The sequence below is a fragment of the Vibrio sp. Vb0304 genome (assembly GCF_033338995.1).
Lineage (GTDB): Bacteria > Pseudomonadota > Gammaproteobacteria > Enterobacterales > Vibrionaceae > Vibrio > Vibrio alginolyticus.
The window spans coordinates 1-48,900 of sequence record NZ_JAWOTT010000029.1 but is presented as its reverse complement, the minus strand read 5'-3'; the positions used below and the strand labels follow the sequence as shown (position 1 = coordinate 48,900).

Annotated in this window: 46 protein-coding genes; 12 read left to right on the top strand and 34 right to left on the bottom strand. The window is 45.9% G+C overall.

The window, feature by feature from the left end:
* Positions 1–231: 231 nt before the first annotated feature.
* The 8 genes from fusA to fkpA all read right to left on the bottom strand — a co-directional run bounded on the left by fusA (position 232) and on the right by fkpA (position 6,207).
* Positions 232–2,331, bottom strand: coding sequence for an elongation factor G (gene fusA / locus R7P35_RS21495; protein ID WP_005382794.1), 2,100 nt, complete (start codon positions 2,329–2,331; stop codon positions 232–234).
* A gap of 75 nt (positions 2,332–2,406) precedes the next feature.
* Positions 2,407–2,877, bottom strand: a complete 471-nt coding sequence (gene rpsG, locus R7P35_RS21490) for a 30S ribosomal protein S7 (protein ID WP_005382796.1) — start codon at positions 2,875–2,877, stop codon at positions 2,407–2,409.
* Between the two features lie 101 nt (positions 2,878–2,978).
* Positions 2,979–3,353, bottom strand: coding sequence for a 30S ribosomal protein S12 (rpsL, locus tag R7P35_RS21485; protein WP_004399892.1), 375 nt, complete (start codon positions 3,351–3,353; stop codon positions 2,979–2,981).
* 177 nt (positions 3,354–3,530) lie between these two features.
* The gene (gene tusB / locus R7P35_RS21480; RefSeq protein ID WP_042523643.1) at positions 3,531–3,806 is read right to left on the bottom strand and encodes a sulfurtransferase complex subunit TusB; all 276 of its coding nucleotides are present in this window, start codon (positions 3,804–3,806) and stop codon (positions 3,531–3,533) included.
* A 7-nt stretch (positions 3,807–3,813) separates the two neighbouring features.
* Positions 3,814–4,170, bottom strand: coding sequence for a sulfurtransferase complex subunit TusC (tusC, locus tag R7P35_RS21475; RefSeq protein WP_005382801.1), 357 nt, complete (start codon positions 4,168–4,170; stop codon positions 3,814–3,816).
* Entirely contained in the window at positions 4,167–4,562 is a 396-nt protein-coding gene (gene tusD, locus R7P35_RS21470) for a sulfurtransferase complex subunit TusD (RefSeq protein ID WP_017633744.1), read from the bottom strand. The genes tusC and tusD overlap by 4 nt, the downstream gene beginning before the upstream one ends.
* The gene (locus R7P35_RS21465) at positions 4,559–5,281 is read right to left on the bottom strand and encodes a transcriptional regulator (RefSeq protein WP_005382804.1); all 723 of its coding nucleotides are present in this window, start codon (positions 5,279–5,281) and stop codon (positions 4,559–4,561) included. The genes tusD and R7P35_RS21465 overlap by 4 nt, the downstream gene beginning before the upstream one ends.
* 143 nt (positions 5,282–5,424) lie before the next feature.
* On the bottom strand, positions 5,425–6,207 hold the full coding sequence (gene fkpA / locus R7P35_RS21460; RefSeq protein ID WP_017821751.1) for an FKBP-type peptidyl-prolyl cis-trans isomerase: 783 nt from the start codon (positions 6,205–6,207) through the stop codon (positions 5,425–5,427).
* 128 nt (positions 6,208–6,335) lie between these two features.
* On the opposite strand from fkpA, the gene R7P35_RS21455 reads away from it, so the two are divergent.
* Both R7P35_RS21455 and R7P35_RS21450 read left to right on the top strand, forming a co-directional pair.
* Positions 6,336–7,322 (top strand): WD40 repeat domain-containing protein, encoded by a 987-nt coding sequence (locus tag R7P35_RS21455; protein ID WP_017633742.1) that lies wholly within the window; start codon positions 6,336–6,338, stop codon positions 7,320–7,322.
* Entirely contained in the window at positions 7,319–7,546 is a 228-nt protein-coding gene (locus R7P35_RS21450; protein ID WP_005381455.1) for a SlyX family protein, read from the top strand. The genes R7P35_RS21455 and R7P35_RS21450 overlap by 4 nt, the downstream gene beginning before the upstream one ends.
* An 83-nt stretch (positions 7,547–7,629) precedes the next feature.
* Here R7P35_RS21450 and R7P35_RS21445 read toward each other — a convergent pair whose 3' ends face one another.
* The 5 genes from R7P35_RS21445 to kefG all read right to left on the bottom strand — a co-directional run bounded on the left by R7P35_RS21445 (position 7,630) and on the right by kefG (position 11,954).
* On the bottom strand, positions 7,630–8,571 hold the full coding sequence (locus R7P35_RS21445) for an isoaspartyl peptidase/L-asparaginase family protein (protein ID WP_031812779.1): 942 nt from the start codon (positions 8,569–8,571) through the stop codon (positions 7,630–7,632).
* 131 nt (positions 8,572–8,702) lie between these two features.
* On the bottom strand, positions 8,703–9,254 hold the full coding sequence (gene slyD / locus R7P35_RS21440; RefSeq protein WP_005381451.1) for a peptidylprolyl isomerase: 552 nt from the start codon (positions 9,252–9,254) through the stop codon (positions 8,703–8,705).
* A gap of 92 nt (positions 9,255–9,346) precedes the next feature.
* Positions 9,347–9,547: a YheV family putative zinc ribbon protein gene (locus tag R7P35_RS21435; RefSeq protein ID WP_005381449.1), complete on the bottom strand. Its 201-nt coding sequence runs from the start codon at positions 9,545–9,547 to the stop codon at positions 9,347–9,349.
* 33 nt (positions 9,548–9,580) lie between these two features.
* Positions 9,581–11,377, bottom strand: coding sequence for a glutathione-regulated potassium-efflux system protein KefB (gene kefB / locus R7P35_RS21430; RefSeq protein WP_017633740.1), 1,797 nt, complete (start codon positions 11,375–11,377; stop codon positions 9,581–9,583).
* Positions 11,361–11,954 carry a glutathione-regulated potassium-efflux system ancillary protein KefG gene (kefG, locus tag R7P35_RS21425; RefSeq protein ID WP_053307380.1) on the bottom strand — a complete coding sequence of 198 codons (594 nt, stop codon included), beginning with the start codon at positions 11,952–11,954 and terminating at the stop codon, positions 11,361–11,363. The genes kefB and kefG overlap by 17 nt, the downstream gene beginning before the upstream one ends.
* Before the next feature lie 209 nt (positions 11,955–12,163).
* Here kefG and R7P35_RS21420 point away from each other — a divergent pair, with 209 nt between their 5' ends.
* The 6 genes from R7P35_RS21420 (at position 12,164) to crp (ending at position 17,777) form a co-directional block, all read left to right on the top strand.
* Positions 12,164–14,083, top strand: coding sequence for an ABC transporter ATP-binding protein (locus tag R7P35_RS21420; protein WP_042523641.1), 1,920 nt, complete (start codon positions 12,164–12,166; stop codon positions 14,081–14,083).
* Complete coding sequence (locus tag R7P35_RS21415; protein ID WP_033907158.1) at positions 14,080–14,568, top strand: TIGR02444 family protein; 489 nt, start codon at positions 14,080–14,082, stop codon at positions 14,566–14,568. The genes R7P35_RS21420 and R7P35_RS21415 overlap by 4 nt, the downstream gene beginning before the upstream one ends.
* A gap of 87 nt (positions 14,569–14,655) precedes the next feature.
* The gene (locus tag R7P35_RS21410) at positions 14,656–15,663 is read left to right on the top strand and encodes a hydrolase (protein WP_033907159.1); all 1,008 of its coding nucleotides are present in this window, start codon (positions 14,656–14,658) and stop codon (positions 15,661–15,663) included.
* 33 nt (positions 15,664–15,696) lie between these two features.
* Positions 15,697–15,909: a YheU family protein gene (locus R7P35_RS21405; protein ID WP_005382815.1), complete on the top strand. Its 213-nt coding sequence runs from the start codon at positions 15,697–15,699 to the stop codon at positions 15,907–15,909.
* A 125-nt stretch (positions 15,910–16,034) separates the two neighbouring features.
* Positions 16,035–16,904: a phosphoribulokinase gene (locus R7P35_RS21400; RefSeq protein ID WP_005381434.1), complete on the top strand. Its 870-nt coding sequence runs from the start codon at positions 16,035–16,037 to the stop codon at positions 16,902–16,904.
* Positions 16,905–17,144: 240 nt separating this feature from the next.
* Positions 17,145–17,777 carry a cAMP-activated global transcriptional regulator CRP gene (crp, locus tag R7P35_RS21395; RefSeq protein ID WP_005381432.1) on the top strand — a complete coding sequence of 211 codons (633 nt, stop codon included), beginning with the start codon at positions 17,145–17,147 and terminating at the stop codon, positions 17,775–17,777.
* A 136-nt stretch (positions 17,778–17,913) separates the two neighbouring features.
* Here the strand turns inward: crp and R7P35_RS21390 are convergent, their stop codons facing one another.
* The 6 genes from R7P35_RS21390 to R7P35_RS21365 all read right to left on the bottom strand — a co-directional run bounded on the left by R7P35_RS21390 (position 17,914) and on the right by R7P35_RS21365 (position 26,873).
* The gene (locus R7P35_RS21390; protein WP_042523639.1) at positions 17,914–18,705 is read right to left on the bottom strand and encodes a DUF1338 domain-containing protein; all 792 of its coding nucleotides are present in this window, start codon (positions 18,703–18,705) and stop codon (positions 17,914–17,916) included.
* Between the two features lie 248 nt (positions 18,706–18,953).
* On the bottom strand, positions 18,954–20,411 hold the full coding sequence (gene astD / locus R7P35_RS21385; protein ID WP_025768787.1) for a succinylglutamate-semialdehyde dehydrogenase: 1,458 nt from the start codon (positions 20,409–20,411) through the stop codon (positions 18,954–18,956).
* 28 nt (positions 20,412–20,439) lie between these two features.
* A complete protein-coding gene (gene astA, locus R7P35_RS21380; RefSeq protein ID WP_042523637.1) occupies positions 20,440–21,459 on the bottom strand; it encodes an arginine N-succinyltransferase in 1,020 nt (339 codons plus the stop codon).
* Between the two features lie 109 nt (positions 21,460–21,568).
* A complete protein-coding gene (locus R7P35_RS21375) occupies positions 21,569–22,780 on the bottom strand; it encodes an aspartate aminotransferase family protein (RefSeq protein ID WP_042523636.1) in 1,212 nt (403 codons plus the stop codon).
* 361 nt (positions 22,781–23,141) lie between these two features.
* Positions 23,142–23,729 carry an aminodeoxychorismate/anthranilate synthase component II gene (locus R7P35_RS21370; RefSeq protein WP_031780782.1) on the bottom strand — a complete coding sequence of 196 codons (588 nt, stop codon included), beginning with the start codon at positions 23,727–23,729 and terminating at the stop codon, positions 23,142–23,144.
* 189 nt (positions 23,730–23,918) lie between these two features.
* Positions 23,919–26,873 (bottom strand): ExeM/NucH family extracellular endonuclease, encoded by a 2,955-nt coding sequence (locus R7P35_RS21365; protein WP_258458255.1) that lies wholly within the window; start codon positions 26,871–26,873, stop codon positions 23,919–23,921.
* Between the two features lie 544 nt (positions 26,874–27,417).
* Between R7P35_RS21365 and R7P35_RS21360 the strand changes: the two genes are divergently transcribed.
* On the top strand, positions 27,418–27,792 hold the full coding sequence (locus R7P35_RS21360) for a hypothetical protein (protein ID WP_053303037.1): 375 nt from the start codon (positions 27,418–27,420) through the stop codon (positions 27,790–27,792).
* A gap of 57 nt (positions 27,793–27,849) precedes the next feature.
* On the opposite strand, the gene trpS is transcribed toward R7P35_RS21360, so the two are convergent.
* From trpS to nsrR, 5 genes are all read right to left on the bottom strand, one after another.
* On the bottom strand, positions 27,850–28,866 hold the full coding sequence (gene trpS / locus R7P35_RS21355; protein WP_213905009.1) for a tryptophan--tRNA ligase: 1,017 nt from the start codon (positions 28,864–28,866) through the stop codon (positions 27,850–27,852).
* A 116-nt stretch (positions 28,867–28,982) separates the two neighbouring features.
* On the bottom strand, positions 28,983–29,669 hold the full coding sequence (locus tag R7P35_RS21350; protein WP_005382834.1) for a phosphoglycolate phosphatase: 687 nt from the start codon (positions 29,667–29,669) through the stop codon (positions 28,983–28,985).
* A 110-nt stretch (positions 29,670–29,779) separates the two neighbouring features.
* Complete coding sequence (gene rlmB, locus R7P35_RS21345) at positions 29,780–30,523, bottom strand: 23S rRNA (guanosine(2251)-2'-O)-methyltransferase RlmB (RefSeq protein ID WP_047103967.1); 744 nt, start codon at positions 30,521–30,523, stop codon at positions 29,780–29,782.
* Between the two features lie 67 nt (positions 30,524–30,590).
* Complete coding sequence (gene rnr, locus R7P35_RS21340) at positions 30,591–33,098, bottom strand: ribonuclease R (protein ID WP_064368822.1); 2,508 nt, start codon at positions 33,096–33,098, stop codon at positions 30,591–30,593.
* Between the two features lie 115 nt (positions 33,099–33,213).
* Entirely contained in the window at positions 33,214–33,639 is a 426-nt protein-coding gene (nsrR, locus tag R7P35_RS21335; protein WP_005381392.1) for a nitric oxide-sensing transcriptional repressor NsrR, read from the bottom strand.
* Positions 33,640–33,796: 157 nt separating this feature from the next.
* Between nsrR and hmpA the strand changes: the two genes are divergently transcribed.
* Positions 33,797–34,981 (top strand): NO-inducible flavohemoprotein, encoded by a 1,185-nt coding sequence (gene hmpA / locus R7P35_RS21330; RefSeq protein WP_213905010.1) that lies wholly within the window; start codon positions 33,797–33,799, stop codon positions 34,979–34,981.
* An 80-nt stretch (positions 34,982–35,061) separates the two neighbouring features.
* Here the strand turns inward: hmpA and motX are convergent, their stop codons facing one another.
* Positions 35,062–35,697 (bottom strand): flagellar protein MotX, encoded by a 636-nt coding sequence (gene motX / locus R7P35_RS21325; protein WP_005381388.1) that lies wholly within the window; start codon positions 35,695–35,697, stop codon positions 35,062–35,064.
* A gap of 216 nt (positions 35,698–35,913) precedes the next feature.
* Entirely contained in the window at positions 35,914–37,230 is a 1,317-nt protein-coding gene (locus R7P35_RS21320; protein WP_005381385.1) for an adenylosuccinate synthase, read from the bottom strand.
* Between the two features lie 172 nt (positions 37,231–37,402).
* Between R7P35_RS21320 and R7P35_RS21315 the strand changes: the two genes are divergently transcribed.
* Entirely contained in the window at positions 37,403–37,588 is a 186-nt protein-coding gene (locus R7P35_RS21315) for a DUF2065 domain-containing protein (RefSeq protein ID WP_213905011.1), read from the top strand.
* A 64-nt stretch (positions 37,589–37,652) separates the two neighbouring features.
* Here the strand turns inward: R7P35_RS21315 and hflC are convergent, their stop codons facing one another.
* From hflC to tsaE, 8 genes are all read right to left on the bottom strand, one after another.
* Entirely contained in the window at positions 37,653–38,633 is a 981-nt protein-coding gene (gene hflC, locus R7P35_RS21310) for a protease modulator HflC (RefSeq protein WP_005381382.1), read from the bottom strand.
* Positions 38,634–38,635: 2 nt separating this feature from the next.
* The gene (hflK, locus tag R7P35_RS21305; protein ID WP_017633728.1) at positions 38,636–39,841 is read right to left on the bottom strand and encodes an FtsH protease activity modulator HflK; all 1,206 of its coding nucleotides are present in this window, start codon (positions 39,839–39,841) and stop codon (positions 38,636–38,638) included.
* Positions 39,842–39,886: 45 nt separating this feature from the next.
* A complete protein-coding gene (gene hflX, locus R7P35_RS21300) occupies positions 39,887–41,176 on the bottom strand; it encodes a ribosome rescue GTPase HflX (protein ID WP_005381380.1) in 1,290 nt (429 codons plus the stop codon).
* 38 nt (positions 41,177–41,214) lie between these two features.
* On the bottom strand, positions 41,215–41,478 hold the full coding sequence (hfq, locus tag R7P35_RS21295; RefSeq protein ID WP_005381379.1) for an RNA chaperone Hfq: 264 nt from the start codon (positions 41,476–41,478) through the stop codon (positions 41,215–41,217).
* 194 nt (positions 41,479–41,672) lie between these two features.
* The gene (gene miaA / locus R7P35_RS21290; protein ID WP_053303035.1) at positions 41,673–42,605 is read right to left on the bottom strand and encodes a tRNA (adenosine(37)-N6)-dimethylallyltransferase MiaA; all 933 of its coding nucleotides are present in this window, start codon (positions 42,603–42,605) and stop codon (positions 41,673–41,675) included.
* Positions 42,602–44,614, bottom strand: coding sequence for a DNA mismatch repair endonuclease MutL (gene mutL / locus R7P35_RS21285; protein WP_053303034.1), 2,013 nt, complete (start codon positions 44,612–44,614; stop codon positions 42,602–42,604). The genes miaA and mutL overlap by 4 nt, the downstream gene beginning before the upstream one ends.
* A gap of 18 nt (positions 44,615–44,632) precedes the next feature.
* A complete protein-coding gene (locus R7P35_RS21280) occupies positions 44,633–46,342 on the bottom strand; it encodes an N-acetylmuramoyl-L-alanine amidase (RefSeq protein ID WP_005381374.1) in 1,710 nt (569 codons plus the stop codon).
* Entirely contained in the window at positions 46,336–46,800 is a 465-nt protein-coding gene (tsaE, locus tag R7P35_RS21275; RefSeq protein WP_005381372.1) for a tRNA (adenosine(37)-N6)-threonylcarbamoyltransferase complex ATPase subunit type 1 TsaE, read from the bottom strand. The genes R7P35_RS21280 and tsaE overlap by 7 nt, the downstream gene beginning before the upstream one ends.
* Positions 46,801–47,076: 276 nt before the next feature.
* Here tsaE and queG point away from each other — a divergent pair, with 276 nt between their 5' ends.
* Positions 47,077–48,204 carry a tRNA epoxyqueuosine(34) reductase QueG gene (gene queG / locus R7P35_RS21270; protein ID WP_170897537.1) on the top strand — a complete coding sequence of 376 codons (1,128 nt, stop codon included), beginning with the start codon at positions 47,077–47,079 and terminating at the stop codon, positions 48,202–48,204.
* Positions 48,205–48,900: the final 696 nt, after the last annotated feature.

Below are 48,900 nucleotides of genomic sequence, written 5' to 3'. Positions count from 1 at the left end.
TGTTTTACCGTGGTCAACGTGGCCGATAGTACCAACGTTAACGTGCGGTTTCGTACGTTCAAATTTTTCTTTAGACACGATCGTGTTCCTTCCTAGTTATGATTCGTCGTGATCATTATTGATCGACGACGCGCCAGAAATTGTTATTTTATGCGCCAACGCCCGTTAGCGCAATATTTGGACGCCCTGATCTCGCAAAAAGTCGTAAACTTTTTGCAGTTCAATCGTCAATTAGTAACCACGCTCTGCAATAATTTTATCTGCGAAGTTTTTCGGCACTTCAGCGTACTCGTGAAACTCCATAGAGTAAGACGCACGGCCTTGAGTTGCAGAACGTAGATCAGTTGCGTAACCGAACATTTCGGATAGTGGTACTTGAGCACGGATGATCTTAAGACCAGCCACACCTTCGTCCATGCCTTCAATGATACCGCGACGACGGTTTAGGTCACCAACAACGTCACCCATCCAGTCTTCCGGAGTGGTTACTTCGACATTCATCATAGGTTCTAGAATCACAGGTTGTGCTTCTAGTGCACCTTTCTTGAATGCCATCGAGCCAGCGATCTTAAACGCCATCTCGCTTGAGTCTACATCGTGGTAAGAACCATCAAATAGTGTAGCTTTAATATCTAGTACAGGGTAACCCGCTAGAACACCACTATTCATTTGCTCTTCGATACCTTTCGATACCGAACTGATGTATTCCTTAGGAATCACACCGCCCACGATTTCGTCTACGAATACGAAACCTTCACCAGGCTCAGAAGGCTCAAGTTTGACCCAAACATGACCGTATTGACCACGACCACCTGATTGACGAACAAACTTGCCTTCAACTTCCGCTTTACCACGAATGGTTTCACGGTAAGCAACCTGAGGTTTACCAACGTTACAATCAACGCTGAATTCACGCTTCATACGATCAACGATAATGTCTAGGTGAAGTTCACCCATACCTGAGATCAGAGTCTGACCTGATTCGTCGTCCGTTTCCACGCGGAATGATGGATCTTCCGCTGCTAGTTTACCTAGCGCGATAGCCATTTTCTCTTGGTCTGCCTTAGAACGAGGCTCTACAGCAATCTGAATAACTGGTTCAGGGAACTCCATGCGCTCTAGAATCACTTTGTGGTTCTGATCACACAGTGTGTCACCTGTTGTTACGTCTTTCAGACCGATAGCAGCTGCAATATCACCAGCGCGAACTTCTTTCACTTCTTCACGCTTATTCGCATGCATCTGAACGATACGACCGAAACGCTCTTTCTTCTCTTTTACTGAGTTGTAAACAGCGTCACCCGAGTTTACAACACCGGAGTAAACACGCATGAAAGTTAGCGTGCCCACGAATGGGTCAGTCGCAATCTTAAACGCTAGCGCTGAGAAAGGTTCGTTGTCGTCAGCATGACGCTCAACTTCATTTTCTCTTTCGTCGACACCTTTAATTGCAGGTACGTCAACAGGCGATGGCAAGAACTCAACTACTGCATCCAGTACCGCTTGAACACCTTTGTTCTTAAACGCACTACCACAAGTAGCCAGTACGATTTCGTTATTTAGTGTGCGAGTACGTAGAGCTTGTTTGAGCTCAGCTTCAGTCAATTCACCTTCTTCAAGGTACTTGTCCATCAGCTCTTCGCTAGCTTCAGCAGCGGATTCAACCATGTGGTTGCGCCACTCTTCAGCAAGTTCAATCATGTCAGCTGGGATGTCTTCGTAAGTAAACGAAGTGCCTTGATCGGCATCATTCCAGTTGATCATTTTCATCTTGATAAGGTCGATGACACCTCTGAACTCATCTTCCGCACCAACGTTCAGCTGGATTGGAACAGGAGTCGCACCAAGACGATTCTTAATTTGGTTCACAACGCGTAGGAAGTCTGCGCCCGCACGGTCCATCTTGTTTACAAATACCAAACGTGGAACGTGGTATTTGTCTGCTTGACGCCATACAGTTTCAGACTGAGGTTCAACACCAGATGAGCCACAGAACACAACCACAGCACCATCAAGTACACGAAGAGAACGCTCTACTTCGATAGTAAAGTCAACGTGTCCAGGGGTATCAATGATGTTTACGCGATGCTCAGGGAACTGTGCTTCCATACCACGCCAGAATGTAGTAGTAGCAGCGGATGTGATAGTGATACCACGCTCCTGCTCCTGCTCCATCCAGTCCATGGTTGCTGCACCATCGTGAACTTCGCCGATTTTGTGAGAAAGGCCAGTGTAGAACAGAATACGCTCAGTTGTGGTTGTTTTTCCTGCATCTACGTGAGCACAGATACCGATATTACGGTATAGCTCAATAGGAGTTTTACGAGCCACGATTGTATCCTCTTACTAAGGTGTACCTTAGAGTATAGAAAAGTGCTGCGAGAGAACCTCGCAGCACAGAAGGTATTACCAACGGTAATGAGCGAACGCTTTGTTTGCGTCAGCCATGCGGTGAACGTCTTCACGTTTCTTAACCGCAGTACCTTTGTTCTCAGACGCGTCTAGCATTTCAGCAGCTAGGCGTTGAGCCATAGATTTTTCACCACGCTTGCGCGCAGCTTCAACCAACCAACGCATAGCAAGTGCGTTACGGCGAACCGGACGTACTTCTACAGGTACTTGGTAAGTTGAACCACCAACACGGCGAGATTTAACCTCTACCGCTGGGCGAACGTTTTCAAGAGCTTCTTCAAAAATAGCTAAGTGGTCTTTACCAGACTTTTCAGCCATAGCATCTAGTGCAGTGTAAACGATTTTCTCTGCAGTAGATTTTTTACCGTCAACCATTAGGATGTTAACGAATTTTGCCAGCAATTCAGATTTGAATTTTGGATCTGGAAGGATCTTACGCTGACCAATGACGCGACGACGTGGCATGGATTTATCTCCGTTGTCTTCTTCAGGTTTTATCCAAAACTTTTCAGTTTTTTCAAAAAATTAAAAATAATTTAGTGTTTGGCCTTACTTAACGGAATCCATTAAGACTTAGGACGCTTCACACCGTACTTAGAACGACCTTGTTTACGGTCATTTACGCCAGCACAGTCTAGTGCGCCGCGAACAGTGTGGTAACGCACACCTGGAAGGTCTTTAACACGACCACCACGGATTAGAACAACTGAGTGCTCTTGAAGGTTGTGACCTTCACCGCCGATGTACGATGTAACTTCGAAGCCGTTTGTCAGACGTACACGACAAACTTTACGAAGTGCTGAGTTAGGTTTTTTAGGTGTAGTAGTGTAAACACGAGTACATACACCACGTTTTTGTGGGCACGCTTCTAGTGCAGGCACGTTGCTTTTAACAACTTGCTTTGCACGTGGCTTACGTACCAACTGGTTAATAGTTGCCATTAACTAGCTCCTGATTTACTTGAAAGTAAGCTTTGTGAAAAATCTATCCCCAACTGCCAATGCAGTTAGGGACGCAAAATTCTATGCAGCAGTGAGAGGTGTGTCAAGAAATATACGGATCTTTTTTGTTCAATTAGAACAATTCATCCGTAAAGCTTTGTCGACAGCAAATCTTGTTCAATCCCAAGTTAGGGATTTATCCTGTTTTGCTGTTAGTTCAACGAAGCCTGAATAATTCACAATCGTCAGCGATGGACTGATACGATTTGCAATACCGCGAGCTTGTGCATCGCTCTCTAACACAAATACGCTGCGGTTTTTTAGGTGGGAAAATGCGTTATGTTGCGAGTTAGCAGCGTACACTGCATCTTCTATAAGTAAGATGTCATCCTGTTCACTGCATAAAGGCATAGCGTCTTCTAGAGCAGAGACTGTTTTTATGATGTGTAACATAACTTCCTCAAAAAGACAGTAGCTTGCCAGCGTGTTGTAACTTATCTTTGAGCTGTTCTGAGCTTAACGCTTGGGCTTCAATGACTAAATCCGCTTGCGCCAAACCTCGCTGGGTTAACGACTCTGAACACACAAAGACTTGTTCGATGTCGTATAAATCGAAAAGCTTTAACATCGGCGCGTAATCTTTACTCAAAATATTGTTGGGGTCTTGTCCGAGTAGAAGCTGGTATACCCCGTCACCCATGAAAATGACGCTGATATCTTCACAGTAAGCCGACGCGGCTAACAGTGCATCCACACCTTCACGACCAGCTGCACTGCCATGTGGCGCACTACGAAATAGATAAGTTAACTGACTCAAAACTGTACCACTCTGTCTTGGGTTAACATCGCTTCAGCTAGGCTACCTAAGCCTGCTTGTTCAAAACCATCGGCTAGATTGTTCTGAACCAAACCATGTTGATTCGCTTCTTCTTCACTTACAATCCCGCGACGCAAAGCGGCCGCGACACAAGTTTCTAGGCGAACACCATGCTCTTTAGCCAAAGACTGCCACGCCTTATTGAGATCAAATTCATCGTTGGCTGGCACACTCAAAGCAGTACCATTAGTCACACCATCTTGATAAAAGAAGACGCTCACTAGCTGATGGCCTTGCTCTATCAACGCTTTGGCGAACTGATAAGCACTGCGCGCTGACTGGCTGCCATAAACGGGACCATTCACCACTAACGTGTAAGTCAGTTTACTCACCTTTCATCATCCTCGGTTTTACGTTGACGAATGTACAAGTAAACGGTGTGTTTTGAAATATTAAGGCGATCCGCAACACGGTTGATGGCATCTTTAATATCGAAGATACCTTTGTCGTACAACTCCATCACGATCTGGCGATTTTTGGTGTTGTTAGACACGGATTTATCCGCATTGATCTCTTCGATGGTGCGTTCAACAGTTTGGTCCACCAGCTCTTCTACGTCACTAGCAAAGTTGACCGAGGAAGCCGCTTCTTTCGCTTCTTGCGTCGGCATGAAAGACTGAAGAACTTGCGAGAAAGGCGCATCCAAGTTGACGTTGATACACAACAAACCAATCACGCGATTTTCGCCATTACGAATGGCGACAGTAATCGACTTCATCAACACGCCACCTTTTGCACGGGTAAAGTACGAACGTGAGAAGTTGCGCTCCGAGCCTTCGATGTCTTTTAGCATCTTAAGCGCTAAATCAGTGATTGGTGAGCCGACTTGGCGCCCCGTATTTTCACCGTTAGCGATTTTAATTGCAGAGGTATTTAAGTCTTCTAGAGAGTGAAGAACGATTTCACAAAATGGACCTATCAGGCTGGCGATACCATCCACGACCGCCTCATAAGATCTTAAAATGATTTTGTCGTGCTCGGTAAACGGCATCACGTTAACGGATTCCATTTCGAGCAACATCTCCGCGTTTATTGTTTCTGTAGTTGTCATAAGCCTTCGAGCGAAAAATCAACAAATTGGTGTAAGTTTATCAGAAAATTTGAAAAGCAACCTAGCAAACTCACCAACTAGTGACCTAGAACAAAAAAGGCCCGTTAAACGGACCTTTTTCAATAACTTATCGCAGCTTATTGTTATTGCTCTGCGTTGTCGTTCTCAACTTTTAGCAGCTCAACTTCAAATACTAGCGTTGAGTTAGCAGGAATGCTTGGTGTGTCTTGGTCACCGTATGCTAGCTCTGGCGGGATAACGAATTTGAATTTAGAACCCACAGGCATTAGCTGAACACCCTCTGTCCAACCTGGGATTACACGGTTAAGTGGGAACGTTGCAGGTTCACCACGATCGTATGAGCTGTCGAACTGAGTACCGTCGATCAGAGTACCTTTGTAGTGTACTTGAACCGTATCAGTGTCTTTTGGCTTCTCACCTTCAGCTGGTGTCATTACTTGGTATAGAAGACCTGTATCTGTCTTCACTACGCCTTCTTGCTTCTCAAACTCAGCACGGAAATCATCGCCAGCTTTTTTCGCTTCAGCTGCTTTCTCAGCCGCTTGTGCTTGCATCTTTTCTGCAACACGCTTGTCTAGAGATTCTAGTGCTGCACGTGTTTCTTCTTCATTCAATTCAGCATTGCCTTTGAAGACGTCTTCGATACCTTTTAGTACCAAATCTTTGTTAAGATTAATGCCGATTTCGCTTGGCTTGTCGATGCTTGTGCTTAGGTAGTTAGCAAATGAAACACCGATTGCGTATGCCGCTTTGTCGTCGTCGGTTTTAAAGTGAACCGCTTTACCGGTTTCTGCTTGAACTTGTTCTGCTTGAGGTGCGGTTTCTGTTTTAGTTTCTTCTTTCTGACAACCTACCGCTAGCATAACTGTTGCAGCAAGTAGCGACACTTTTAAAACTGATTTCATTAAATTCTCCCAATAATGGCTCTGCCATTGGTTGTTGTGCACAAATCTTCTATGAGACGAGTGAAGACAATCGTTATACCAATATACTAGCTATATGTCTTAAGACACAAACCGGATTATTAGATGTGATGCAAAGAATTTTTCATTTATTCCTATATTTAATTGTCATCACCACGTTAAATGGTTGCTTTTTCGCCGAGCGTGAAGTGCAGCGTTGGCCGATAGAACCTCAAGGTGCGACGAGCTTCGCACTTAGCAGAGATGGACGGTTTGCTCTGCTCTATTCTCAACAACGTCATTTGATGTTGTGGGACCTAGAGCAAAATGAACAACTAGCCAACCTGGGTGAACTCGATGCCGATGCCAATGTGGTTTCCCATATCCGCATATCTGACAATGGTCGCTACGCAATTACAGCAAGCCAAATGAACTTCGCAGTTTGGGACCTAGGCTGGACGCAATCCGAAGGCCTTTGGTCTATTTCTGATGCGCTCATTCGCGACGTTGATATCACCAGTAATGGTGAACAAGTTCTGCTTGGGTTATCCAACGGTAAAGCAATTTATGTCAACTTAGTCACCGGGCGTCGCATGGAGTTCCTTGCGCATCGTGAAAAAGTCAATTCCGTGGCCATTTCTCCTAATGGGCGCTTCGCCCTAACCGGAGGTAATGACTATAAAGCGTATCTGTGGGATACCGAAACCGGACAAGTACTACGAACCTTCGAACATGAACAACGAATTGTTCGCGTGGCCCTGCAAAGAGATGGAAAATTAGCAATGACATCTGATGGCGGAAACCAAGCGATTGTTTGGAATTTAAAAACTGGACAAGAAGTCACACAGTTGAGCAGTTGGTCACGCCAATTAATTTTCTCTACCGCACGATTTTCTGACGACGGGACTCAACTAGTCACAGGAAGCCCTTCTGGCCGTGTGTCGATATGGGATACTCAAACCGGAAAACGAATGAGTGGATTTGAAGTGGAGCCCAAAAAAGACACTCGCCCTCCCCGTGCGGTCGTGTATGATGCAGCCTTTGATTCAAAACAACGCGTAATTACTGCTACTTCAGCAGGTATTGCCCAAGCTTGGCAGTTAGAGAACGGATCATGACAGAAAAAATCATTCAGCAATTGGAAGCACGCATTAATGACTTAGAATGTCAGCTTGCGTTCCAAGAACAGACTATTGAAGATCTGAACGGAGCTTTATCGCAGCAACAACTGCAAATTACCAAGATGCTCGATCAAATGAAATATGTGGTAGGTAAAGTAAAAAATATGGACTCGTCGAATTTAGCCGATCCGTCAGAAGAAACCCCACCACCGCATTATTAAAATGCAGGCTCAAATAGCATAAAGCCCAGAACATGTTCTGGGCTTTGTTGTATTAATTACTTAAGAAGGTACTCAAGAGGAAGCTATTCGTCGGCGTAGATTTTAACGCTCAGCTCGCCTTGCGTATTAATGCCTGCTCGGTACATGCCAGAACTGTTCATCGCAAAGTGCATCTCACCTTTAGCATCAATGGCAATCAAACCGCCCTCTCCGCCCATCTGTTTGAGATCACCTTGGATAATGTGTTCACAAGCCGTATGAATATCTTCTTGTAAGTAACGCATACGTGCTGCAACGTCTTCCGCAACACGTTTACGAATAAAGAACTCGCCGACACCCGTAGTGGAAACTGCCACGACGCCATTTTCGGCCACCGTACCACAACCAATAAGAGCCGAATCTCCGACTCGGTTGTATTTCTTATTCGTCACGCCACCCGTACTGGTGGCAGCGGCTAAGTTGCCTTGTTGATCTAACGCTACCGCACCAACCGTACCGTGCTTACGGTCATCTGGGTAACGAGATTCCGACAAAGCAAACAGTCCTTTCTCACGCATAGACAGCAACTGCTCATAACGGCGATCAGTAAAGAAGTAATCTTGCTCGGTATACTCATGGCCTTGCTCAAAAGCAAACTTCTCTGCGCCCTCACCCACCAACAGCACATGATTGCTGTTTCGCATCACGTCACGAGCGAGCTCAATTGGGTTTCTGATATGACGAACCCCAGCGACCGCGCCTGCTGCAAGGTTTCGCCCATCCATCACAGAAGCGTCCATTTCAACCATTTCGTTGTTGGTCAGCACTGAGCCTTTACCCGCATTAAAGTTAGGAGAGTCTTCCAATACTTTCACTGCCGCTACGACGGCATCTAAGGCTTCACCGCCCGTGTCTAGAATTTGATGTCCCGCTTTTACCGCAGCTTCTAAATCCGCCAAGATGGATTGTTGCAGCTCATCGCTCATCTGTTCACGCAAGATGGTGCCCGCACCACCATGAATGGCAATCGAGAAAGGTTTCGTCATCACTTTGTCCAACTGTTATTCCTTGTATGGTTGGCACTACACCTTAGATAAACAAAAAGCGCAAGTTGAAAACTCAACTTGCGCTTTTCAAAGCTTTGCTAGATAAGATTATCTAGTGAAGGAGCTTATGATTAGTGAGAACCACAGCTACCGCCGCCACAGCAGCCGCCTTCTTCTTCGTGATCGTGGTCATGATCGTGACCACCACAACAGCCACCACCTTGGTGGATGTGACCGTGTTCGATCTCTTCTGCTGTTGCTTCACGTGTAGACATAACTTCTACTTCGAAAGTTAGTGTTTGACCAGCTAACATATGGTTACCGTCAACAACCACTTCGTTGCCGTCAACTTCTGTTACTTCAACAGGGATTGGACCTTGGTCAGTGTCAGCTAGGAAGCGCATGCCAACTTCGATTTGCTCAACGCCTTGGAATACGTCCGCAGGAACGCGCTGTACTAGCGCATCGTTGTGCTCACCGTAAGCTTCTTCAGGAGCTACCGTTACTGAGAACTTGTCGCCAGCCACTTTACCTTCAAGTTCTTTTTCAAGACCTGTGATTAGGTTGTTGTGACCGTGAAGGTAATCTAGAGGTGCTTCTGCTGTTGATTGATCAACAACGACACCGTCTTCCATCATTACTTTGTATGCAAGGCTTGCAACAACGTTCTTTTCAATTTTCATACTAACTCCAGGGAGATTAATTGACTTAACCTGAATGGGGTTAAGTACTGAGATATCTGGGTGTATTATGGGGATCAATTATCGAAGTTCAATTACTCCGGCTTAAAAATTCCGATCATTTCCTGATCTGAGTGTTTATTTTTCTCTACAGATTGTGGTTTGCGCTGCTCTGTAAACTCACACTCGACACACTCAACTAACTCGATGTTATTTTCAATCCACCAGCGCAGGGTATCTTGCTGGCTGCAATTTGGGCAGCTAGCGCCGGCAATAAAACGTTTCTTGATTTTCACGCTATTTCCTTAGCTTGAGTCTTGGCTCAAGTACTACTTCCAATGATTAGGTGACTGATGGTCGCTCTCCATTTCACGACCAAATATTTCTTCTAGCTCTTTGCGTGCCTCTTTCGCCCTTTGAGCTAATTTCTTATCTTCATTGTGTTGAGGCAATAAGTCCTTAAGCATAGCATTATCCAACTTGCGAAAATGTGCTTCTGCCCGCTTTGCTTGATAAGGATGCATACCCAGTTCTACGAGCGCTTGGCGACCGAGATCTAGCGCCCCTAAAAATGTTTCACGAGAGTAATTCTCTACACCATGACTCATTAACTGGTAAGCCTCGACACGGCTTCTTGCTCGGGCTAACAACTTAAGTTTCGGGAAGTGCACGCGACAAATGTCCACGATAGCCATCACCTCATCAGGTGAATCAGTACAAATAATCAATGCTTCCGCTTTATCAGCGCCAGCAGCCCTCAATAGGTCAATTTGTGTAGCATCGCCATAAAACACTTTGTAACCATACTTACGTAATAGGTGGATTTGGCTGGCATCACTTTCTAATACTGTCACTTTGATTTTATTGGCATACATTAAACGTCCGACGATCTGACCGAAACGTCCAAAGCCTGCAATGATAACGCGTGGTCGGCGATCCACGACTTTCGTGGTCATGCCCTCTTCTTCTTGATTCAGGGTATGAGCAAACCACTTCTTTTGTCCCATCAGCAAAAGAGGAGTCGTCACCATGGATAGACTGACCACCACCAACAGAAACGCCACTTGCTCTTTGGACAAAATGCCCTCTTGGCTCGCCGCGGTAAATATGACAAAGGCAAACTCACCGCCTTGGCTCAAAATTGCAGCCATACGGCTTCTCGCTTTGGCTCCGACACGGGCAGCTCTCGCCAATGCATACAAAACCAAACCCTTAACCACGACCAAAGCCACCACCGCACCGAGAATCTCTAAAGGATGTAATGCCAATAACCCCAAGTTTACCGCCATGCCCACCGCAATAAAGAATAACCCCAACAACAGACCTTTAAATGGCTCGATAGCGATTTCCAACTCATGGCGATACTCACTCTCTGCCAGCAAAACGCCTGCTAAAAAAGTCCCCAATGCCATCGAAAGGCCGAGCTTTTGCATCACGACCGAAATGCCAAGCACGACTAAAAGTGCAGCAACGGTAAAGAGCTCACGAACACCGCTCATCACGACAAAACGAAATAGCGGACGTAGTAAAAAGTGACCTCCAATCAACAGTGCTACCACACTGCCTAAAATAGTGAAGACATCCAACCAACTTCCACCACTATGCCCGCCTGCTAGCAAGGGCAACATCGCCAGCATCGGGATCACTGCAATATCTTGAAAGAGCAGCACCGCAAAACCAGATTGCCCCGTTTCGGTACCATTAAGCCCTTGCTCTTCAATGACTTTAAGCGCAATCGCCGTCGAGGACAGCGCTAACCCCATCCCGATAACTAAACTCACTTGCATGCTTACGCCAAACATACTGACGACACTACCAATCACGGCGGTCGTGACCACAACCTGCGCACCGCCTAAACCTAAAATAGGCCCTCGCATCTGCCACAATTTTTTAGGGTTTAATTCCAGCCCTATCAAAAACAGTAACAACACAACCCCAAGCTCGGCAAAATGCAAAATGGCATCAACGTCGCTAATTAAGCCAAGCCCCCATGGGCCAATCAACACACCAGCGAGTAAATAACCTAAAACCGAGCCAAGCCCAAGGCGCTGAGCAATCGGCACCGCAATAACCGCAGCCGAAAGAAAGACCACACTGCTTTGAAGAAACTCACTGGTGATCGCCATACTGACCTCCTCGATCTGCCGCTTGCCAGTTTTCAAGTGGGTTACTCAGCCATCCACGGTATAACTCGGCATGTTCGTAGCGTTCAATATCTAAAACATTTCTTGACCAATACAACACCAGTGGTTCAATCCAGTGCATCTGGCATAGGGCTGCCGTCAGTTCAAACGGTTGCAAGATTTGCTCAAGTGGGTATTTGTTGTACCCCTTCGCGCTGAAGGCTTCTTCTTTACCACCTGTTGTAATGACACTGCGCCAGTATTTTCCTTCTAGCGCCGCACCTCCGCCAAACGCAAAGCCTTTACCTAACACTCGGTCTAGCCACTCTTTTAATAGGGCTGGACATGAATACATATAAAGTGGGTGGTGAAATACAATCACATCGTGAGCGAGCAACAACTCATGTTCGTAATTCACATCAATAAAGAAATCAGGGTAAACACCGTAAAGATCGTGCACAGTGACGTGATCAAGCGACTGAGCTTTTTTTATCATCACTTGATTGGCAATCGAGTTATGTGGCTCTGGATGAGCATAAATGACCAGAACTTTTGGGAGAATAGACGGTGCAACAGCCAAATGGTCGTCCTTGTGGTTATTTTTATCCGTTATCAAATTGTTATACTTTTTTGTACAGCATAATGCAATTAAAGCGAATCAATCGACTTTTCCGGTCAATACCCCTACTATTCACCGCTAGATATATACCCAAGTGGCTTTAAAAACGATTGAAACCACTTCGCTATGTAACCAAGCAACGCGCACTGCGCAAAGTGAATGAAAACTTTATGATTACCTTCTCTGATATTCAGTTACTGCGTGGCGGTAAACCTCTTTTAGACCAAGCTTCTGCGACTATTCACCCTGGCGATAAAGTCGGTCTTGTGGGCAAAAACGGCTGCGGTAAATCAACGCTGTTTGCCCTACTGAAAGATGAACTGTCAATTGATGCTGGCTCATTTAGCCAACCTCAACACTGGGAGTTGGCCTGGGTCGCACAGGAAACGCCTGCGCTAGAGCGCACTGCACTGGAATACGTCATTGATGGTGATCGCGAGTACCGAGCACTCGAAAAGCAGTTGGCTGAAGCAGAAACACAAGACAACGGAACCCTAGTTGCCGAGATACACGGTAAAATTGAAACCATTGGTGGTTACAGCATTCGCGCTCGCGCGGCAGAACTGCTCGATGGTTTAGGGTTCAGCCAAGAGCAAATGAGTTGGAGTTTGACCCAATTCTCGGGTGGTTGGCGTATGCGTCTTAACTTGGCTCAAGCGCTATTGTGTCGTTCTGATCTACTGCTACTCGACGAACCAACCAACCACTTAGATTTGGATGCGGTAATGTGGTTAGAGCGTTGGCTACAAAACTACCCTGGCACGCTGATTCTGATCTCGCACGACCGAGACTTCCTTGATCCAATTGTTGGTCGCATCATTCACATCGAGAATCAGCAGCTGAACGAATACACGGGTAACTACTCGTCATTCGAAAACCAACGTGCGCAAAAAATGGTGTTACAACAAGCGATGTTTGAAAAGCAACAGAAGCAGATGTCGCACATGCAAAGCTACATCGACCGCTTCCGTTACAAAGCATCAAAAGCACGCCAAGCCCAAAGCCGTATCAAAGCTTTGGAGCGCATGGAAAAAGTACTGCCAGCTCAATTCGATAACCCATTTAGCTTTCAATTCCGTGAGCCAGCTGCGCTGCCAAACCCAATCATGATGATGGATGAAGTATCTGCAGGTTACGGTGACAACCTCATCTTAGAGAAGATCCGCTTGAACTTGGTTCCTGGCAGTCGTATTGGTCTACTCGGCCGTAATGGTGCGGGTAAATCGACCTTAATCAAGTTGCTCTCTGGTGAACTTAACGCGCAAGGTGGTGACCTAACTTACTCACAAGGCGTGAAAATTGGTTACTTCGCTCAGCACCAGTTAGAAACGCTTCATCCTGAAGAAACGCCGCTGCAACACATGATGCAAATCGCACCCGATCAAACCGAACAGCAGCTACGTGATTACCTAGGTAGCTTTGGCTTCCAAGGTGACAAAGCACTAGAAAAAGTTGCGCCGTTTTCTGGTGGCGAAAAAGCCCGTTTGGTATTGGCTTTAATTGTGTGGCAAAAGCCAAACCTGTTGCTACTTGATGAACCGACCAACCACTTAGACTTGGACATGCGCCAAGCACTTACGATGGCACTGCAAACATTCGAAGGTGCGATGGTGATTGTTTCGCACGACCGCTATTTACTGCGCGCTACGACCGATGACTTGTATTTAGTGCATGATCGACAAGTTGCTCCGTTCGACGGTGATTTAAATGACTATTATAAATGGTTAACCGAACAACAAAGAGCGGAACGCAAAGAAGCGCAGGCTGCGCAGCCAAGCAAAGATACGGCCAACAGCGCAGCTGCGAAGAAAGAGCAAAAACGTCGCGATGCAGAGTTTCGAAAACAGACAGCGCCAATTCGCAAAACGCTGACACAACTAGAAAATAAAATGGATAAGTTAGGTGCTGCACTGGCCGAAGCTGAAGAACAATTGGCGGACAACTCACTGTATGCGGCCGAAAATAAAGCTAAACTTAACCAAGTGCTGGCACTTCAAGCTTCCAGTAAAGCTGAGCTCGAAGAAATTGAAATGGAATGGATGTCTGCTCAAGAAACGTTGGAGCAGATGGAGCTAGAGTTTAATCAATGAGTAATCAACACGCTGAATACACACTCACCCTAGAACACCTTTGGCAGTTTAGTCTGCAATTTTATGGTGTGCGAGAAGTGAAAGAGGCGTGTTTATCATTACAGAACAACTACCACGGTAACGTGAACCTACTCCTGCTGCTCAGATGGCTCGATGAGCAGCAACTCATTTTCCAAGAAAAAGACTGGCCCTTGGTACAAGACTGTCTAGGTAGGAGCGAAACTTTACTTCACTCCTTTCGCGACCTTCGTCGCCACCTTAAGTCTCAAGTCAATGACGCTTTGTATCGTGAGACCTTGCAGTTTGAGCTGCAACTAGAAAAGCAGCAACAAGCGGATTTGGTGGACTGCATTAACTCACTTGCACTACTCAAAAATGATGGTGACCCACTGACGTTGAGATACTGTCGTCAACTCGGTGGGGAACATTTGCAGCAAGCCTTTGCTATTCCGGTGCCAAACATTCAACCACCAAAACGCCCATAAATCTGTAGAATACCTATAATCTTTATAAAGGATTATATTAATAAGTTCTTCAACGGACACCGAAGGACCGCATAAGAGCAGTTAGGTATGACACAATTTTTCGCAGCCGCCGGGATCAAAAACCCGCATCTCCAAACGCTTTTGCCGCGTTTTATTCGCAAAAAAGCGTTGTTTACGCCGATTTGGCAAACCCTCGATACATCCGATGGCGACTTTCTCGATCTCGCGTGGAGCGAGGACCCAACCCAAGAGCCTGCACAAAAAAAGCCGATTTTTGTTTTATTTCATGGGTTAGAGGGGTGCTTCTATAGCCCTTATGCCAATGGGCTGATGAATGCATTTGCTCAATCTGGATGGCTGTCGGTGATGATGCATTTTCGTGGCTGCAGCGGTAAACCAAACAAAAAAGCACGAGCTTATCACTCGGGAGAAGTGACGGATGCTCGTTACTTCCTAGAGCACCTTGAACAACGTTTTCCTGATAATCCCAAAGTTGCAGTTGGTATTTCTCTTGGCGGTAACATGTTGGCGAATTATTTAGCCCAATATAAAGACCACCCTATTTTGAATGCAGCGACTATTATCTCAGCGCCTTTAGACCTAGCGGCGTGTGCAAACCGTATTGAACAAGGCTTTTCGAAAGTGTATCGCCGTTACCTGCTTTCTTCACTGAAACGTAACGCGTTACAAAAGCATCATCTACTGCACGGCGAGCTTGCGCTGTCCTACAACTCAATAAAACGTGTCACACGGCTGTATGAATTCGATGATTTGATCACCGCACCATTGCATGGCTTTAAAGACGCACAAGATTATTACGATCAATGTTCAGGCTTAAGTAAATTACAACAGATCACGCTACCGACACTGATCATTCACGCCAAAGACGATCCATTCATGACCGACGATGTGATCCCGAAATTTGTTCTGCCAGATAACATTGATTACCGTCTCTTTGAACACGGTGGCCATGTTGGCTTCCTGACAGGAACGGCGTTAAAACCTAAGTTTTGGTTGGAGGAAGCGCTGCCCGCGTATTACGAAAGTATCGCCGCAGATTACCTTTCTGCTGTATCCAAGCAACGAACGCAGTAAACTAGCCGCTCATCATAAAAGTTAGAGGTATTTATGATCATTCCATGGCAAGACATTGCGCCGGAAACATTGGAAAACTTAATTCGTGAATTCGTCTTACGCGAAGGAACGGATTACGGAACCGTCGAGGTTTCTTTGCAAGACAAAATTGATCAAGTCAAAGCTCAATTGGAAAAAGGTGAAGCGGTTATCGTGTTCTCTGAGCTACACGAAACCGTCGATATTCAACATAAAACAAAATTTTAGACCCTTCACATTTTACCGTATCCCACTCGATGACAAGGTATTGTTACGTGCTATAGTGGGATATCGACCGTGCAGTAGTAACTCTACTGCACATTACAGGTAAGTAATTTTCGACAAGGTTTGTCATGTCAGCTAAACACCCAATTATTGCGGTTACTGGTTCGTCCGGTGCCGGCACGACCACTACATCTGAAGCCTTCCGTAAAATGTTCAATATGATGAACGTTAAACCCGCATGGGTTGAAGGCGATAGCTTCCATCGCTTTACTCGCCCAGAAATGGACATCGAAATTCGCAAAGCCCGCGAGCAAGGTCGACACATTAGCTACTTTGGCCCACAAGCTAATGACTTCCCGGGATTAGAAGAGTTTTTCCGTAAGTTCGGGCATGACGGCACTGGCAGCGTGCGCCGTTATCTGCACACGTTTGACGAAGCGGTTCCCTACAATCAAATGCCAGGCACGTTTACACCGTGGCAAGACTTACCCGAAAACAGCGACGTGCTGTTTTATGAAGGGTTACATGGTGGCGTGGTCGATGGCGATGTTAATGTTGCTCAACATGTGGATTTCTTAATTGGCATGGTGCCGATTGTGAACTTAGAGTGGATCCAAAAATTCGTACGTGACACTCGCGATCGCGGCCATTCGCGTGAAGCGGTAATGGACTCAATCGTGCGATCCATGGACGATTACCTCAACTATATCACTCCGCAGTTTTCTCGTACTCACATCAACTTCCAGCGCGTACCGACCGTTGATACTTCCAACCCACTTAATGCAAAAGGCATCCCTAGTTTGGATGAGAGTTTTGTGGTGATTCGCCTACGCGGTATCAAGAATGTCGACTTCCCATATCTGCTGGCCATGATTGATGGCTCATTCATGTCACGCCACAACACGATTGTCGTACCCGGCGGTAAGATGAGCTTTGCAATGGAGCTCATAGTTCGGCCTATCCTACAACAGCTCATCGAAACAGGGAAAATTGGCTAAAAACCTGCCTGCGAAGATGTTTACTTTTCATACCGTGATAATGTGCACAGTTTTGCTTACAAAATCTCAATCATGGCACGATTAAAATCAAGAAATCGTTTTCGAAAAAGGATACTATTTCTTACCGAAACACAAGAGAGCTTGCAGCATATAAAAAGTGCTCTTATTCTAGTAGGCCTAATTCAGGCTTAGCTAAAATATGGATAGCGCAAGCGTACCCTGCAGAGGAAGTGAGATATTATGGTTCTAGGTAAACCTCAAACCGACCCAACATTAGAGTGGTTTCTTTCACACTGTCATATTCATAAGTACCCTTCAAAGAGCACGCTAATTCACGCGGGCGAAAAGGCAGAAACTTTGTACTACATCGTTAAAGGTTCTGTTGCGGTTCTTATCAAAGACGAAGAAGGTAAGGAGATGATCCTTTCTTACCTAAACCAAGGAGACTTTATTGGTGAACTTGGTCTATTCGAGGAAGACCAAGAGCGCACAGCTTGGGTTCGTGCTAAATCTCCTTGTGAAGTTGCTGAAATTTCTTTCAAGAAGTTCCGTCAGCTTATCCAAGTAAACCCAGACATCCTAATGCGTCTTTCTGCGCAGATGGCTCGTCGTCTTCAAGTAACTAGCCAAAAAGTGGGTGACCTGGCGTTCCTAGACGTAACTGGTCGTATCGCTCAGACGCTTCTGAACCTTGCAAAACAACCAGACGCAATGACTCACCCAGACGGCATGCAAATCAAGATCACTCGTCAAGAAATCGGTCAAATTGTTGGCTGTTCTCGTGAGACAGTAGGTCGTATTTTGAAGATGCTAGAAGAGCAGAACCTAATCTCTGCTCACGGTAAAACCATCGTGGTTTACGGTACTCGTTAATCTCAAACTAGAGTGACACGAACAAAATTATAAAAGCCACCAATGGCAACATTGGTGGCTTTTTATTTACTCATGACCAAATAAGATAGGGTGCAGCGAACACTAATGAGTAAGCTTAACAGGTTAACCCTAAAACTTAGCCATTCGTACTTTCAAAGATTTTGTCAGCTGAAGCGGCCACGAAACCTGGGTACAAATCACCATTTTCCATCGGATAGCGCTTAGCAAATTCATAAAACCCGCCAGGGATAATTTCAGTGCCTTCGCTAAAACGAACCGCTACTTTATCTGCCATGGTCGATGACTGCTCTAGCAACACCTCAGGAGTGCCCTTCACTTCACCACCATTTTCATTAATGGTAAACCCAGCGGTACGCAGATGATCGTTTACCTGCTTCACTTCTTCATATTCATTGAGTTGGTTAACGCTCACCGTGAAGTGGTTTGCTCCGTAACCATGCGCCGCAAGCCAAGATGCGTACTCACTTTCTTTAGCCAACGTTTGGTAATCAGCAAAGCTTAAATCCCACAAGCGTCCACCATGTAAGAATGCGCTATCGTTCAGCTTGTCAGCATCGACTTGTGCCACCAAATTTTTCACAATCTCTTGTAGCTCAGGCGAGCACTCTTCAACTTTTAGCTCACTAATAAATACTTTAGGTTGCTTCGGATCTGGGTGCTCATAGTGCTTAGCAACCAGCTTTTTGCTTTCGAAAACGTAATCACCACACGCCTTGTAACCAATAGCTACAAATGGCTTAGCTAGAGTTTCAATACCAAGAGGCGCGATATTGAAGGTACGTAAAGCTATATGATCATTAATCAGAGGCTCATCTTCTTGAAGCAGCTGATGCACTTTAGCCGCCGAAGGGCAAAGACGTTGAATGTAATCTTGCCATAGCGATTCAAATAACACATCGGGCGTCATAACGACTCCTTGTTACGAGATGTAGAGTTTAAAGGTAAGCGGAAGTTGGCTGCTCGTTCACAACAAAAGTTGTCCAGAATAATGAACGAGCAACCATCAACCTGTGACGGTAAATGCCAGTCAGTCAACACGCTTTTCCGAGTCTTTGCTCACTTTTCGTGTTCTGCCAACGATCACTACAACCCATACCTAAATGATGCGCCGGCAAGGTGAGCCGCAATGCATAGTTGCGACTCTATTATTAAAACTTATAGCACTACACCTGGACTCAATGTTGCAGGCAAGACAGTTTCTTGACCTTCCATTGATGCCATTGGGTACGCACAGTAATCTGCTGCGTAGTAAGCGCTTGGGCGCAAGTTACCCGACGCCCCCGGACCACCAAATGGCGCATCACCGCTTGCACCAGTAAGCTGGCGGTTACGGTTCACGATTCCTGCACGAATGTGGTCAACGAAGTATTCCCATTCTTGGTCGTCGGTTGAAACCAAACCAGCAGATAAGCCAAAGCGCGTATCGTTTGCTAGCGCCACGGCTTTGTCTAATCCTTCGTAGCGCACCACTTGCAGAAGTGGGCCGAAGTATTCTTCATCTGGTAACTCAGCAATGTTCGTTACATCAATGATACCAGGAGAAACAAACGCCGCCTCTCCTGCTTTCGCTTCAATCAAGCTTTCACCGCCAAGAGACTGTAGATTAGCTTGTGCATCAAGAATAAACTTGGCTGCCGCGACCGAAATTTGCGGTCCCATAAATGGCGCAGGTTCTGCAAATGGTTGGTCTACGCGAATATTGCGTGTCGCTTCAACGAGTTTGGTGATAAGCGCATCGCCTTTTTCACCCAATGGCACATACAAACGACGAGCACACGTACAACGCTGCCCAGCACTGATAAACGCTGACTGGATGATGGTGTAAACCGTGGCATCCAAATCACCATATTTATCAGAGATCACCATCGGGTTATTACCACCCATTTCTAGTGCGAGCATCTTGCCTGGTTGACCCGCAAATTGACGGTGTAATACATGCCCCGTATTCGCGCTACCCGTAAACAGTACGCCATCAATGCCTTTTGCGTCAGCTAGGGCGATACCAGTTTCTTTCGCGCCTTGAACAAGGTTAATCACGCCTTTCGGCAGACCGGCTTCTTCCCATAGCTTCATCGCCAATTCACCCGTCCATGGCGTTTGCTCAGACGGTTTGAAGACTACCGTGTTACCAGCCAGTAGCGCAGGCACAATGTGACCATTTGGTAGGTGGCCTGGGAAGTTGTAAGGACCAAACACCGCCATCACGCCCAATGGGCGGTGGCGCAATACGATTTGGTTGCCTGCTGCTTCACGGCTCGCCTCACCAGTGCGGTCATGATAAGCGCGAATCGAAATGGCAATTTTACCTGCCATGGCTGCTGCTTCAGTGCGCGTTTCCCAAATCGGCTTACCGGTTTCTTTGGCAATCACTTCGGCGATTTTTTCGCTGTTCTCTTTTACTTTCTCCGCAAAAGCCAACACGATTGCCTCACGCTCTGAAAATGGACGCTTTTTCCAGTCAATAAACGCTTCACGCGCTGCAGATACCGCCTGGTTCACCTGCTCTGCCGTTGCACCTTTGCCTTGCCAGATCACTTCTTGGTTGTACGGCGACAGAGACGTAAATGCTTCACCCTGACCTTGTACCCATTCACCTGCAATCCAATGTGTCATTGTTTCTATCCTTAAATTCTGTCGTCTGTTACTGCGGAAGAAGGCGAACGAAATCCCCTTCTTCAACCGAAAGTGCATCCGCAACGTCTGGTGCGATCATTACGCTTTGTGTTTCTGCGTCATACGCCGCTTTAGTGACTGTCGCACGGAAGTTCTCGAAAGATGAATTACACATCAAGAAGTCTTGTGTGCTGGAATGTCCAGAGATTTTGACTTGCGCGCGGAATGAATGACGTACCGACTCAATATTACGCAGATCACACTCAACCGTTGGGCCACCATCGAAGATGTCGACGTAGCCTCGGTTGGTAAAACCTTCACGCTCAAGCAGCTTCAGCGCTGGACGCGTGTTGTCATGTACTTGACCAATCACGGCTTGCGCTTCTGGGCTGAGCAGGTTGATGTAAATAGGCAGTTTCGGCATCAAGTCGGCGATAAAGCCTTTCTTGCCGATGCCTGTCAGGTAATCTGCAAGCGTGAAATCGATAGAGAAGAAATGCTCTTGAAGCCATTGCCAGAATGGTGAATTACCCTCGTCGTCTGAAACGCCACGCATCTCCGCAAAGATCGTTTCAGAGAAGCGCTCTGGGTGCTCTGCCATCATTAGGAAACGACACTTCGACATTAGACGACCATTCAGACCTTGGCGGAATTTCTCACGCAAGAACAAGGTACAAATTTCGCTGTTACCCGTGTAGTTATTACCAAAAGTAAGCAGTTTAACGACGTTGTTAACGCCAAGCTTTGGCGACGAGTGCACGACTTTACTAATGTGATATGAGTAAAATGGGACATCCCAGCCGATAGATGCTTCGATTCCGGTGGTACCCGCAACCTCACCCGTTTCAGAGTCAAAGCCAACCATCAGGTAGCCTTCATCGCCTGGTTCTGCCACATCTGGCTTACCAAAGCTGTACTCTGAATGTTTGATTCGATTGGTTAACAGTTCTTCGTTAACCGGTAGAGATGTAAATCCGTGACCAGACTCCACCGCACAAGTGTGCAGTGCGTCGTAATCCGACATCGCGATAGGGCGAACTACTAGCATCAATACTCCCTCCAGATGCAAGAAGATCCTAACTATATTGTAGGAACAATTCCCCCATCAGAGATCCTTGACGGGGGTGTCTGCGTTGACGTTTAAACTGATATCGCGCTTAAACTAAAGTCGCGATCGCTTTATCCAGTTTCGCCAAGCCTTCTTCAATTTCTTGTTGTGTGATAACGAGTGATGGTGTGAAACGTACGACATTGGCACCCGCAACCAATACCATGAGACCTTGTTTACCTGCAGCAACCAGCACGTCACGCGCACGGCCTTGCCATTCTTCATTTAGTGCAGCGCCAAGTAATAGGCCTTGACCGCGCACTTCTGAGAAGATGTTGTACTTCGCGTTGATCTTCTCTAGACCTTCACGGAACAATGCTTCGCGTTCTAGCACACCAGCCAACACCTCTGGCTTAGTAACTTCATTTACAACCGCTTCTGCAACCGCACACGCTAGTGGGTTACCGCCATATGTAGAACCGTGAGTGCCCACTTTCATGTGCTCTGCCAATTTTGCTGTCGTTAGCATTGCACCGATTGGGAAACCGCCACCAAGTGATTTCGCAGTACTTAGAATATCTGGCGTGATACCTAAACCTTGGTAAGCGTAGAAGTTACCTGTACGGCCATTACCAGTTTGCACTTCATCGAAGATCAGTAAGGCGTTGTGTTTGTCACACAGCTCGCGAACCGCTTGAGCGAACTCAGGCGTTGGTGGCACGATGCCGCCTTCACCTTGTAGTGGCTCCATCATGACCGCACAAGTACGATCAGACATGTGCGCTTGTAAAGCTTCGATATCGTTGTAAGGAAGGTGTGTCACGTCGCCTGGCTTAGGACCGAAACCGTCAGAGTATGCAGCTTGGCCACCAACCGTTACGGTAAAGAATGTACGACCGTGGAAACCTTGTTTGAATGCAATGATTTCAGACTTCTCAGTGCCATGAACGTCTGCTGCATAACGACGTGCCAGCTTCAAAGCGGCTTCGTTTGCTTCTGCGCCAGAGTTAGCAAAGAACACTCGCTCAGCAAAACTCACTTCTGTTAGCTTTTTCGCCAGACGAAGGGCTGGTTCGTTCGTCATAACGTTACTTAAGTGCCAAAGCTTGTTAGCTTGCTCTGTTAGTGCGTCTACCATTACTGGATGACAATGGCCAAGACAGCTCACTGCAATACCACCAGCAAAGTCGATGTATTCATTACCTTCCTGATCCCAAACACGTGAACCTTCACCTTTAACAGGGATCATTTCCATCGGGTTATAGCAAGGTACCATTACCTCATCGAATAAACCGCGCTCTACTTTAATTTCCGTTGTCATTGCACATTCCTTCTTGATACCGCATGCGTAGCAGATAAGCGAATTTAACCGGCTCTCTTTGCCAGCAAATAATGTTTTGCATTTAAGCTATTGCGGCATTGTATTTACATTTAATTAACCATTTCAATAGTGATTTATTCTTTTCGTTCTCGAAAGCAACTTCCATTAATCACTGCTTATGACTATTTATGCATCAAGAAAGTAAAATAGAGAAGTGATTTTTTATAAATGTTATGTAATACAGGGGATAGAAGGTTTAAAAAGACATGAATAGACAAAGAGACTCGAGAGAATCGCATAGTTTTGCAATCCGCTCACCTCAGCAAAAAGATGAATGATTTGTTAAGAAAAGTGATCGCGATCAGATCGCTTTGCGTGCTAAAAAGTTCGCAAGCAACTCGTGACCTTGCTCAGTTTTGATTGATTCTGGGTGGAACTGCACCGCATCAATTGGCAAGGCTTTATGTTGGTAACCCATTATTTCATCCATGCTTCCGTCCGGCAGTTCTGTCCATGCAGTCAGTTCAAACACGTCGGGTAAAGTACCGTTTTTCACCACAAGAGAGTGATAACGGGTTACCGTGAGTGGGTTATTCAGATTTTTAAACACACTGCGACCGTTGTGACGAATTGGTGAGGTCTTGCCGTGCATCACTTGTCGAGCACGTACCACTTCCCCTCCAAACACTTGTGCAATCGCCTGATGACCAAGACAAACTCCTAGGATCGGCAACTTACCAGCGAAGTGTTCTATCGCTTTCAGTGAAATACCTGCTTCGTTCGGCGTACATGGCCCTGGCGAGATCACCAAATGAGTTGGGTTGAGCGCCTCAATGCCTTGGATATCGATTTCATCGTTACGCACCACCTTTACGTCTGCACCAAGCTCGCAGAAGTATTGGTAAAGGTTGTAGGTAAAAGAGTCGTAGTTATCGATGATCAACAACATAAAGGGTCGGTTGCTCCAATCCGTTTTGGCAATGCTTACGTAGTGAATCGCCACGTTCGTGACAATCAAGGGCGGTATTTTGCTATACCAAGCAAGAAAGGCAAGTTTTTGCTGAATAAAAAGGCCAGCATAGGCTGGCCTTTGGTCGTTACAGTTATTTAGGAACTGTTTGTCAGGAAGTAAATTCGCTTAGCGGCGACGGCGGAATAAGCCGAGACCTAGCAGCGCAAATAGCGCGCCAAAACCAAACGAACCACCATCTGAATCCTTCGACCCTTCTGTTCCAGTTTCAGTTTGCGTCATTGAAACATCACGAGCAGAGCTAAACTTCACAATATTACCTGTCGAGTCAGTCACTTTCTCTTCTAACTGATAATTACCTTGCTCTGGCGTTTGTTCAAACTCAATATTCACGCTACGCGCATCAATATCAGCTTGAACTAAAGTTTGGCTAGCCGAGTAAGCTTTCGTATCGCTGCTTGCCGCAGCCGCTTGTGTGGATGGCGTTAAGTTCACCGTAACAATATCGCCCACAACCGCCGTTGGTGGTAAACGGACATCGACGGCTAAGTTGTCACCTGCTTTCGGTAAATCGATGTCATCATCTGGTAAATCAATCGCGATGATCACTGGATCGTGATCAGAGGCAGAGAACGCATCTTTGTACTTCGGCATATCACCTGTGTACTTGCTGCTGTATTCGAACAAGTTACTCTCTAGTGAGTTGATGTGCCAATCTTCAATTGCTACCACTTTTTGCGCTAGGCTACTGCTTGCCAATGCGTGGTCCAAATTACCCAGCTCGCCCGAATAGGTGTAAGAAAACGTATCAGTGCCGTGCAGCAACGTGTTTAAGTTGTGCAGACCGTAACCTTTTTCAATTTTGGTCTTCTCTACTTGAAGTTCACCATCACCAATGGTTGTGTAAGCAGCAGTATAAATGTCACGGCCGTATTTCTCTTTCGAGTAATCAGTCAGTGTCAGAAGTGGGTCTTCCATGCCATAAGCATTGAGGTCGCCCATGAGCAATACATCGCCTTTCACCTCTTTCAACGCTTCACCCACTGCGTGCGCAGCAGAAACGCGGAAGTTGTTACAGTTGCCTTGCAGATCCGCTGGCTCAGAATCTTCTACACCGGCAATCCACTCTTCAATACACTCAGAGCCTTTCGACTTAAAGTGGTTTACGACAATAGACAAATCTTCACCCGTCTCTTTCACCGTAAAGGTCTGAAGTAGACTGTGGCGTTGGTACTTATCGTAAGCAGGGTTACTTTCTGTGCCCTCTTTACGAGTAATTGTGTTTTCTGCAATGTGCTGCTCTGGCGTGATGATCACTTTTGCAGCGTCTTTTGGCGTTACTGCGTTAGCACGATATAAAATCGCCACCATGATCGCATCACTGCCAAAGTATTCGTCTTGGTATTTGTCTTGCTCTTCGATTTCGACATACGTGTAATGATCTTCAGCGTCATCAATCTCAGCATTTAGGGCATCAACTAAGTTTTGGATAGCACTGCCATCACCAAAGCCGTTGTTTTCCACTTCCATCAAACCAATGATGTCAGCGTCCATCTTGTTCATCGCCGCAACGATTTTCGCTTGTTGGGTCAGGAACTCGTCTAGGTTAGTCGCACCACGGTTTTGTCCGGTTGGGTTTTCATGACCACTGTCAGCCACGGAGTTGAAGTAGTTCAGTACGTTGAAGCTTGCAATACGCAAATCTGAGTCCGCAATCGCTGGGGCATCTTTACGAGCCACGTCGAAGCCTTCACCTGAAGTTACGAAGTTGGTGTTATTGACTTCATTTGTCGCAATCAGGCGGTATTCGTTGTAGCTGTAAGCCACGACACCCTGTAGACCTTCTACTCGAGAACCAAGGCGAATGTGCTGCTCTGAAGAGCCATCTTGATCTGCATCTTTAGCAAAATCTGGGTAGTATGGGATTTGGCCGTTTGGTGCTTTGCCATCTGATTCTAGGTATACGCGGTTCGCTGCGTTGTCTTTTGCTAGCTCAACGGCTGCATCGCTCTCTGCCGCGTGTAATTGAGTCGGCTTTAACAATGGCGCTTCATGAGAGAGCATCATATTGTTACGACGTGAATCGTAGTCGTAAGAGAAGTTTCGAGTTACAAACAAGTCACTTGCCGAGGTTAACTCAACTTGCATCCCTTCATGACGCTCAAGCGCATCACGTAGTGTCTCACCTTCTTTGATAACAAGATCGGTAACTCGAGGGGTTTCAGAGGTGCCTGTTTTCACATAGCTGTTAGCATCAGAAGCTAGCTGAGTATTGCTGTAGTACTCTTGAACTTTACCTTTCACACAAACAACGTCACCAGCTTTTAGCTCCGTGTCTGCCGCATCGGTATGAATGAACAAACCTTCTGAGGTCTTGTCGTTGTTATCACTTTCTAGTGCTTGTAGGTAGAAACCTTTGGTTAGGCCAGTGGTAACAGCAGTCACGACACCAGTTACGAAATGATCTTCGTCAGTAATGTATGGGTAACCATCAATGAATGGAGACGTATCGCCTTCACCTTGAATATCTTGGATGGTAGTGAAGTTAGGTTGCTGACCGTCTACTTCACAAGCGAATGGTGCTGGTGGCTCAGTCGCATTTAGCTCACCAAGGCCGTCAATGTTGTCTTTCTCAAATGCCGTCCACTGAGATGCATCATAAGTAGCAGAAGGGGTTAGTGCATCACTGTTACGAACTAATGTGGTGTCTTTACCAAAATCTACGTCACCCATCACACCGATGATGTCATGTACTTCACCATCTTTAAGCAGTGCGATCGGGTCATCACCGTTAAAGTTCGCGACGCTTTTATCTGTGATATCCGCGATAGCTTTGATGGTATCGCTCGCGTCACCATGCGCCAGTACATACACTTGGTTAGCTTGTAGCGTCACTTGGCTAAGGTCGAATGTGCTACCCCAAGTACCACCACCGTTTGATGATTTCGCCAACTCGTAGCCAGTGAGTGTCACCGCAGTATCACCCGTATTAGCTATCTCTACCGCTTTATTATAAGCGCCGCCTTCTACGTATTGGGAAATAATAATCTCTGCGTTCGCGTTTGCACTAAGTGCACTGGCGATGGTTAATGCGAGTATTGAGGGTTTGATTAACGTGTCCATTGTCGTACCTGATATTTATGTAAATGCAAATTTAGCTCTGGTTAGAGCCTGCCATTTGCGTCTACTATCAGGTTTATTTATGAAATAAATAAGAATGAGCAATTAAAGCCGTGAAATGAATCACATGTGAATATAAGAAAATATGCCAGAGCATCCCATTCAAACATTTTTTGTAATAAATACAGAGCGCTATTGATAAACAAATCAGAATTTAGATTGATTACTCAGTTTACTTTTTCACTTCATGTTAAGGAGTAGAAAATACATCACTTGTTGAGTTGCTTATTAACCCAACCGTTCCTGTTACAAATAAAAAATATAATTAGTCACTAATTTAGAATGCTTTAATTTTCACTTGTATCACTGTTCAAGCCCAAGAATCTATTACTCGCTTCGTTCTCTCTTATACAGGCCCCTCATACTTCAAAGTTTTCATGATTTATTCAATAACTTTTCATTACTCACTAGCCAAAAACATACACAAAAGATATAACACCTGCGCGAGACAATAAGATCTCATTAGCTGTAAACCCAGGAACGACAAATGAAAACAATTCAACGCAGTGTGCTAGCTATCTCCCTACTTGGCTTGATAGCGGGGTGTCAGTTGACCGCCAGTGAGCCACTTCAACCTACGGCGAATCAAGACATCATCGAATCAGCCAAAAATGAACTGGATGGTATTGAAGAGCTAGAAGTCAGTGACGAGGGTGTTATTACCTTTACTCAGCGTCTAAGAACGCCAGGAACCTACTGGATTCCAGCGAGAATTAAAGAACTCAGCTACGATATATCATGCGTACAGCTTAGTTACTTCATTGATAGAGGCATGGTTGTGAAGTCTGCCTTTCTAGGGGCTCGAGGACGTGTTGAATATTACGACATGGAACGCTGTATGAAAGACACACCATTTCAGTAATACAGGCATAAAAAAAGCTCCCCCAAAGTGGAGCTTTTTCGTATTCGTTCTTAGCAACTATGGGCGAGCTACAAAACCTACTGCTTCGTATGCTTTCTTAAGCGTTTCAGCCGCTCGTGCCGAGGCTTTCTCAGCGCCTTGCTGCATTACCTCGTCCATGTAAGCACGATCAGCGCGAATACGGCGATATTCTGCTTGAATTGGCTCAAGCATTGCTACAACTGCCTCACCAACATCTTTCTTAAATGGGCCATACATTTCTACGCCTTGGTACTTCGCTTCAATCTCTTCGAAGCTCATGCCTGTCGCCGCAGAGTACAGACCCATTAGGTTAGCAATGCCCGCCTTGTTCTCGATATCATGACGGATACTTGGTGGCGTTTCGGTATCGGTTTGCGCTTTGTTGATCTTCTTAAGGATCGACTTAGGCTCTTCCAGCAGCGTGATAACGTTCTTACGGTTGTCATCAGATTTAGACATCTTCTTCGTTGCGTCTTGAAGGCTCATTACACGCGCATTTACTGTCGGAATGTAAGGCTCTGGAACTTGGAAGATTGGCTGCTCTGGCGAGTAAATATTGTTGAAACGCGTTGCGATATCGCGCGCTAATTCTAGATGTTGCTTCTGGTCACTGCCTACAGGTACTTGGTGTGCACCGTAAAGCAAAATGTCAGCCGCCATCAACACCGGGTAGTCAAATAGACCGACGTTTACGTCATTCGCGTAACGTGCCGATTTGTCTTTAAACTGAGTCATACGGCTCAGCTCACCCATTTGAGTGTAGCAGTTAAGAAGCCAACCTAATTGAGCATGCTCTGGTACATGTGACTGAACAAATAGCGTGCTCTTCTTCGGGTCAACACCAACTGCCAGACAAATTGCCAGTGCGTCTAGAGTTGCTTCATGCAGCGCTTTAGGGTCCTGACGAACCGTAATCGCGTGAAGGTCTACCACACAATATTGGCAATCATAATCGTCTTGCATCTGCTGCCATTGACGTAGAGCACCCAAGTAGTTACCGATACTTAGTTCACCTGAAGGTTGAACACCACTCAATACAATGGGTTTGCTCATTAGAATGATTCCTTTGACTTCTTAATCTAATTAAATGAAAAAAACCGTGCAGTAATAGGTGCACGGTTTACTCAGTGTACTCATTAACGAGTATTTTGGAAGCTCTTTTGTAGCCGTTATGCAGAAACCGCTACAACGTCCAATAATTCTGCCAAACTGTCAGCGACGAAATCTGGATTTGATGCTGAAATAGGTTCACCGTGGTTGTAACCATATGTCAGACCAAATGAGGCACAGCCTGCATTCTTTGCTGCGAGAATGTCGTTTTTCGAGTCGCCAACCATCAGCATTTCACTTGGTTGGATTTGGTGCTTTTCCATCAACCAGTTCAATGCTACTGGGTTTGGTTTTTTCTCTGGGAATGCATCACCGCCAAGGACATCAACGAAGTATTTTGCGATGTCGTGCTTTTCCAAAACGTCAGGCACAAACTTTGAAGGTTTGTTAGTCACCAACGCCATAACAAAGCCCGCTTTGTGCAGCTCTGCTAGTGTCTCTTTTACCGTTGGGTAAAGATGACTTAGCTTGTGACCGCTTTGCTCGTAGTAGTCATCAAACAATACACGCGCTTTAGCACGAAGCTCTTCACTCAGCTCTGGGTTGATGGTCAGGCTTTGGCTTAATGAGCGACCAATAAGCACGTCTGCGCCGTTACCCACATAATCACGAACTTGTTCTTCTGAAACCGATGGAAAGCCAAGCGCCTGTACTGCTTGGTCTGCCGCGACAGCTAGATCTGGCACGCTATCAAGCAAAGTACCATCTAGATCGAAGGCGATGAATTTAATGTCTTGTTGAGTCATAACTTCCCTGAGGATTTTTATTTATAAATCGGTGAAAACGACAAAGGATGGCACCCCATCCTTTGTTTTTATCATTATGTCTGATTCTACAGTAACTGTTTGTTTCGTCGTTACTTTGCAGCAATACGCTGACGAACTGCCTCAAACAAACAGATGCCGGATGCCACAGATACGTTCAAGCTTGAAACGCTACCAGCCATTGGGATCTTAATCAAATCGTCGCAGGTTTCACGAGTCAGACGACGCATACCGTCACCTTCAGCCCCCATTACGATAGCAAGAGGTCCAGTCAGTTTGGCTTGGTAGATGTCGTGCGTTGCTTCACCCGCAGTACCAACAAACCAGATGCCTTTCTCTTGCAATGTACGCATAGTACGAGCCAAGTTAGTCACTCGGATCAATGGTACGACTTCAGCTGCACCACAAGCGACTTTACTTACCGTCGCATTCATTGGCGCAGAACGATCTTTCGGTACGATGATCGCCGCAGCACCTGCCGCATCTGCGTTACGTAAACACGCACCAAGATTGTGTGGATCGGTCACGCCGTCTAACACTAAGAGCAGTGGTGATTCGTGCTTTGCAAGGATGTCATCAATATCGTTCTCATTCAGCTGCTTCGCTGGTTTCACACGAGCGATGATGCCTTGGTGATTTGCACCGCGTGCTTTGTCATCCAAGGTTTTACGTGTCATCTGCTGAATAGAAACACCACAAACCTGAAGATCATTTAGGATTGGCATTAGGCGATCATCTTGACGACCTTTTAAAACGTACGCCTCGATAAAACGCTCTGGTTCGCGCTCCAATACCGCCTTCACTGCGTGAATGCCGTAGATAAATTCGTTACTCATTGTTTAACCTGTTGTTCTGGTCGTATTGCCTGCGCCAACCAAGTTTGAACTAAGTTGGCGCTTCAACCTACTGCGCTTCTTTTTTAGTGCGCTTGGTTTTCTTCGGCTTACTGTGCGGCTTCTTTTTACGTGCTTTTTTCACTTTAGGCTTCTCGTTGCCTTCGGCGTCACCACGTTTTGGGCCATTACGCTTACTCGTTGCGCCCGTTTCTTCTGGGCGTTTAGTTGGCTCTATCGCAGGAATTGCACGAGCCGCGCCACCTTCTTTCGATGAAGAGCGAGTCGCAGCGCGTTTTTTATCTTTCGCTTTGCGTTTTGCTTCCGCTGCGCGTTTCTTCGCAGTCTTACCTTCGCCGCGTAGCTTACGACTTGTTTCGACCAATTCAAAGTCAATTTGCTTGTCATCGAGGTTAACAGCCAGTACTTTTACTTTTACTGCATCACCTAAGCGGTAGATGTTACCGAAACTTTCACCAATAAGTCGTTGACCAATCGGGTCAAATTGATAGTAGTCGTTCGCAAGGGTAGAAATATGTACCAAACCATCGATGTGCAAATCCGTTAAACGTACAAAGAAGCCAAAGCTAGTGACATTAGCGATAACACCGTCTAGTTCGTCACCGACGTGGTCTTGCATATATTCACACTTCAGCCAATCCGCAACATCACGTGTTGCATCATCAGCACGGCGCTCTGTCATCGAACATTGTTCGCCGTAAAAATCCATGTCGTCAAACGAGTAATGATAGCCACCTGTTGGTGTCCAGCGATCTTGATTACGACCTTCTTCTTTAGCAATCAGATACTTGATTGCACGGTGAAGTAACAAGTCAGGGTAACGACGAATTGGCGACGTAAAGTGCGCATAGCGTTTCAATGCCAACCCAAAGTGCCCCGCGTTATCTGCGTTGTATACCGCTTGCTTCATTGAGCGTAGCAGCATGGTCTGAATCAACTCTTGATCTTGACGCCCGGAGATTTGACGTGCGAGATCAGCATAGTCCGTTGGTGAAGGCTCTAAACCACCTTTTAGCTCAAGACCAAGTTCACTTAAGAAGTCACGGAAACCTTGCAGGCGTAATTCACCTGGAGATTCGTGGATACGATAAAGCGCGGGCTCTTTCGCTTTTTCTACCAGCGATGCCGAAGCAATGTTGGCTAAAATCATACATTCTTCGATGATCTTATGCGCGTCATTACGAATTACTGGCTCAATGCTTTCGATTTTACGTTCCGCATTGAAAATAAATTTGGTTTCAACGGTTTCAAATTCGATTGCACCGCGTTGATCTCGTGCTTCTTTCAGCACTTTGTACATCTTGTGCAACTCTTCTAGATGAGAAACAAGCGGCTGGTAGCGCTCACGTAGTTCTTCATCCCCTTCTAGAATCGCGCTCACTTTGCTATATGTGAGACGAGCGTGCGAGTTCATCACCGCCTCGTAATGCTTGTAACCAGACAGCTTACCTGTATCGGAAATGGTCATTTCGCACACCATACACAAGCGATCTACTTGCGGGTTAAGCGAACATAGACCGTTCGACAGTACTTCTGGCAACATTGGCACAACTTGCGAAGGGAAATATACTGAGTTACCACGATTGATCGCTTCTTTGTCCAACGCAGAGTCAGGACGAACGTAGTAACTGACGTCAGCAATCGCTACCCATAAACGCCAACCACCTTCTTTGTTCTTTTCACAGTAAACGGCATCATCAAAGTCTCGTGCGTCTTCGCCGTCAATGGTCACTAGTGGCAAATCACGTAGATCCACACGACCAACTTTCGCTTCTTCTGGTACTTCTTCGCCTAAGTTTTCGATTTGTTTATCGACGGCTTCTGGCCATTCGTGAGGGATTTGGTGTGTACGAATCGCAATTTGTGTTTCCATACCTGGTGCCATGTTTTCACCAAGGACTTCAACCACTTTACCCATCATGCCGCGTGAGCGTGAGCCACGATCAGTAATTTCAATTACGACTACGTTACCCATGCGTGCACCCGCTTTGTGCTCATTTGGGATCAGGATATCTTGGCTGATACGCGAGTCATCTGGGACAACATAGGAGTATCCATATTCAAGGAAGAAACGACCAACGATTTGATCATTGCGCTCCTCTAGCACACGCACCAAACGTCCTTCACGGCGGCCGCGCTTGCTGTTGTCTGTCGGTTGCACTAAGACAAAATCACCGTGGATGATGTTCTTCATCTGATGGTGCGGTAACAGAATATCATCATCCTTGCCGACGCTGCCTTCTGGACGTACCCAACCATGGCCATCACGATGACCAATCACGTAACCTTTCACCATTTCAAGTTTTTCAGGCAATGCATAGCACTGACGACGGGTAAACACCAGTTGGCCATCTCGCTCCATCGCACGTAGCCGACGACGCAACCCTTCGTATTGCTCTTCGCCCTCAAGCTTTAGTGCCTCAAACAAGTCGTTACGATTCATTGGAACGCCCGCTTGCTCTAGAAACTCGATGATAAACTCTCGGCTTGGAATTGGATTTTCGTAATTTTTGGATTCACGATCTGCAAAAGGATCGTTTGGAATATTGTCTGACATAGGCACGCCTATCTAGCAAGGAAGGTATATGGCTAGTATATCTGAGTCTCTCGATAAGCTACAGAATTGCTTTGAAAAAAGAATGATCGAGATCGACTCTAGGCATGCAAATGAGTTAAGGACGAGCCAGCAAGATCAAAAGTTCAGAATTGTCACTGAGCAAGGATTCAATCGTGCAATCATCCAACTCCGCCAGGAAGGCACTTTTTGCTTTCGCCAATTTATCTTTGAGGCGGCAAGCAGGGGTAATATGGCAAAAATCCACACCACAGTTGACTAAATCTAACGGCTCTAAATCGCGCACAACACCACCGACTGTGATTTCAGACGCTGGCTTCATCAGCCGGATACCACCGTTTTTTCCGCGCACGGTATGGACATAACCCAACTGCCCTAACCGATTGATAACTTTAACCATATGGTTGCGCGACACACCAAATAAATCCGTCACTTCGGTAATGCTGGTTAACTCATCTTCCGGCAACGAAGCCAAGAAAATTAAGGTTCTCAACGCATAATCAGTGAAACTAGTTAACTGCATATTCTCTCCCAAAGTGCGACTCAATAACCCACTGGTGATGCTAAAACCCCAAACTTGAGCTATCGATAAAAGTGTAAATCTTTTCTTGATCGAAAGATACATTTGAGATACAACTTTAAACATGCATTATAAATACAACTTAAAGTAGGAAGCCCTTATGCTCAGCAATCAAACTATCGAGATCGTCAAAGCGACCGCACCACTCATCGCCGAAACAGGACCAAAACTGACCGCGCACTTTTACGAGCGTATGTTTACTCATAACCCTGAGTTGAAAGATATTTTTAACATGAGTAACCAGCGTAACGGCGATCAGCGTGAAGCATTATTCAACGCTATCTGTGCCTATGCTGCCAATATTGAAAATTTGCCAGCTCTGCTTGGCGCAGTAGAGAAAATTGCGCATAAGCACACGAGCTTTTTGATCACAGAAGATCAGTACCAAATCGTTGGTAAGCATTTACTTGCTACAATCGATGAGCTTTTTAATCCAGGTCAAGAAGTGTTGGATGCTTGGGCTGAGGCTTACGGCGTACTTGCGAATGTATTTATTCAGCGCGAAGAACAAATTTACCAACAAAATGAAGCTTTGGAAGGCGGCTGGCGCGGTCTACGCGAATTTGAATTAGTCGATAAAAAGATTGAGAGCGAACACATTTGCAGCTTTGTGTTCAAGCCAACCGATGGCCAAAAAGTGGCGCCGTATAAACCGGGACAATACCTTGGCATCTACATCAACAGTGACCAGTTAGAAAACCAAGAAATTCGCCAATATAGTCTGTCTTCTGCGGTCCAAGAGAACACTTACCGTATCTCGGTAAAACGTGAAGAAGGCGGAAAAGTGTCGAACTACCTGCACGATAACCTGAACATTGGCGAAAAAGTGCAGCTTGCGGCCCCTGCCGGTGATTTCTTTATGGATGCCGAACCACAAACACCCGTTGTTCTAATATCTGCTGGTGTGGGACTTACTCCAACGCTGTCAATGCTAGAAAGTCTCTCAGCACATCAAGCACCTGTAACTTGGGTTCATGCAACAGAAAATGGCCAACAGCATGCTTTCAAGCAACACGTAAACCAACTCGTTGCAGAAAAAGAAAATATGAACGCGCTCGTTTGGTATAACCAACCAACGACAGAAGACAAACTAGGTGAAGACTTCCACTTCACGGGCTTGGTCAATCTGTATGAAATTGAAGCTGCATTAAAGCAAGATAACGTGCAGGTGTACTTCTGTGGCCCTGTAGGATTTATGCAGCACATAGCGAAACAGCTATTAGAACTTGGCGTACCAGAAGAGCAATTCCATTACGAATGCTTCGGTCCACACAAAGTGGTTTAAGCGCTACCAACTATCGGGAAAACAACAAAGCCCACGTGACGTGGGCTTTGTTGTATGAAGTTGTTTGCAATATTGAAGCGTTACCAAAAGGTGTCTCGCCGTTTAGCTCGAGCAATAACGTTTTGTGGCATGCGCTGTTCAAGGCCGTTTCTCAATACAGTTATGCGCTTATGCTGCCGCTTATCTGCTGTGACAGAGTTATATAACCAACGATACGCATCTTCGTAATCGAGTGGACTGCCATAATCACGTAAAAGCAACTCGGCCAGATGAATACGCGCGTTTAGGTTTCCCATTGACGCAGCTTCTCGCAAATATGGAATTGCACGTTCTTTATCTTGCTGTACTAAAGTGCCACGCGAATAGTATCGGCCAATCTGCTCTAGTGCAGCAGGTAACCCCTGATGCGCTGCATTTTCGATGTAGTAAAGACCCAGTTCGACATCTTGCTCGACACACACACCCCAAGCCAACATATCTCCGTATAGAAATTCATAAGCGGGTAAGTTAATTCGAGTCGCACGAGCTACGATATCCTCCACCAGCTGGCAGTTATCAGCGCGCACACGTTGTAAGTGCTTATTTTGCTCAATAAGCTTTATCAGCTCTGCTTCGGTATAGATCGGAACTGGTGCCCCCACATCAGCAACATTGGCTTTCACTGTGGTAGCAACCAAGGTCAACAACAGTGAAGCAGCCACTGTTCGTAACTTCATAAACGTACCCTTAAGGTATCTAAGAAACCAAAGATCGGTGAAGGATCTCCTCTGCTTGATAACCTTATCGGCAAAAAACAGCTAAGCTTTAGACAATTTTTGCCTCTGATTTAGGCTCAGCGGCAAAAGCTTGCCATATGAGAGTCACGCTGTTTTTGTTCAGATACAAAAAAGCCGACCATAAGGTCGGCTTTTGCAATCTTTAACGGCTATCAATTAAGCTTCGAATGGGTGAACTTTGATGATAGTTTCGTTACGGTCAGGACCTGTAGAGATGATGTCTACTGGAACGCCAGTTAGCTCTTCAATACGCTTGATGTAGTCAAGAGCTGCTTGTGGTAGAGCATCTAGTGACTTAGCACCAAATGTATTCTCAGACCAACCTGGCATTGTTTCGTAGATTGGCGTTGCTTTTTCGAATGCTTCAGCAGCCATCGGAGAAACTTCTAGCACAGAGCCATCTTCCATCTTGTAACCAGTACAGATTTTTAGCTCTTCTAGACCATCTAGTACGTCTAGTTTAGTTAGACAGAAACCAGATACAGAGTTGATTTGGATTGCACGACGCATAGCAACAGCATCGAACCAACCTGTACGACGTAGACGACCAGTTGTCGCACCGAACTCGTGGCCAACTTCACCTAAGTGCTTACCAATTGGATCTTGCTTATCTAAACCGTCGTATAGTTCAGTCGGGAATGGACCAGCACCAACGCGAGTACAGTACGCTTTCGCGATACCCAAGATGTAACCGATGTGACGAGGACCAAAACCAGAACCTGCAGCAACACCACCAGCTGTCGTGTTAGAAGACGTTACGTACGGGTAAGTACCGTGGTCGATATCAAGTAGTGTACCTTGTGCGCCTTCGAACATGATCTTGTCGCCGCGCTTGCGTGCTGCGTCTAGTTCGTCAGTTACGTCGATAACCATTGACGTTAGTAGTTCAGCGTAGCCTTTAGCTTGCTCAAGTACTTCTTCGTAGCTTACTGGCTCCGCTTTGTAGAAGTTAACTAGTTGGAAGTTATGGAACTCCATGACTTCTTTTAGCTTCTCTGCGAAAGTCGCCATATCGAATAGGTCGCCAACGCGTAGACCGCGACGAGCAACTTTATCTTCGTATGCTGGACCGATACCACGACCAGTAGTACCGATAGCTTTTTTACCGCGAGCGATTTCGCGAGCTTGGTCCATTGCAACGTGGTAAGGAAGAATTAGCGGACATGCTTCAGAAATGAAAAGACGCTCGCGTACTGGAATACCGCGCTCTTCAAGAGGCTTCATTTCTTTAAGTAGAGCTTCAGGTGATAGTACAACACCGTTACCGATAACACATTTTACGTTATCGCGAAGGATACCTGATGGAATTAAGTGAAGAACGGTTTTTTCACCGTCAATTACGAGAGTGTGACCTGCGTTGTGACCGCCTTGGTAGCGTACCACGTATTTTGCATCTTCAGTTAAAAGGTCTACGATTTTACCTTTACCTTCGTCACCCCATTGGGTGCCTAGAACGACTACGTTATTTCCCATCTTTCCAAGTCTGATTGCTAGTTAAAAATGGATTCTAGCACCGAATCACGCTTCTTGCAGTCATTTTTTGTTCACAGAGTTGCTACCAGAATGTCATCTTGCCGCTTTGTTCATTTTGAAATCAGCATATCACTGATAGTATTTAGCTTTCTCTATTCGACTGGAAAGCGCTATGTCTGAATCCATATGGTTGGCGATTGGGCTCGTCTTAATCGTGGAAGGCATTGGGCCACTGATTGCTCCTAACGGTTGGCGGAATATGGTGGCTCAATTAAGTGAACAACCCAACAATCAGCTACGACGCATCGGTGGCTGCCTAGTAGTTGCTGGAGCCGTAATCGCCATCATGATGATCTAGCACTTAGCATCAGATACAAAAAAAGGCTCCCTAAGGAGCCTTTTATTTCAATGAGACGCGGAGATTATTTCTCCATGCTGCCCTTCGACTGGTTCATGTATTGGAAGAACTCACTCTTCGGATCAAGTACCAGAATATCGCTCTTAGAGCTGAAGGACTTCTCATACGCACGTAGCGAGCGTAGGAAGCTAAAGAACTCAGGGTCTTTGTTGTACGCTTCAGCATAAATCTTCGCAGCTTCAGCATCCGCCTCACCTCGTGTCACACGCGCAGTTTTATCAGCTTCAGCTAGAATAGTTGCTACTTCTAGTTCTGCTTGAGCACGAATAACTTCCGCCTTTTCACGACCTTGAGAACGGTGCTTACGAGCTACGGACTCACGCTCCGCACGCATACGACGGTAGATAGACTCACTGATTTCATCAGGCAGGTTGATTTTCTTCATTCGGAAATCAACGACACGAACACCCAAGTCTTTCATTGCGCTTTCACGCGTGTCTTTCAATACTTCAGACATGATTAGGTCGCGTTCACCATCAATCTCAAGCGCCTCACGAGCCGCTTCAGTTGCGACAACATCGGCACTTGCGTCTTCTGGTAGCACATCATCGTTACGTGGACCAGATACGATCTGTTTGATTTCACGAGCACCGATTTCAGAACGAAGCACGTCCGTCACTTTACGCTCAAGTAGTGCCTCTGCCGTTAGCGAGTTACCACCGCCTGTCGCGAGGTAGTAGCGACCAAAATCTTCAATACGCCACTTCACGTAGGTATCAATGATAACGTCTTTTTTCTCAGACGTTACGAAACGGTCTGCACGACCATCCATCGTTTGGATACGTGCATCAAGTTGTTTCACACGGTCAAACAAAGGCATCTTGAAATGCAGACCAGGCTCGTAAATTCGAGTGATGTCGTTATTGTCTTTCAAGACACGACCAAATCGAACCACGATACCGCGCTCACCTTCAGGAATCACAAACAAAGACATCAACATTAATGCCAGTGCGATTACCAGTACAGGGATCATTAACTTACGCATTCTTAGTATCTCCCTTGACGTGAACCTGTTGAACGAGACTGCGTGTTCGAAGTGTCTTCTTGTGTACGATCAGACTCAAGTTGAATTTGATCATAGGTTGAAGATGACTTCGATTTACGTTTGGTATCTGCTTTGCCCTCTTGTCCCGCCAACTTATCGATTGGAAGGTAAAGAAGATTGCCGCTTGATTCCGAGTCAATCAACACTTTCGAAGTGCTTGAGTACACCTCTTCCATTGCGTCGATGTACAGACGATCACGCGTTACACCAGGCGCTGCTTGGTATTCTGGTAGTAGTTTTTCGAACTGTGCTACCTGACCAAGAGCCTCGTTAGTGACACGCTCATTGTAACCTTGTGCTTCTTTCTTCAAACGCTCTGCACGACCCGTTGCCTTAGGCAAGATTTCGTTCTTGTATGCTTCAGCTTCACGAATGAAACGCTCTTCATCCTCACGTGCTGCGATTGCATCATCAAACGCATCTTTCACTTGCTCTGGTGGACGAGCAGACTGGAAGTTCACATCAACAAGTACCAGACCCATATCATAGCTATCAATGATTTGGTTCAGTGTTTCTTGCGTAGTTTGACGAATTTGCTGACGACCACTGGTTAGAATGCTATCCATCAATGAGTCACCAATTACTGCACGTAGTGCAGAATCCGTTGCTTGACGCAAGCTGTCGTCTGCATTGGTTACACGGTACAAGTATTTGTATGGGTCAGTCACTCGGTACTGAACATCCATCGCAACTGTTACAACGTTTTCATCTTTGGTCAGCATTAGACCAGATGCACGTAGTGAACGAATCGCTTGTACGTTTACCGCTTCGTACTCATCAATAAAGCGAGGACGCCAGTTAAGACCTGGGTCTACGATACGATCGTATTTACCTAAACGCAGTACAACACCACGCTCTGCTTCACCGATGGTGTAAAAACCAGCGAAGAACCAAACTGCAACAGCAATCAGAGCAATCACGCCAAAGCCAATTGCACTACCACCACCGCCGCCGATTGGAGAACCACCGCCGCCTTTTTTACCAAACTTGCCGCCCAGCTTTTGACTCAGTTTGTTGAACACTTCATCTAAATCTGGCGGACCTTGATCTCGGCCACCAGGACGCTGGCCACCACGATTATTATTACCCCAAGGGTCATTATCGCGGCCATTGTTGCCGTTGTTATTTCCAGGCTCATTCCACGCCATTAGAAAGCTCCATCATTTGATATGACGTTATACTGTAGCAGTCCTTTAAGTGACTATAAAGCCAGTCAAAACTGCCCCTTCTCTTTTTTCAAGTCTAGACCAATCTACTTGCTGCATTCGAATATCGATCAACAAGTTACCATCCTGGTCATATTCCTCACGTTGAATACACTTCATTTGGAAGAAGGTACTACGGAATCGTCCTTGATACTGTGGAGGAATTCGCAACTGATGCTCGACCATTTGTGACGCCAGACGTTCCGTCAGAGCCTCAAACAGGACATCAATGCCCAACCCATCCATTGCTGAAACCCAAACTGCGCGAGGTACGCCTTCCTCGTCTCGTTCTATACGTGGTTTCTGCGAATCTAGATTGTCGATTTTGTTCATGACAACCAGAGTCGGCACTTCATGCGCGTCGATCTCTTCTAGTACTTCATGAACAGCTTGAATATTCTCACGAAAACGCTCATCACTGGCATCAACAACATGTAACAAAATGTCAGCTTCTTGCGTTTCCTGCAAGGTTGCCTTGAAGGCCGCAACCAAGTCGTGTGGCAAATGTCGAATAAAACCAACCGTGTCTGCCAAGATGGCAGGGCCAACATCTGCTAACTCTATCTTACGTAAAGTCGGGTCCAAAGTAGCAAATAATTGATCAGCCGCGTACACGCCAGCTTCTGTAATACGGTTGAAGAGTGTCGACTTACCCGCGTTGGTGTAACCCACAAGTGAAACCGTTGGGATTTCAGCTCGATTTCGGGCGCGGCGCCCTTGTTCACGCTGCTTCGCTACTTTGTCTAAGCGTCGCAGGATGGCTTTGATTCTGTCACGCAATAAGCGACGGTCGGTTTCCAGCTGGGTTTCACCCGGGCCACGTAAACCGATACCACCTTTCTGCCTTTCAAGGTGCGTCCAACCACGAATCAAACGAGTAGAGATATGACGAAGTTGAGCCAGCTCTACCTGTAGCTTACCTTCGTGTGTTCGAGCTCGTTGAGCAAAGATATCGAGAATAAGACCAGTGCGGTCGAGAACTCGACATTGGCACAGTGCTTCGAGGTTACGTTCTTGGGCAGGAGAGAGGGCGTGATTAAAAATCACAATTTCGGCACCCGTTGATTGTACCGCTGTAGCAATCTCTTGGGCCTTACCCTCTCCGACATAGTATTTCGGGTGTGGGGATTGACGACTACCAGTTACCACTTGTAGCGCCTCTACCCCAGCAGAAGAAACCAGCATTTCGAACTCAGCCAGATCTTCCCATTCACCTTCTTGCGTGAAGTTGATATGAACAAGTACGGCTCGCTCACCGGATTCATAACGGTCAAACAAGCAATCAACTCCTTATTTTAAAAATACTCGATGAAGAATTAATCTTCTGATTTCTCTTGTGGACGCTCACCTTGTGGACGTTCACCGCTGTGATGGCTCACTGGACGAGCCGGCACAACTGTTGAGATCGCGTGCTTGTACACCATTTGGTTAACAGTATTCTTCAGCAGGATCACAAATTGATCGAATGATTCGATCTGACCTTGTAGTTTAATACCATTCACAAGGTAGATAGATACCGGGATACGCTCACGACGTAGCGCGTTTAGAAATGGGTCTTGTAGAGATTGCCCCTTAGCCATTTTTATTTTCCTTATTTAATTTGTAGTTGTAATTATTTAGCTAGTGGTGCAATGCAAAAGATACGGCTTTTGCATCTGAGCTAAACGAATCAAAAATGCACTCTAAGTAATTAGCAGCATAGTATAAAAACCGCCAACAACAGATCCTTTGAGAGTGCGTTCACGCAAAAACGATCACATTATACACAGCTATGTCAATCAGATGCTATTGCTTCCGACATCGTTTCTAATGCCTGTTCAATGTTCTCGCTATCCAACCAAGTTAAATCATCCCAGCTGCGTAACCAGGTGATTTGACGCTTGGCCAATTGACGAGTCGCGCATACGCCACGAAATACCGCTTCGTCACGTGTACACTCCCCATCTAAATACTCCCACATCTGTCGGTAACCGACGCATCGTATGGAAGGAAGATCGGGGTGAAGATCTTTTCGCGAATGTAACGCTTTCATTTCTTCTTCAAAGCCCGCTTCCATCATCTTCTCGAAACGGAGTTCAATCCGACGGTGAAGTTCTGCCCTATCCTTGGGAGCTATTGCAAACTGCTTGACTCGGTATGGTAGGCTTTCACCTTTCGTTTGAGTCAATTCAGTCAAAGTTTTACCTGAAATGCGAAAAACTTCCAATGCCCGAGATAAACGTTGGGGATCATTGGGATGGATTCTCGCGGCTGACACAGGATCAACCTCTTTGAGTTCATCGTGCAACACTGACCAACCTTTAGTCAATGCCTCTTGTTCAATTTGCTGACGAATTTCAGGATTTGCAGCAGGAAGTGGTGATAAACCTTCAAGTAACGCCTTGTAATACAGCATTGTTCCACCCACAAGAAGTGGAATTTTTCCTTCTGCAACAATATCATCCATCGCTTTCAATGCATCTCGACGAAAGTCGGCGACAGAGTAAGATTCACTTGGATCCAAAATATCTATCAAGCGATGAGGCGCCAAACTTAACTCTTTTTCATCCGGTTTCGCCGTACCGATATCCATCCCTTTGTAGATCAAAGCAGAATCAACACTGATGATCTCAATCGGAAATTTTTGACGAAGACTAATCGCCAGCTCAGTTTTGCCTGATGCAGTTGGCCCCATTAAAAATAGCGCCAAAGGTAGTTTATCTGTCATGGTTTTAATTTGGCTATCGTGGCAGAGAAATCAACAGCGGATACGAATTTTGTATCTTCTAATGGCAATTGACCATGTCTTAGCTGTTCAAGTTCCGCAATAATTTGAATGGCTTCAGAAAAAGTATAGTGACTCTTCACTGTCGTGACCTGTAATGCGAGCCAATCTATCAACTCAGACAGCATCTGAGCCGCTGCTATACCTTCGTTCACACAAGATTGCGCGTAAGATAACAGATCTGGTACTAAATTTTGTAAGTTTTGTTGACGCAGCGGAGCTGGAACGCCCATCACCATTAAGGCGTGCTCGTTTCTCGCTTTCAATTGAATACCAAGCAATGCCAAATCTTGTTGATAATCTTGGGCCAGTCTCACTAATTCGGCCTCTAACTTAATAGATAGAGGAACAAGCAGAGGTTGTGCCTTAAGTGCACCATCGCTTGGAGTGAGCTGGCCTTTTACACGATAAAATTCTGCTCTAGGTAACGAGACTAACGCCGCCCCACTGTCACTGTCCATCAAAACAAATTGTTCATCGACCACCATCAGCGCTTTGCCTAATGCAGTAATCGATGGCATTGATGTGTGCGAAGTTATCGTTTGGGGCGCTATTGGAGTGACTGCCTGAGCCTCAAACTCTGGCGTTTTCAACAGCTCGTGATAAGCGCGTACTTCTTGTTTAGTTGGCGCTGGTTCTACGTGGCGCTCTTTACTGTGACTTGGCTTTGGTGCGGGTTTGGATTCCACCCAATCATTACGTTTGAATGACTCCACTACGCGCGCCTCTCGCACGGAGGTTTCACTAGGACCGCTATTACGAGGCTTCACTTCATAATCACTGCGTCCAGGATAAGCCGGTGTACTCTCTATCGCTTGATAAACCCGTTCTGGTACTGGTGAAGATGCTGGCTCTTGTACTTTTTCAGGCTCTGGCGAATGCTCAATCTCTTCAGACTCAGTCGGTTCCACGCGATGAAATGCCGATTCATTCACCTGTGGTTTATCAATCACGGCGCTTTGTGAAAGTGCATCCGTCAAAGCTTGATAGATGAAATCATGCACCAAACGAGCTTGGTGGAAACGCACTTCATGCTTAGCAGGGTGAACATTCACATCTACTTGGTGCGGATCTAGCTCAATAAAGAGCACATACGCAGCAAACTGATCTGGCTTTAAGCTCATTTCATAGCTTTGACGAATCGCGTGATTGATTAATTTGTCACGCATCATTCGGCCATTCACATAGCAATATTGTAAATCGCTTTGCTGCCTTGCTCCCTCTGGTGTGGTAATCCACCCATGTAACTTTAACCCTTGATGCTCAAGCTCGATTCTGAGCATATGCCGCACAAACGCATTACCGCAGACAGCAGCAATACGCTTTTCGGTTTGAAGCTGATTTTTCGCCGCGCGATATTGACGGATGATCTTGCCGTTATGACGCACATTGATGGTGACATCAAAGCGGCTTAACGCAATGCGTTTCAATAACTCATCAATATGAGCAAATTCGGTTTTCTCCGTACGAAGAAACTTGCGACGCGCTGGAGTATTAAAAAATAAGTCCAACACCTCAACGGTAGTGCCAATCGGGTGAGCTGCTGGCTTAAGCTTCACCTGCATATCACGCCCTTCGGAGTAGGCACTCCAGGCTTCTTCTTGTGCCGCAGGACGCGACGTGAGCGTCAAACGCGAGACTGAGCTAATACTGGCTAACGCTTCACCGCGAAAACCTAGACTCATAATGGCTTCGAGATCATCTAAGGTATGTATCTTAGATGTCGCATGACGACTGAGCGCTAAGCCGAGTTCATCTTTCGCGATACCTTTTCCGTTATCACGAACACGAATCAGCTTTGCGCCTCCTTTCTCGATATCGATATCGATTCGAGTTGCGCCAGAATCAAGACTATTTTCAACCAGCTCTTTAATCACAGAAGCAGGTCTTTCGACCACTTCCCCTGCGGCGATTTGGTTTGCAAGTCTGGCTGGCAAAATTTTAATCGTCATAATGAGTTAGAAGCTCACCTACTTGTTTGGAATGATCAGGACTTGCCCAACCGCTAGCTGATCAGAGCGTAAGTTATTCGCTTTACGAATGCTCGATACGCTAACGCCGTATTTGGACGCTATTTTGCCAAGGAACTCACCCCGAGAAACCTTGTGCTTACGAATCGGTTTATCTTTTACCGCGACCGTTATCTTCAACTTTTGCCCTACCCACAAGGTATCTGACTTCAAGTTATTCTCTCGGCGGATATCTGAAACCTTCACTTTATAGTGATTCGCAATCTTACCTAAGAACTCACCAGACTTAACCTTGTGCGTAATGGTTTCTGTCTCAACAGTAATCGGTTTACTTGGCACTTTAATCGTACCAGCAGAAGGAATGTTGAGCTTCTGACCAATTGCCAAGCCTGTCGACTTCAAGTTGTTTGCCGACATCAGCGCTTTAGAGCTAAGCCCATATTTGTTCGCGATCACCGATAATGACTCGCCACGCTTTACAATATGTACCATTGGCTTCGCTGAAGGCGAGAACACCGTACCCTCTGGTGGGTTATCTTTTAAGTACTTGACGACCGCCTTAGTGATAGCCTGAGCTAACTTATCTTGGTGCGCTCGTTGAAACAGTAAACGCTCTTCTGTTGGGTTAGAAATAAAGCCCGTTTCCACTAGCACAGACGGAATCTGTGGAGAGCGTAAAACCGCAAGGCTGGTGTTGATCGGTTTGGTGTTATGCAGGTGCGCAACACGTCCCATCTCACCTAGGATTTCTGTTGCCAGCTTATAACCTTCTTTTTGTGAATGACTAAACTGCAAGTCCAACAAAGTTTGGTTCACGTTACGATCTTTTGTCTTCGTGAAGAACGCATTACCCGAGCCGCCCAATAACTCAGACTGTTTCTCATGGTTCTCGACCCAACGAGCAATTTCGGTATTTGCACGACGAGTATTTAGTACGAAGACCGATCCACCGCGGGGCTTCGGTGAAGTAAACGCATCTGCGTGAATGGAGATCAGCAAGTGCGCATCATTTTCACGAGCAATCGCGACACGACGGTTTAAGTTTACAAAATAATCTCCCGTACGAGTCATGCGCGTTTTAATACCAGGAGTCGCATCGAGCTGAGCAGCAATTTTTCTTGAGATACTCAATACCGCATCTTTCTCGTACTTACGACGTGAAGGGCCAATAGAGCCAGGGTCTTCCCCACCGTGACCAGGGTCGATAACAATTAACACTTCTTGAGCTCGTTGAACTGAACTCATGTCTTTGCTGGCCGCCGCTGGCTTACTCGGTTTAGAGGTCGATGCCTTCTTACCGTGCGGTAAATCAATCACCAAGCGGTGACCATACTGCCCACCTGGTGTTGGGCTTAATTTAAATAATTCCGCTTGAACGCTCTTTTTTAGTTCAAACACCAAACGATAAGTGCCCTTCTCTGGAGGCGAGCTTTTTCGTACCAGTTTTAAAACAGGGCTATCCGTAACAGTAACAGGCAGTTTGGCCTGCATCGTCGTGCTTTTTAAATCCACGACAAGGCGATCCGGCCCTGATAAAGAGAAATAGGAATAGTCAGCTTCCGAGCCTAAATCGATGACAACACGTGTTTCATCAGGTGAAGGCCAAACTCGAAAACTCTTAACGACGTTAGCAAATGCTAAATTGGGGATGAGAAGGAGAAAAGTGGCGACAAACGTCGCCACTACTCTAAAATTAGAAAAACTCAACATAGCTCCAATCGACTGAGTAACTGCACACCATAATCATTATTAGCTGTTAGTTCGGCTACACGTTGCTCACCTTGGTAGCGAATGTTTACATCAAGATCCGGTTGTGGCAGTAAGCCATGCCCTTTTTCAGGCCATTCAACCAAGCAAATCGCATCGTCTGTGAAATAGTCTCGAATCCCCATAAACTCAAGCTCTTCAGGATCCGCAAGACGATAAAGGTCGAAGTGATATACTTGCCACTGATCCAACTGGTACGGTTCGACTAGAGTATAAGTTGGACTTTTCACGTTACCTTGATGACCAAGAGCACGGACAAAACCACGACTAAAGGTTGTTTTACCTGCACCCAAATCACCATGCAGATAAATTGTGGTTTGCTGGGAACAAAGCTGAGCCAAAGCGGTGCCTAGTGCAACCGTTTCATGCTCATCTTTTAAATTGAATTGTTTCGTGCTCATTGATGCTTCTCTAACTAATGATCGTTGACTATATAAAAATCAAAAGAACAGGAATAGTAAACCGTGTTGGTTTTGAGAGACAAGCTTTCAAATGTCATATGTGCGAAAAAAGTATCCAATAAACGGTATCTTAATCATCTTAGTATCGACCTAGATTTAGAATATATGCAAATGACTTCAATAAGCAGTATTCACAACATCAAAAACGTACCTAACTGGGTAGCACCAAAGCCAGAGATCCGTTAAGATCCGCCCCCCTTTATTCCGGTGGTTAATATGAACTACGAACAACTCGCACAACAAATCAAAGTTTGGGGAAAAGAACTCGGCTTCCAAAAAGTTGGGATCTGCGACGTTGATCTGAGTGAACATGAAGCAGCACTACAAAAATGGCTTGATGCAGGCTATCACGGCTCAATGGATTGGATGGCTCGTCACGGTATGATGCGTGCTAGACCCCATGAGCTACTCCCGGGAACCGTTCGTGTTATCAGCGTCCGGATGGACTATCTGCCACCAGAGGCTCAATTCGCTTCAAACCTCGCGAATAAAAGTCATGCCTATATTAGCCGCTACGCACTAGGGCGTGATTATCACAAGCTCGTCAGAAAGCAGCTAAATAAACTCGGCAAACTTATTGAACAAGAGGTTGGTCAATATGGTTACCGACCTTTCGTTGATTCCGCACCAATATTAGAGCGACCTCTCGCCCAAAAAGCGGGCTTAGGTTGGACCGGGAAACATTCCCTGATTTTAGATCAAGACTGTGGATCGTGGTTCTTTTTAGGTGAACTACTTATCGACTTACCACTACCCGTAGATGAGCCAAGCGTTGATCAGTGCGGTAAATGCAAAGCATGCATTACATCATGCCCAACACAAGCCATCGTTGAAGACAAAGTTATCGATGCCAGGCGTTGTATCTCTTATCTCACCATCGAGTTCGATGGCGTGATTCCTGAAGAGTTTCGAAAGCCAATGGGTAACCGCATTTATGGTTGTGACGACTGTCAATTGGTTTGCCCATGGAACCGCTACGCCGACATAACGGAGCAAGATGATTTCCACCGTCGTGACAGTTTCAAAAACCCTGACCTCGTCGACATGTTTAACTGGGATGAAGCGACTTTTCTAAAAAATATGGAAGGCTCCGCTATCCGTCGTATTGGTCATATACAGTGGCTACGTAACATCGCTGTCGCACTTGGTAATGCAGAATATAGTCAGCGAATCATAGATGCGCTGGAAAGTCGGCAAGGTGAAAATAAATTACTTGATGAGCACATTAAATGGGCTTTGACAGAGCAACTGAATCAACTCCCCACTGAGAGTAATTCATCTATAGAGACGAAAAAGCAACGCTTAATAAGGATAGTCGAGAAGGGACTGCCGAGAGACGCATAGAGCGTAGTCTATATGCAAGAGATTGAAAGTACTTTTGCATGTTCAATTCATGACCTTGTTCTCAATTTTGTAATGTGGAAAAAAATTTGAGATTCAAGAAAAACAAGCTAGCAGAAAAAAGTTAAACACAGCTCGGAGAAATGACTAGGATCAAAAAAATACCAGTTAATGATCGTATTTTAACGTACTCGATCCGACAAAAAACTTATTTTTTCCTTATATAACAAAGAGTTAATTGATATTTCTTTGTTGTTTCCACTTCACTTTAGAGAAAAGATCTTTCTTCCCCATCATAAAAAGTCAAGCTAAAAACACTTTATCAACCAACTTATCCACAGAACGACGTATGTGGATAACTCTGTTAATTAAAGTAGATAAAACACGCGAAGCCTCATCATACTTGTACGTCAGCCGATTCATATCGTGTTTTAAACACAAACGAAATCGTCCGACATCATATGATGCGGATAAAAGTTTAGCTTTTGGGGATTCATGCTTCGCAGCATTATGAAAAGAGCGATGTGATTGGTTGCGAGAAGCAGGCGTTGAATCAAGCGGCGCATCCGTAGACGACTTAACAATTGTATACTAAATAAGTACTCAATCTATCGTCTTGTATTTGGTTGCGGGGGCCGGATTTGAACCGACGACCTTCGGGTTATGAGCCCGACGAGCTACCAAGCTGCTCCACCCCGC

Coding starts and splice junctions, on each gene's coding strand:
- rpsG (WP_005382796.1), bottom strand. CDS start 2,877: ATGCCACGTCGTCGCGTCATTGGTCAGCGTAAGATCCTTCCAGATCCA.
- rpsL (WP_004399892.1), bottom strand. CDS start 3,353: ATGGCAACTATTAACCAGTTGGTACGTAAGCCACGTGCAAAGCAAGTT.
- tusB (WP_042523643.1), bottom strand. CDS start 3,806: ATGTTACACATCATAAAAACAGTCTCTGCTCTAGAAGACGCTATGCCT.
- R7P35_RS21465 (WP_005382804.1), bottom strand. CDS start 5,281: ATGACAACTACAGAAACAATAAACGCGGAGATGTTGCTCGAAATGGAA.
- fkpA (WP_017821751.1), bottom strand. CDS start 6,207: ATGAAATCAGTTTTAAAAGTGTCGCTACTTGCTGCAACAGTTATGCTA.
- R7P35_RS21455 (WP_017633742.1), top strand. CDS start 6,336: ATGCAAAGAATTTTTCATTTATTCCTATATTTAATTGTCATCACCACG.
- R7P35_RS21450 (WP_005381455.1), top strand. CDS start 7,319: ATGACAGAAAAAATCATTCAGCAATTGGAAGCACGCATTAATGACTTA.
- R7P35_RS21445 (WP_031812779.1), bottom strand. CDS start 8,571: ATGACGAAACCTTTCTCGATTGCCATTCATGGTGGTGCGGGCACCATC.
- slyD (WP_005381451.1), bottom strand. CDS start 9,254: ATGAAAATTGAAAAGAACGTTGTTGCAAGCCTTGCATACAAAGTAATG.
- kefB (WP_017633740.1), bottom strand. CDS start 11,377: ATGGCGATCACCAGTGAGTTTCTTCAAAGCAGTGTGGTCTTTCTTTCG.
- R7P35_RS21420 (WP_042523641.1), top strand. CDS start 12,164: ATGATTACCTTCTCTGATATTCAGTTACTGCGTGGCGGTAAACCTCTT.
- R7P35_RS21415 (WP_033907158.1), top strand. CDS start 14,080: ATGAGTAATCAACACGCTGAATACACACTCACCCTAGAACACCTTTGG.
- R7P35_RS21410 (WP_033907159.1), top strand. CDS start 14,656: ATGACACAATTTTTCGCAGCCGCCGGGATCAAAAACCCGCATCTCCAA.
- R7P35_RS21405 (WP_005382815.1), top strand. CDS start 15,697: ATGATCATTCCATGGCAAGACATTGCGCCGGAAACATTGGAAAACTTA.
- R7P35_RS21400 (WP_005381434.1), top strand. CDS start 16,035: ATGTCAGCTAAACACCCAATTATTGCGGTTACTGGTTCGTCCGGTGCC.
- crp (WP_005381432.1), top strand. CDS start 17,145: ATGGTTCTAGGTAAACCTCAAACCGACCCAACATTAGAGTGGTTTCTT.
- R7P35_RS21390 (WP_042523639.1), bottom strand. CDS start 18,705: ATGACGCCCGATGTGTTATTTGAATCGCTATGGCAAGATTACATTCAA.
- astD (WP_025768787.1), bottom strand. CDS start 20,411: ATGACACATTGGATTGCAGGTGAATGGGTACAAGGTCAGGGTGAAGCA.
- astA (WP_042523637.1), bottom strand. CDS start 21,459: ATGCTAGTAGTTCGCCCTATCGCGATGTCGGATTACGACGCACTGCAC.
- R7P35_RS21375 (WP_042523636.1), bottom strand. CDS start 22,780: ATGACAACGGAAATTAAAGTAGAGCGCGGTTTATTCGATGAGGTAATG.
- R7P35_RS21370 (WP_031780782.1), bottom strand. CDS start 23,729: ATGTTGTTGATCATCGATAACTACGACTCTTTTACCTACAACCTTTAC.
- R7P35_RS21365 (WP_258458255.1), bottom strand. CDS start 26,873: ATGGACACGTTAATCAAACCCTCAATACTCGCATTAACCATCGCCAGT.
- R7P35_RS21360 (WP_053303037.1), top strand. CDS start 27,418: ATGAAAACAATTCAACGCAGTGTGCTAGCTATCTCCCTACTTGGCTTG.
- trpS (WP_213905009.1), bottom strand. CDS start 28,866: ATGAGCAAACCCATTGTATTGAGTGGTGTTCAACCTTCAGGTGAACTA.
- R7P35_RS21350 (WP_005382834.1), bottom strand. CDS start 29,669: ATGACTCAACAAGACATTAAATTCATCGCCTTCGATCTAGATGGTACT.
- rlmB (WP_047103967.1), bottom strand. CDS start 30,523: ATGAGTAACGAATTTATCTACGGCATTCACGCAGTGAAGGCGGTATTG.
- rnr (WP_064368822.1), bottom strand. CDS start 33,098: ATGTCAGACAATATTCCAAACGATCCTTTTGCAGATCGTGAATCCAAA.
- nsrR (WP_005381392.1), bottom strand. CDS start 33,639: ATGCAGTTAACTAGTTTCACTGATTATGCGTTGAGAACCTTAATTTTC.
- hmpA (WP_213905010.1), top strand. CDS start 33,797: ATGCTCAGCAATCAAACTATCGAGATCGTCAAAGCGACCGCACCACTC.
- motX (WP_005381388.1), bottom strand. CDS start 35,697: ATGAAGTTACGAACAGTGGCTGCTTCACTGTTGTTGACCTTGGTTGCT.
- R7P35_RS21320 (WP_005381385.1), bottom strand. CDS start 37,230: ATGGGAAATAACGTAGTCGTTCTAGGCACCCAATGGGGTGACGAAGGT.
- R7P35_RS21315 (WP_213905011.1), top strand. CDS start 37,403: ATGTCTGAATCCATATGGTTGGCGATTGGGCTCGTCTTAATCGTGGAA.
- hflC (WP_005381382.1), bottom strand. CDS start 38,633: ATGCGTAAGTTAATGATCCCTGTACTGGTAATCGCACTGGCATTAATG.
- hflK (WP_017633728.1), bottom strand. CDS start 39,841: ATGGCGTGGAATGAGCCTGGAAATAACAACGGCAACAATGGCCGCGAT.
- hfq (WP_005381379.1), bottom strand. CDS start 41,478: ATGGCTAAGGGGCAATCTCTACAAGACCCATTTCTAAACGCGCTACGT.
- miaA (WP_053303035.1), bottom strand. CDS start 42,605: ATGACAGATAAACTACCTTTGGCGCTATTTTTAATGGGGCCAACTGCA.
- mutL (WP_053303034.1), bottom strand. CDS start 44,614: ATGACGATTAAAATTTTGCCAGCCAGACTTGCAAACCAAATCGCCGCA.
- R7P35_RS21280 (WP_005381374.1), bottom strand. CDS start 46,342: ATGTTGAGTTTTTCTAATTTTAGAGTAGTGGCGACGTTTGTCGCCACT.
- tsaE (WP_005381372.1), bottom strand. CDS start 46,800: ATGAGCACGAAACAATTCAATTTAAAAGATGAGCATGAAACGGTTGCA.
- queG (WP_170897537.1), top strand. CDS start 47,077: ATGAACTACGAACAACTCGCACAACAAATCAAAGTTTGGGGAAAAGAA.